Annotated in this window: 43 protein-coding genes and 1 pseudogene (1 of these 44 running past the window's edge); 29 read left to right on the plus strand and 15 right to left on the minus strand. The window is 52.5% G+C overall.

What is annotated here, in order from left to right; genetic code table 11:
* Positions 1 to 157: the 5' end (the start) of a DUF4403 family protein gene (locus GK091_RS16385; protein ID WP_164040335.1), read on the minus strand. The gene continues 1,214 nt to the left of window position 1, outside the view; the window shows 157 of its 1,371 coding nt (coding positions 1–157); the start codon lies at positions 155 to 157; its stop codon lies off the left edge, out of view.
* A gap of 179 nt (positions 158 to 336) precedes the next feature.
* On the opposite strand from GK091_RS16385, the gene GK091_RS16390 reads away from it, so the two are divergent.
* Positions 337 to 573: a DUF3820 family protein gene (locus tag GK091_RS16390; protein WP_164040338.1), complete on the plus strand. Its 237-nt coding sequence runs from the start codon at positions 337 to 339 to the stop codon at positions 571 to 573.
* Positions 574 to 710: 137 nt separating this feature from the next.
* On the opposite strand, the gene GK091_RS16395 is transcribed toward GK091_RS16390, so the two are convergent.
* Complete coding sequence (locus GK091_RS16395) at positions 711 to 1,259, minus strand: DinB family protein (protein WP_164040341.1); 549 nt, start codon at positions 1,257 to 1,259, stop codon at positions 711 to 713.
* 79 nt (positions 1,260 to 1,338) lie between these two features.
* Positions 1,339 to 3,210 carry a CocE/NonD family hydrolase gene (locus tag GK091_RS16400; RefSeq protein WP_164040345.1) on the minus strand — a complete coding sequence of 624 codons (1,872 nt, stop codon included), beginning with the start codon at positions 3,208 to 3,210 and terminating at the stop codon, positions 1,339 to 1,341.
* Between the two features lie 269 nt (positions 3,211 to 3,479).
* Here GK091_RS16400 and GK091_RS16405 point away from each other — a divergent pair, with 269 nt between their 5' ends.
* A complete protein-coding gene (locus GK091_RS16405) occupies positions 3,480 to 4,142 on the plus strand; it encodes a Rossmann-fold NAD(P)-binding domain-containing protein (protein WP_164040346.1) in 663 nt (220 codons plus the stop codon).
* A 71-nt stretch (positions 4,143 to 4,213) separates the two neighbouring features.
* Here the strand turns inward: GK091_RS16405 and GK091_RS16410 are convergent, their stop codons facing one another.
* The 4 genes and pseudogenes from GK091_RS16410 to fucP all read right to left on the minus strand — a co-directional run bounded on the left by GK091_RS16410 (position 4,214) and on the right by fucP (position 8,407).
* The gene (locus tag GK091_RS16410; RefSeq protein WP_164040347.1) at positions 4,214 to 4,987 is read right to left on the minus strand and encodes an SDR family oxidoreductase; all 774 of its coding nucleotides are present in this window, start codon (positions 4,985 to 4,987) and stop codon (positions 4,214 to 4,216) included.
* Between the two features lie 71 nt (positions 4,988 to 5,058).
* Positions 5,059 to 6,180, minus strand: a pseudogene (locus GK091_RS29595) (DUF4861 family protein).
* A 1-nt stretch (position 6,181) separates the two neighbouring features.
* Positions 6,182 to 7,066, minus strand: coding sequence for a 5-dehydro-4-deoxy-D-glucuronate isomerase (gene kduI, locus GK091_RS16425; protein WP_164040349.1), 885 nt, complete (start codon positions 7,064 to 7,066; stop codon positions 6,182 to 6,184).
* A 93-nt stretch (positions 7,067 to 7,159) separates the two neighbouring features.
* Complete coding sequence (gene fucP / locus GK091_RS16430) at positions 7,160 to 8,407, minus strand: L-fucose:H+ symporter permease (protein ID WP_164040352.1); 1,248 nt, start codon at positions 8,405 to 8,407, stop codon at positions 7,160 to 7,162.
* 222 nt (positions 8,408 to 8,629) lie between these two features.
* Between fucP and GK091_RS16435 the strand changes: the two genes are divergently transcribed.
* On the plus strand, positions 8,630 to 10,717 hold the full coding sequence (locus tag GK091_RS16435) for a beta-galactosidase (protein WP_212592965.1): 2,088 nt from the start codon (positions 8,630 to 8,632) through the stop codon (positions 10,715 to 10,717).
* Between the two features lie 84 nt (positions 10,718 to 10,801).
* Here GK091_RS16435 and GK091_RS16440 read toward each other — a convergent pair whose 3' ends face one another.
* Positions 10,802 to 11,932 (minus strand): slipin family protein, encoded by a 1,131-nt coding sequence (locus GK091_RS16440; protein WP_164040354.1) that lies wholly within the window; start codon positions 11,930 to 11,932, stop codon positions 10,802 to 10,804.
* Between the two features lie 616 nt (positions 11,933 to 12,548).
* On the opposite strand from GK091_RS16440, the gene GK091_RS16445 reads away from it, so the two are divergent.
* The 6 genes from GK091_RS16445 (at position 12,549) to GK091_RS16470 (ending at position 17,220) form a co-directional block, all read left to right on the plus strand.
* Entirely contained in the window at positions 12,549 to 13,589 is a 1,041-nt protein-coding gene (locus GK091_RS16445) for a helix-turn-helix transcriptional regulator (RefSeq protein WP_164040356.1), read from the plus strand.
* Between the two features lie 128 nt (positions 13,590 to 13,717).
* Positions 13,718 to 14,320 (plus strand): TetR/AcrR family transcriptional regulator, encoded by a 603-nt coding sequence (locus tag GK091_RS16450; RefSeq protein WP_164040358.1) that lies wholly within the window; start codon positions 13,718 to 13,720, stop codon positions 14,318 to 14,320.
* A gap of 74 nt (positions 14,321 to 14,394) precedes the next feature.
* Positions 14,395 to 15,249, plus strand: coding sequence for a pirin family protein (locus GK091_RS16455; RefSeq protein ID WP_164040360.1), 855 nt, complete (start codon positions 14,395 to 14,397; stop codon positions 15,247 to 15,249).
* A gap of 39 nt (positions 15,250 to 15,288) precedes the next feature.
* Positions 15,289 to 15,822 (plus strand): YceI family protein, encoded by a 534-nt coding sequence (locus GK091_RS16460; RefSeq protein WP_164040363.1) that lies wholly within the window; start codon positions 15,289 to 15,291, stop codon positions 15,820 to 15,822.
* A 12-nt stretch (positions 15,823 to 15,834) separates the two neighbouring features.
* Positions 15,835 to 16,539 (plus strand): DsbA family oxidoreductase, encoded by a 705-nt coding sequence (locus GK091_RS16465; RefSeq protein ID WP_164040365.1) that lies wholly within the window; start codon positions 15,835 to 15,837, stop codon positions 16,537 to 16,539.
* A gap of 48 nt (positions 16,540 to 16,587) precedes the next feature.
* Positions 16,588 to 17,220 carry an NAD(P)H-dependent oxidoreductase gene (locus tag GK091_RS16470; RefSeq protein ID WP_317166310.1) on the plus strand — a complete coding sequence of 211 codons (633 nt, stop codon included), beginning with the start codon at positions 16,588 to 16,590 and terminating at the stop codon, positions 17,218 to 17,220.
* A 113-nt stretch (positions 17,221 to 17,333) separates the two neighbouring features.
* On the opposite strand, the gene GK091_RS16475 is transcribed toward GK091_RS16470, so the two are convergent.
* On the minus strand, positions 17,334 to 19,802 hold the full coding sequence (locus GK091_RS16475) for a glycoside hydrolase family 95 protein (RefSeq protein WP_164040367.1): 2,469 nt from the start codon (positions 19,800 to 19,802) through the stop codon (positions 17,334 to 17,336).
* Positions 19,803 to 19,857: 55 nt separating this feature from the next.
* Complete coding sequence (locus tag GK091_RS29435; protein ID WP_164040369.1) at positions 19,858 to 20,037, minus strand: hypothetical protein; 180 nt, start codon at positions 20,035 to 20,037, stop codon at positions 19,858 to 19,860.
* 102 nt (positions 20,038 to 20,139) lie between these two features.
* On the opposite strand from GK091_RS29435, the gene GK091_RS16485 reads away from it, so the two are divergent.
* The 3 genes from GK091_RS16485 to GK091_RS16495 are packed head-to-tail and all read left to right on the plus strand — an operon-like array spanning position 20,140 to position 23,404.
* Entirely contained in the window at positions 20,140 to 21,654 is a 1,515-nt protein-coding gene (locus tag GK091_RS16485; RefSeq protein WP_164040371.1) for a DUF1593 domain-containing protein, read from the plus strand.
* Positions 21,655 to 21,701: 47 nt separating this feature from the next.
* Positions 21,702 to 22,736, plus strand: coding sequence for a LacI family DNA-binding transcriptional regulator (locus GK091_RS16490; protein ID WP_164040373.1), 1,035 nt, complete (start codon positions 21,702 to 21,704; stop codon positions 22,734 to 22,736).
* A gap of 53 nt (positions 22,737 to 22,789) precedes the next feature.
* Positions 22,790 to 23,404: a trimeric intracellular cation channel family protein gene (locus GK091_RS16495; protein ID WP_164040377.1), complete on the plus strand. Its 615-nt coding sequence runs from the start codon at positions 22,790 to 22,792 to the stop codon at positions 23,402 to 23,404.
* Between the two features lie 20 nt (positions 23,405 to 23,424).
* On the opposite strand, the gene GK091_RS16500 is transcribed toward GK091_RS16495, so the two are convergent.
* Complete coding sequence (locus tag GK091_RS16500; RefSeq protein WP_164040380.1) at positions 23,425 to 23,889, minus strand: Lrp/AsnC family transcriptional regulator; 465 nt, start codon at positions 23,887 to 23,889, stop codon at positions 23,425 to 23,427.
* Positions 23,890 to 24,113: 224 nt separating this feature from the next.
* On the opposite strand from GK091_RS16500, the gene GK091_RS16505 reads away from it, so the two are divergent.
* Complete coding sequence (locus tag GK091_RS16505) at positions 24,114 to 25,076, plus strand: NAD-dependent epimerase/dehydratase family protein (RefSeq protein ID WP_164040382.1); 963 nt, start codon at positions 24,114 to 24,116, stop codon at positions 25,074 to 25,076.
* 5 nt (positions 25,077 to 25,081) lie between these two features.
* Positions 25,082 to 26,287 carry a glycine C-acetyltransferase gene (gene kbl / locus GK091_RS16510; protein ID WP_164040384.1) on the plus strand — a complete coding sequence of 402 codons (1,206 nt, stop codon included), beginning with the start codon at positions 25,082 to 25,084 and terminating at the stop codon, positions 26,285 to 26,287.
* 157 nt (positions 26,288 to 26,444) lie between these two features.
* Here kbl and GK091_RS16515 read toward each other — a convergent pair whose 3' ends face one another.
* Positions 26,445 to 27,461: a LacI family DNA-binding transcriptional regulator gene (locus GK091_RS16515; RefSeq protein WP_164040386.1), complete on the minus strand. Its 1,017-nt coding sequence runs from the start codon at positions 27,459 to 27,461 to the stop codon at positions 26,445 to 26,447.
* Positions 27,462 to 27,708: 247 nt separating this feature from the next.
* Between GK091_RS16515 and GK091_RS16520 the strand changes: the two genes are divergently transcribed.
* The 15 genes from GK091_RS16520 to GK091_RS16590 all read left to right on the plus strand — a co-directional run bounded on the left by GK091_RS16520 (position 27,709) and on the right by GK091_RS16590 (position 51,016).
* Entirely contained in the window at positions 27,709 to 29,082 is a 1,374-nt protein-coding gene (locus GK091_RS16520) for a Gfo/Idh/MocA family protein (protein WP_164040388.1), read from the plus strand.
* 99 nt (positions 29,083 to 29,181) lie between these two features.
* Positions 29,182 to 32,115: a SusC/RagA family TonB-linked outer membrane protein gene (locus GK091_RS16525; RefSeq protein ID WP_164040390.1), complete on the plus strand. Its 2,934-nt coding sequence runs from the start codon at positions 29,182 to 29,184 to the stop codon at positions 32,113 to 32,115.
* An 11-nt stretch (positions 32,116 to 32,126) separates the two neighbouring features.
* The gene (locus GK091_RS16530) at positions 32,127 to 33,578 is read left to right on the plus strand and encodes a RagB/SusD family nutrient uptake outer membrane protein (protein ID WP_164040392.1); all 1,452 of its coding nucleotides are present in this window, start codon (positions 32,127 to 32,129) and stop codon (positions 33,576 to 33,578) included.
* Between the two features lie 63 nt (positions 33,579 to 33,641).
* Entirely contained in the window at positions 33,642 to 34,946 is a 1,305-nt protein-coding gene (locus GK091_RS16535; protein ID WP_164040393.1) for a DUF3472 domain-containing protein, read from the plus strand.
* Between the two features lie 104 nt (positions 34,947 to 35,050).
* Complete coding sequence (locus GK091_RS16540) at positions 35,051 to 36,172, plus strand: GHMP family kinase ATP-binding protein (RefSeq protein ID WP_164040395.1); 1,122 nt, start codon at positions 35,051 to 35,053, stop codon at positions 36,170 to 36,172.
* Between the two features lie 280 nt (positions 36,173 to 36,452).
* Entirely contained in the window at positions 36,453 to 37,316 is an 864-nt protein-coding gene (locus GK091_RS16545) for a sugar phosphate isomerase/epimerase family protein (protein WP_164040397.1), read from the plus strand.
* A 128-nt stretch (positions 37,317 to 37,444) separates the two neighbouring features.
* Positions 37,445 to 39,142: a gamma-glutamyltransferase gene (gene ggt, locus GK091_RS16550; protein ID WP_246202244.1), complete on the plus strand. Its 1,698-nt coding sequence runs from the start codon at positions 37,445 to 37,447 to the stop codon at positions 39,140 to 39,142.
* A 213-nt stretch (positions 39,143 to 39,355) separates the two neighbouring features.
* Entirely contained in the window at positions 39,356 to 39,949 is a 594-nt protein-coding gene (locus GK091_RS16555; protein WP_164040400.1) for an RNA polymerase sigma factor, read from the plus strand.
* Between the two features lie 99 nt (positions 39,950 to 40,048).
* Entirely contained in the window at positions 40,049 to 41,155 is a 1,107-nt protein-coding gene (locus tag GK091_RS16560) for a FecR family protein (protein ID WP_164040402.1), read from the plus strand.
* A gap of 197 nt (positions 41,156 to 41,352) precedes the next feature.
* Positions 41,353 to 44,775, plus strand: coding sequence for a TonB-dependent receptor (locus GK091_RS16565; RefSeq protein WP_164040404.1), 3,423 nt, complete (start codon positions 41,353 to 41,355; stop codon positions 44,773 to 44,775).
* Positions 44,776 to 44,785: 10 nt separating this feature from the next.
* On the plus strand, positions 44,786 to 46,249 hold the full coding sequence (locus GK091_RS16570) for a RagB/SusD family nutrient uptake outer membrane protein (protein ID WP_164040406.1): 1,464 nt from the start codon (positions 44,786 to 44,788) through the stop codon (positions 46,247 to 46,249).
* 92 nt (positions 46,250 to 46,341) lie between these two features.
* Positions 46,342 to 47,769 (plus strand): glycoside hydrolase family 30 protein, encoded by a 1,428-nt coding sequence (locus GK091_RS16575; RefSeq protein ID WP_164040408.1) that lies wholly within the window; start codon positions 46,342 to 46,344, stop codon positions 47,767 to 47,769.
* A 178-nt stretch (positions 47,770 to 47,947) separates the two neighbouring features.
* Positions 47,948 to 48,283, plus strand: a complete 336-nt coding sequence (locus tag GK091_RS16580; RefSeq protein ID WP_164040410.1) for a hypothetical protein — start codon at positions 47,948 to 47,950, stop codon at positions 48,281 to 48,283.
* A gap of 850 nt (positions 48,284 to 49,133) precedes the next feature.
* Positions 49,134 to 49,454 carry a hypothetical protein gene (locus GK091_RS16585; protein WP_164040412.1) on the plus strand — a complete coding sequence of 107 codons (321 nt, stop codon included), beginning with the start codon at positions 49,134 to 49,136 and terminating at the stop codon, positions 49,452 to 49,454.
* A 71-nt stretch (positions 49,455 to 49,525) separates the two neighbouring features.
* Entirely contained in the window at positions 49,526 to 51,016 is a 1,491-nt protein-coding gene (locus GK091_RS16590) for a mannitol dehydrogenase family protein (protein ID WP_164040414.1), read from the plus strand.
* A 56-nt stretch (positions 51,017 to 51,072) separates the two neighbouring features.
* Here GK091_RS16590 and GK091_RS16595 read toward each other — a convergent pair whose 3' ends face one another.
* The 3 genes from GK091_RS16595 to GK091_RS16605 form a co-directional block, all read right to left on the minus strand.
* The gene (locus GK091_RS16595) at positions 51,073 to 52,596 is read right to left on the minus strand and encodes a glycoside hydrolase family 32 protein (protein WP_164040416.1); all 1,524 of its coding nucleotides are present in this window, start codon (positions 52,594 to 52,596) and stop codon (positions 51,073 to 51,075) included.
* Positions 52,597 to 52,669: 73 nt separating this feature from the next.
* Positions 52,670 to 54,388 carry a RagB/SusD family nutrient uptake outer membrane protein gene (locus GK091_RS16600; protein ID WP_164040418.1) on the minus strand — a complete coding sequence of 573 codons (1,719 nt, stop codon included), beginning with the start codon at positions 54,386 to 54,388 and terminating at the stop codon, positions 52,670 to 52,672.
* 17 nt (positions 54,389 to 54,405) lie between these two features.
* A complete protein-coding gene (locus GK091_RS16605; protein ID WP_164040420.1) occupies positions 54,406 to 57,558 on the minus strand; it encodes a SusC/RagA family TonB-linked outer membrane protein in 3,153 nt (1,050 codons plus the stop codon).
* Between the last annotated feature and the right edge of the window lie 113 nt (positions 57,559 to 57,671).

Genomic DNA, 57,671 nt, shown 5'->3' on the forward strand with positions numbered 1-57,671 from the left:
GAAAGGTTATCGATCCGGCCAGATACGAAATTTGTGGCGGAATTGCGGGATCAAAGCCGGTTGATTTCGGTGGCCCGGTATCCACGTTCTGGCATTGCGTCATAACCAGAAGCAGCGCCAGTGCAATCGGCAGCTGAATTCTTCGCGATGGTTTCATTAACGTATAGTGACAAGTCGCCCCATCCCCGGTGACTTTTAAAAAGCGGGGCATAGGAGGATTAGCTAGTATAACATCGCTTCGTTTTAGTTGTTTCCGGTCCATTGAATACTTCTATCACCGACAAATTCAGGCAATTGTCGTAACTTGATTTGTTATCCTGTTTACCCAGTTACCCAATGGCGGAAGAAATAGCACACGGCGATCCGAACATACTACGTGAACTCGTTCATTATCAAATGCCTTTCGGCAAGCACAAAGGTCAACTCCTTCGTCAATTGCCCATGCCCTATCTGGAGTGGTTTGCTCAAAAAGGATTTCCGCCGGGCAAACTCGGCATGTTGCTACAGACCATGCTCGAAATCAAGCTAAACGGACTTGAGTATTTGCTGAATGGGCTGAACAATCAACAATAAACCCCTGCCGACAGCCTTGGTCAACAGGGGTTTCGAAAGAGGAGTCACTGGACAGGATTACAAAAGAAAGTCACCGGATGACTCTGAGTCATCCGGTGACTTTCTTTTGTAATCCTGTCCAGTGCTGATTTTGCTCGTTAAAATAATTTTTCGTTGGGTGGCTTAACACCTTTCATGCGAATATAGATCGTTGTCTGACCCCGATGATGCGTCTGGTGCTCGAATGCTTTTGCCAGTACGGTCTCCCGTGTCATTTCGCGTGGCCCCATTTTCACGGTTTCGGCCAGTTGCGCATCACTCATTCCTTTGACGGCATCGATCATAAAATCGTAGCTATCCATAACGGCTTTCGTCAGCGCGGCCTTGGTTTTGAGATCTGCCATCTCTTCCATTTTCTTTCCCTGAAACGGATTGGTTTTCCCGCTGGCAGTAGCCCCAAAGTTGTAATTTGCGTTGGCCAGATGCAGCATCTGCTCGGCAAAACTGCGAATTTCGGGCGTCGGTTTGTAGCCCATGCCGTCTTCGGGCATCGCATCCAGATATTCCTTCGTGTATTCTTTGGCGCGCTGCCACTCAGCCGTTAACTGGGCTATCGTAGACAGCGGCTTCGCAGCCTGAACAGCCGAAAGGGTCATTAGCAAGCCCACAAAGGCCAGCACAAATCGGTAAGGTAGTTTAGTGGTCATACGTGATAAATTGATTAAATACAGGGTAAAAGCAGGTATATGTCAAGACGCAACACCTTGCGTCTTGACACAGAAACTATCATTTGCTGACCGGCAGGATGATTTTGCTGGCTGCGTTGGCGCTGTGGTGCACTTTTATCGTAGCCTTCTGAAAATCACTGTCTTTAGCGTGGTAAATATCGACGAACGTCTGCGGATTACGGTCAACCAGCGGGAACCAGGAACTCTGCACCTGCACCATGACGCGGTGGCCTTTTTTGAACGTATGCGCCACATCGGGCAAGGTGTACTTGACCTCACTGACCTGACCGGGTACGAAGGCTTCCGGCTTCTCGAAGCTCTTGCGGAAACGCCCCCGGAACACCTCACCCCGAACCAGCATCTGGTAGCCGTTCATAATGTATGCGTCATTCGGTTTGTACTGAAAATCGTCGGGAAACACGTCGATTAGTTTGACGATAAAATCCGCATCGGTCCCGCTCATGCTCACCATCAAATCGGCGACGAGCGGCCCCGACAGCGTCAGATCATCGGTCAGCACGTCTGTTTTGAAGACCAGTACGTCAGGCCGATTGGCGGCAAATCGCTGGTCATCGGTCATGTACTCCCGCGTGCGGTTCGCTTTGATACCATCCGTATACGGAACCGGTTTGGCCGGATCGCTCACGTATTCCGTAAACGTCTCTTTTCCGCCGGCCGATGGCCGGGTGAAGCTTAGTCCACCTTTGGGTTGCAGATACATAGCCTGTTCGGTTACGCTGGCCGGTGGCCATTTGTCGAACTGATGCCATTTATTTTCGCCCGTAAAAAAGATGTTCGCTTCTTTAAGTTTATCAATACTGCCTTTGCCCTTCAGGTAAAAGTTAAAGAACGGAACCTCGACATTTTCCGCGTAATACGTGCTGGTTGGACTCCCAAACTGCACATTTCCCAGCGACGATCCATCACTGCCGCGGCCCGCCCACTGCCCATGAAACCACGGTCCCATAATGATTTTGTTGTTATTTTTTGCTTTGCCTTCAATGGCTGCGTAGGTCGCCCAGGCACCGAAACAATCCTCCGCGTCGAACAGACCACCCACAACCAGCGTCGCAATGTTGGGCGAAATGGAGCCTACGAAATTCCGGACGTTACGGGCCTTCCACCAGGCATCCAGATTGGGATGTTCCATCATCTCATTCCAGAATCGCACACTGTCGCCCGCAAACCGGGTCAGGTTTGGCAGCGCACCACTGCGCAGAAAGTACTCGTAGCTGTCTTTGGTCGAAACCGGAAACCCCTTGGGCCCAACGGTTGTTGGTTTAGGCCGGGGAAAGCCGAACCCGCGACGGAGGTAGAAATTGAAGCCATCCATTTCCATGAACGCACCATTGTGGTGAAAATCGTCGCCCATGAACCAGTCCGTAACGGGTGCCTGCGGGCTAACGGCTTTCAGCGCCGGGTGGTTACTCAATGCGGCCATGGTCGAATAGAAGCCCGGATAGGAAATGCCAAATACCCCTACTTTTTCGTTGTTATTTGGCAGGTTTTTGACGAGCCAGTCGATGGCATCGTACGTATCGCTGGCTTCATCGAAATCGTTCGCTTTCTTATCGGTTTTGTAGGGACGCACATCTTCGAAGACACCCTCGCTCATCCAGCGGCCTCGCACGTCCTGCACGACCATGATGTAGCCTTCTTTTAGGTACTCTTTATAGTGGTTGCCGTAGAAAGGCCGGTACGCGTTTTCGCCATAGGGAGCGCAGGAATACGGTGTCCGGGATAACAGAATCGGGTGCTTTTCGGCATTATCCTTCGGCATGTAGATGGATGTGAACAACTTTGTTCCGTCCCGCATTGGAATGTACTGCTCCTTCTTGATATAATTCGCTCGAAACCAGGTTGAATCCGGATTCTGGGCATAGGAGCACATGGGTATGAGCAGCAGCAACAGGCAATAAAGGCGATTCATGATTGTATTCTGGCTTTATTAGAAGATTCTTGAACAAGTATAGGCACAAACGATGAACTTATTCGCCAAAAAGTCGAATTACCCATAGAGGCTGGCATCTACTCAGATAAAAGGTAACTGGGTCCAGCACTATAGAAATGTACAGAACAAATGAGAAAGTATGCATACAATTGCCCGAATTTGCGGTTTAGTAGGCAAACCCGTCCGTTTATCCAATTCCGGTAACGAACGAACCTGACCGCTCCATCGGAGCTACTTATCAATTACGTATGAAAATCAGAGCAATTATAACGGGCGCTACCGGCATGGTAGGCGAAGGCGTCCTGCACGAATGTCTGCTGAGTCCGGATGTTGAACAGGTACTGGTTATTAACCGAAAACCCGGTGGCGTATCGCACCCGAAACTGCGCGAAATCGTTCACACGAACGTTTTCGACCTGACACCAATTGCCAGTCAGTTGACGGGCTATAATGCCTGCTTCTTCTGTCTCGGGGTTTCATCGGTTGGCATGGACGAAGCAGAATACCGCCGACTGACCTATGACCTCACGCTTCGGGTAGCCGAACTCCTGGCGCAACTAAATCCAGACATGACATTTGGCTATGTATCGGGAAGCGGTACGGACAGTAGCGAGCAGGGGCGTATTGGCTGGGCGCGGGTGAAAGGCGCGACCGAAAATGCGCTGATGCAGTTACCGTTCAAAAAAGCCTATATGTTCCGTCCGGGTTTTATGAAGCCTACCCCCGGCCTGAGAAACGTGAAAAGCTATTACAAATTTATCGCCTGGCTGTACCCAATTGGCCGAGCACTCTATCCGGCTGGCTTTTCTACCTTGCAGGAGCTGGCCTTAGCCATGATTAAGTCGGTAACGCTGGGTTACGAAAAGCCCATTCTGGAAGTGAACGATATTGTTGCGTTAGCTAAACGATAGGCACGACTCCATTGGATACGGTGTACGTTTGCCGATAACCCGGACTGCCGGTCCGGGAGTCCGGGTTATGTTTAGCGGCCCATCCAGCCACCATCGACGGTAAGAATGGTGCCGTGAACATAGCGGGCCGCATCGGACGCCAGGAAAACGATGGGTCCTTTGAAATCGTCGGGTTCACCCCAGCGGGCCGCCGGAATGCGGTCGAGAATGGATTTACTCCGCGCCGGATCAGCACGGAGGGCTTCGGTATTATCGGTTGCTATATAGCCGGGCGCAATGGCGTTGACGTTGACCCCTTTCGACGCCCACTCGTTGGCGAATGCCTTGACCATACTACCGATCGCTCCTTTGCTGGCCGCATAACCCGGCACATTGACACCACCCTGAAACGTCAGCAGCGACGCCGTAAAAACCACGTTACCACGCCCCCGCTCGACCATATCCTTGCCAATCTCGCGGGTGAGAATAAACTGAGCCGTCTGGTTGATCGCAATCACCTCGTCCCAATACTCGTCGGGGTGTTCGGCGACTGGTTTGCGTAAGATCGTCCCGGCATTGTTGACCAGAATATCGACGACTGGATGGTCATTCTTCACCTGTTTGATAAAGGCGTAGAGGGATTCCCGATTACCAAAATCAGCCTGATAGGCGTAGAATTTACGGCCAAGTTGCTCCACCGCTTGTGAAACAGCACTCCCGTCCCGTTCGAGATTCGCCGAAACACCAATAATGTCGGCCCCGGCTTCGGCTAGTGCTTCCGCCATAGCTTTGCCAATACCCCGTTTGCAGCCAGTAACAAGTGCCAGTTTTCCGGCCAGCGAAAATGTATTGAGTACGGTAGTCATAGGTTTATGGATAGTAGTAAAAGATCGTCTACAGAATGCCTAGCCGAAATCGCGAACGATAACTTGTGGACTTACTTTCCTACCGTCACGACAGGTTTGTTTTTCAGTTGAGCCTCATACTGACGCAGGTAAGAAAACCAGGCGTCGCTGGACGTAATCTGTCCGGCTTTGTCCCAGGCACCGCCCGAATAATAGGTAATGGCGCTACCCGATTTAACGCCGAGCTTAGCCAGTCCGTGCTGGTAGTTGCGCATCATCGGAACGGGAGTCGTTTCAACGACACACCCAACGCCAATCGTGCCATCGTCGCCATGTTTCGGCTCCCAGTAACCGAGGATACCTGTTTTTTCGTCCAGCAACAGGGGACTCTCCTCGGGACGGAGCGTGATGCCAACCACCATCGGCAACACCGGTGGCCCTGTATGAACCACGTCGACACGTATTTTGCTCAGCTGCGAACCCGCATCCAGCGAGATCGTTTTGGTTTGGGTAACGGTGATGCCGTTGAACGTATACGGATCGTATTTCACCCGAAACGTTGACCGCAACGGACCGTTGTCCAGAATTTCCCACGACTTATAGTTGTGAATATACTGGATCGAATCGTTCAGAAAAACACCGATATCGCCCGCGCCGAGCGTAAGCCCAACGTGGTAATAGTCCAGTCCTTCACCGTGGTCTTTGTGGTAATCGTTCTGCTTATACCACTTGTCAAGAATCAGGGCACTGGTCCGTTTGGCTCAGATGTCGGACCCATAGGCATTGTCGGAGCGACCGTTGAGTGCCGCGCCGTAGATCCGAAACGCTACTTTATCATTTTCCCAGGCAAAATCGTCGTAGCGTTCGGGCACGTAGCGACAGTAGGTTTTCGGTTCTACGCGCCCGGGCTTGCCCCGATACAGGGCAAGCTGAATGGTTTGTTTAGGTCCAACCGACACCTGCACCAGTAGATTCTGGACACTTTTTTCGCCCCGGCGCTCAAACTGATAAGCGACCTCTTTCCCGGATGCCGTGATCTGGAGTTGGGCCGTGTCTACCTGCGGATATGCTTTTTTTACAGTTGTCCAGGGAATCTCGATTACCGTCTGAGTCAGCGATGAACTACCCGGATTAGTAATTTTCAGCATAGCGTTCTGACCGATTATGTTTCCGGACAGGCTAATCAGAACGCTCAAAACAAACGAAAATCTCATTTTATTTTAAATCAGTAATCGCGCAGAAATCCATGTCGCTGTAGTCGAGATTTTCGCCAGCCATGCCCCAGATGAACGTATAGTTCGACGTGCCGGCCCCGGCGTGAATCGACCAGTTCGGTGAGATAACAGCCTGCTCATTCTGCATCCAGATGTGGCGGGTTTCCTGGGGCTGACCCATAAAATGACAGACGGCCTGGTTGTCGGGCACCTCAAAATAAAAGTAGACTTCCATACGTCGATCATGCGTATGGGCGGGCATCGTATTCCAAACGCTACCCGTTTTCAGCTCGGTCATGCCCATCTGCAACTGACAGGTTGGCAATACACTGTTGACAAGCAACTTATTGATTACACGATGGTTGGCAGTTTCCATGCTTCCCAACTCCACAACCTCCGCATCGGTCCGCGACACTTTGCGGGTGGGATAATTTCTGGTAGCGGGTGTCGAATTCAGGTAAAACTTGGCGGGCGTAGCGGCCTCATGCGATATGAACTGGACATCTCGGGTTCCCTGACCGATGTATAACGCTTCCTTATAGTCCAGATCGATGCGTTCTCCATCGACCACAACCTGGCCCGACCGCCCCACGTTGATGATACCGAGTTCGCGCCGTTCCAGAAAATAGGCCGCTTTTAGCTGGTCGGGAGTCGTTAGCGTTACGGGGCCCTCTATCGGCATGATACCACCCGTCAGATACCGATCGAAGAAGGACAGCACCCACTGGAACTGATCGGCGACGAACAACTTCCCGATGAGGAAATTCTGCCGAAGCTGGTCGGTATTCATCCCTTTTACTTCATTGGGCGATGTGGCATACCGGCTCTCAAAAACCAGTTCCTGCCCACCCTGATTGCCTGTGCGTGTTGTCAGTTCAGTTTGCATATAGGGGTTGATTGTGCGCTACGATCAGCGTTGTTTCGTTGGGCGCAAAAAGTAGGTATCAAAATGGCTACCAGCAACTTGTCAGCAATTTTATCACTTCACCTTGTAGAACTTCGCGCCGAACAGGAAAATGACCGCGTAACAGATGATGGGCAGGTAATAGGCATTGGCAACATCTTTCTCCGCGGCAAGGCCCATCAAAAATGGGAAAATAGCTCCACCAACAACGCCCATTGAAATAAACGAAGACGCCTGCTGCGTATGGGCACCGAGATTTTTCAGTCCTAAGCTGAAAATGGTGGGGAACATGATGCTGAAAAAGAAATTGAGCATCAGTAACGCGATGAAGGAAGGCCAGCCAAAGCTCTGCGTAATGATCAGACACATCACCACGTTGCAGGCGGCAAAAATTGCCAGTAAGGAATGGGGCGCAATAACCCGCATCAGGAACGTACCCACGAACCGTCCGGCCAGCATCAGGGCCATGAACAGGATCATGTAGCGACCCGCCAGTTCATCTGTGAAACCCATTTTCTCGTGACCGTAATTGATAAAAAATGCCCAGGTTCCACCCTGCGCGGCCACATTGAAAAACTGAGCGATTACGGCCCATATGAAGTGCTTGTGCGCGAACAACGATTTGCCCGGTTCAACGTCAACATTGGCAGCCTCGGGATCAGCTACGGCTGCATGTGGGTCCGTCAGAGCCGGTACTTTTACGAATGAAAACAGGATGGCGATGGTCGCAATAACACTACCAATAACGATATACAGCGTCTTAACGGACGTCAGATCCGTACTTCCTTCGGTGTTGTTTCGCAGCAGAAAATAGGAGCCGATCGCCGGTCCGATGATGGCACCCAAAGCATTGAACGCCTGCGCAAAATTAATGCGCTGGTCACTGGTCCGTTGGTCGCCAAGGGACGCCACAAAGGGGTGCGCTACCGTTTCGAGCGTTGAAATGCCACAGCCCAGGATGAAGAGAGCAATGCCGAAATAGGTAAACGAAGCCGCGGCTGCCGCCGGAACAAACAGGAACGAACCCGCAGCAAACAGCGAAAGACCCAACAACACCCCGTTTTTATAACCGAACCGTTTCATGAACAGTCCGGCGGGGATACCCATCACAAAATAAGCGCCAAAAATAGCAAACTGAACGAAGGCCGATTGTGTCTTGGTGAGGCTCAGCACATGCTGAAAGTGCTTGTTCAACACATCGCCCATCGTAATGGCGATCCCCCAGAACATGAACAGTGACGTAACGAAGATTAAGGTGATCAGGTATTTACTGTCGGTAAATGTGGCTGGCTTCGTTTGGCCAGATACGGGTGTTGCCTGCATTGGTTTGTTAGGTTTATAGCTACTTCAGCAGTGGGTTCCTTGATGCAGTATCACCCGACTACTTACACTAAATAGTGAATCCGGTTGATAAATACTCTACTGCACTACAGACTTTCCTGAATTTTTCGGTTGGCTTTGGTCCCATTCGCTCGTGTTTTGACGACGTTGCGATAGTCAGTACCTTGCACAAGCTGCAATTTACACGTTCCTTATCCCAACCTAATGCACAAACTGGATTATTTGCTCCTATCGGCCTTTTTGCTGATTGCAGGCACGGTCATGGCCCAGTCATCGGCCCAGAAAAAACTACTGTTCGGGGTGGCCTATTACGATGAATACATGCCCTACGAACGGCTGGAGAAAGACGTAGCGATGATGAACGAGTCGGGCATCAACGTGGTCCGTATTGCTGAATCGACCTGGAGTACCGTTGAACCTCAGGATGGTGTATTCGATTTTTCGCACATCGACCGGGTATTGAATGCGATGCACAAGGGCGGCATTCAGGTCATTATTGGAACGCCCACGTACGCCGTACCGACCTGGCTGGTTCGTAAATACCCGGATGTTTTGGCCATTACGCCCACTGGGCCGAACCGGTACGGGCCTCGCCAGAACATGGACATTTCGAACAAAAATTTTCGTATCCATGCCGAACGGGTCATCCGAAAAATCATGGAACACGTCAAAGACCATCCCGCCATTATTGGTTATCAGGTCGATAACGAAACGAAGGCGTATAACACCGCCGGGCCAGCCGTTCAGCAGCTTTTTGTCGAGTATATGAAAACGAAATTTTCGTCGCTGGACAAACTCAATAAAGCGTTCGGGCTCGATTACTGGAGCAATCGGATCAATAGCTGGGACGATTTTCCGTCGGCGGTTGGTACGGTGAACGCGAGTCTAAGTTCGGAATTCGCCCGTTTTCAGCGCCAACTCGTGACCGATTACTTGGCCTGGCAGGCGAAAATTGTTAACGAATACAAAAAGCCCGGCCAGTTCGTAACGCAGAATTTCGACCTCGACTGGCGTGGTTATTCCTATGGTCTTCAGACGGAGGTCGATCATTTTGCCGCTGCCAAAGCTATGGATATTGCCGGTATCGACATCTACCATCCGACCCAGGGCCAACTCACCGGAGCCGAAATTTCGCTCGGTGGCGATGTAGCCCGGTCAATGAAAGGGGGAAAAAATTACCTTGTCATCGAGACCGAAGCACAGGGGTTTCCGCAGTGGGTGCCTTACCCCGGTCAGTTGCGGCTACAGGCGTTCAGCCATCTGGCGTCGGGGGCCAATATGCTTGAATACTGGCACTGGCATTCGATTCATAACTCGGCGGAAACCTACTGGAAAGGGCTGTTGAGCCACGATTTCGAACCGAATCCGACCTATACTGAAGCGCAGACCATCGGACGTGATTTCGCCCGGCTAAGCAATAAGCTGGTCAATCTCAAAAAGACCAATCAGGTCGCTATCCTGGCCAGCAGTGAAGCGCAAACGGCTTTCAATGCGTTCAGTTTCGGTTGGGGGGCTAAAGAAAAGTGGAACGACATTGCCCGTCCTATCTACGACGCCCTGTATCGAATGAACGTCAGCGTTGATTTTGCTGATCCATCGACGTCAAACCTGGAAGCGTATAAAGTGTTGATTGTACCCGCCCTCTATGCCGCATCCGATTCGCTGCTGGAACGCTTGAATCGCTTCGTGAAAAATGGCGGCCATGTGTACTATACGTTCAAAAGCGGCTTTTCGGATGAGTACGTAAAAGTCCGGACAACTCGTCAGCCGGGCATCATTCAGGAAGCGTGCGGTATGACCTACAGCCAATTTACGATTCCCGACCAGGTTACGCTCAAAGGGGATCCGTTCAAGGTTGGCGCGGCTGATAACATCGTAAAAACGTGGATGGAATTAGTAACACCAACTACAGCGAAGGTACTTGCCTATTACGAGCATCCGGTTTGGGGAACGTACGCAGCCATAACGCAGAACGACTTCGGAAAGGGTACGGCAACATACGTCGGTTGCCTGACCAGCAACGCCGTTACGGAAAAAGTGCTTGAAAATGTGATCAGGAAAGCGGGTATATGGGGTGCTGACCAGGCTACCCGGTTCCCGCTCATTACCAAATCCGGCGTCAATCAGCAGGGCAACATGATTCATTACTATTTCAACTACTCGGCTACACCCGGCACCATAACTTATCCGTACAAGACTGGTAAAGAACTCCTGTCGAATGAGACTGTTCAATCAAATAAGTCCGTCACGCTCGAACCCTGGGGCATGGCGATTATCGAAGAAAGCCGATAGTTTTTTACTTGTAGAGACTGGTCCGCCAGTGTATCTGTGCCAGCAAACCCGTTCTGGCGCGGGTCTGTCGGCACAGATGCACCGTTAGGTAGTCTGACCTCTCCCACGAACGAACAGCTGTTTCAGCTGATCGACCATGGACCCGTCGTTCGAGACGGAAATCGAACTGATCTTATCCGCGATTTTTTCGACGTATTCCATCTCCTTCAATTTCCAGAGCATCTCGTTATCTTCCATCAACTTCGCCGTGTTCAGCAGACTGCGGGTCGACGCGGTTTCCTCCCGACGCATGATGGTGTTGGCCTGCGCTTTCTTTTCGGCCATAAGTACCTGGTTCATGATATCGCGCATATCACCCGGCAGAATGATGTCCCGAACGCCACCGTTGCGCAGCTCGACACCCAGTTCAGCGGCTTTATCGGCGGTGGTCTTTATCACGAACGGGGCCAGTTCTCCTTTCTTCTCCAGAAGCTCGTCGAGTGTCAGGCTGCCAACATAGTCGCGCAAGGCCAGCTGAATCGACACGTACAACTGCTTGTCGTACTCCTTATTATCGACCAGCGCTTTGATCACATCCTGCACATGATACTGCACGTAAAAGCTCAGGCGCAGCGACGCTTTGTCTTTCGTCAGAATTTCCTGTCCGGAGACTTCCATCTGCTGCTGGCGCGTATCGACTTTCAGCACCTGAACGGGCGTGTTGTTTTTCCACCAGTGATACGTACCAGCGGTCAGGACCCGGTCGAATTTCCAGTCGATGAACAGGATACCTTTCTCGTGGGACTCGACGGTAAAGGTGCGCACATAGGCCGATAACGGCTGAGGCATCAGCGATACCAGATTGATGGTAGCCGGAATGTCGAGCTGGCTTAGATCAGCCTTGATGTAGTCGTACTGTTTAACACCTTTCCAGTACGCCCAGCGACCTTTAGGCAGGACCGTCTGAAAAAGTCCCATCGATCCGGCTACCCGGTCGTACTGGAGCGCAATTTCATTTTCCTTCACCTCAACCACATCAAGTTCAGCGGCTACAGCCGGGTATTCCAGCAACAGAGCCAGATCGCAGGGCGGATTCTTTAACAGCTCACCCCGATTGTAGACATAAACAGTTTCATTCGACCAAAGCCAATGGTTACCTGCCGATAGCTTCTTTTGAAAGCCACCCTGTTTAAATACCAACCCAATTTGCTGGGCCTGGATGCGTACCGTTTTCATGATCGTATTTTTTATAGGGTAATTCATAAACCAGTTCGAAATCATCCAGTTAGCCAGGGCGGAAGCCGGTTAGCTCCTGCTTTGGTACACTCGTTCAACGAACAATCCGGACCGGGTGATCGATCGAATTGACGCACACGCGCTTATCCATCCGATCAACCCGTCAGAATACAGTCCCGAACGGTTGCACGCCCGGCAAACGCGACACCTGCCTGCTGGCTCCAACTAACTCGTTATGCCTCTGGTAAGCCAGCGACACAACCGGACAACTTCGAACCGATTCAGCGCACTTGAGTAGCCTTTTTAGAAGTGGCCGTCTTCATCCAACCAACGGATCAACCGGTTAGGGTTGATAGCGGGATTCGAACCCGCATTTGTCAACAGAGCCCGTCATAACCAACAGCATATCGACATCAGCCAGTGGCCGCGATACTATGGGGCAATACTAATACCCACATCAGGTTTGGTTATCGGTACATCTGTCGTAACGGCGAACCATCGCATCGGCGAACCGTCGCAACGGCGAACCGTCCTGACAAAGGTTAAGGGCTACTGCGCAGTGTTTTTGCGCAGTTCAGAAAATTTTTCCTATTTTCCAGAAAAAGCTGAAAGTCAGATGCCCTCTAACCGAAACGCTCTCGTTCGCTACAAAACGCTGGATGCGTGTCTGCGCAATCGTCAGCGAAAGTGGACGCTCAACGACCTGATCGAAACCGTCTCCGATGCCCTGTATGAATACGAAGGCGTCACCAAGGGCATCAGCCGACGCACGGTTCAGGCCGATCTTCAGATGATGCGGAGCGACAAGCTGGGCTATTTTGCGCCCATCGTCGTGATCGACAAAAAATACTACACCTACGACGATCCCACCTATAGCATTACCAACATTCCCCTGACGGATGGTGATTTGTCGCGAATGAATGAGGCCGTTACCATTTTAAAGCAATTCAAAGGCTTCTCACATTTTACGGCACTCAATGAAGTCGTGCAGAAACTGGAAGATCACGTGTATTCGACGGCGCAAAAATCAGCGTCGGTGATTGACTTCGAAAAGAACGAGCAACTGAAGGGACTGCATTATCTGGACGAACTGTACCAGGCCGTCATTCAAAAGCGGGCCCTGCGGGTTCAGTATCAATCCTTTTTGGCGCGGCTTCCGCAAACGTTCACCTTTCATGTCTGGTGGTTGAAAGAGTTTAAGAACCGCTGGTTTGCCGTGGGTGCGCGCGACAAAAAAAGATACATTATGAATCTGGCGCTGGATCGGATGCTATCGATAACGCTGGCCCCTGATGTCGACTATATACCCAACCGGACGATTGATCCTGATGCTTACTACCGCAACGTGATAGGCGTATCGGTCAGCGAAACTGTACGTCCTGTTCAAGTCAGGTTATTCGTTAGTCACTTGCACGCGCCCTACGTGGAGACGAAGCCCTTTCATCACTCGCAGCAGGTGCTGGAGCGAGCAGCAGAAGGCATTGTCATACAACTGGATGTACAACATAATTTAGAGTTGGAACGAGAAATTCTGGGGTTTGCCGAGGGTATTCAAGTCCTCGAACCCGAACGACTTCGCCGGGTTATCCAAAAACGATTAGAGGCTGGTTTGACTGCCTATCGGGATGCAAACCCCGGCTTACCGGTAGTGGAATGAGTAAAATTAAACCATAATATTCTGATTATAAGCACTTTTAGGTTAGTTTAGAAAAAGCAGCCTACTAGTAGGAAACTTTTCTAATGGTAGTATAGTTAACAGTGTTATAAAACAGAACACACCCCAACATGGGAATTCTTGAGCGTCGGTTACGGCAGAAAGTAGAAGTAAAAACCAGCATCTTACAGGCAGCGTGGCAACTGGTTCTGGAGGAAGGCTGGCAGGCGCTTTCGATCCGTAAGATTGCCGATGCCATCGAGTATAGCGTCCCCGTGATCTACAGTCACTTCGAAAACAAAGACGCTATTCTGACGGAGTTTACCAAAGAAGGGTTCCGTCTTTTGACCGAAGAAGTACGTCGGCAACGTGATACCCGGCAGGATGCCAGTCAGCAACTGGAAGCCATTGCGCAGGGTTACTGGGACTTTGCCTTTGCCAATAAGGAGTTTTACCAGCTTATGTTTGGGCTTGGTATACCCCGTTGCGAAGAGGTTAGTCAGGTTTCTGAAATGCAGCAGTTTTCGGACGTGCTGATCTCGGTCATTCAGGAAGCGATCCGAACCAGCCGACACCCCGACGTTGATTCGTTTCTGAAGTTTCACACCTACTGGTCTATCCTGCACGGATTGGTTTCCATTCAGATGATCGACCAAAAGGCAGGCGCCAACCCCTGGAGCAAACTGGTATTGCAGGACGCCATCAGTGGGTTCATTAAGTCGATAAACGGCTAATTTTTTTGACTTTTCCCTAACAGTGTTAGGATTTATACCATCGATAGAACACTAAGACTTTTCTCAACAGTACCATGTTACACGTAACAAGAATCCATAAGGCAGACTACGCACCAATCAGTGATCTGGTCACGTACCGGGCCCTTCCTACGGCGAATGTCAGTATGATCGATCCCTTTCTGTTCCTGAACCATCACGGTCCTCAGGTATACGAACCAAACAACCACGGCCTTCCGTTCGGCCCCCATCCACACCGGGGGATGGAAACGGTGACGTTTATCCTCGACGGCGATATTTCACACAAAGACAGCGGTGGTCACGAAAGCGTTATCACGGCGGGCGGTGTCCAGTGGATGACGGCTGGACGGGGGCTGATTCATGCCGAAACGTCTTCCGATGCGTTCCAGAAAAATGGCGGTAAGCTGGAAATTCTACAATTGTGGCTAAACCTGCCCGCCCGGCTGAAAATGACACCCCCCTTTTACAAAGGGCTACAACGCGAAGAAATTCCAAGTGTGACGCTGGACGGGGGCAACGTTACCGTCAACCTCATTGCGGGCGACTGGGATGGACAAAAAGCGGCTTTCAACTCCGAAACCGGCGTTCATCTGAATACCATCTACGCCAAGGCGGGTGGCCGTTTAACCGTCACGATTCCGCAGGATCACCACATTTTCTTCTACGTCATCAAGGGTAATCTAACGGCGAATGGAACCAAGGTCGATGCGCTGAAACTGGCCGAGTTCAATCAAGATGGCGATACGTTGACGATCACCGCCGATACCGACAGTATTCTGCTGCTGGGCCACGCGAAACCGCTGGACGAACCCGTCGTTGCGCAAGGTCCTTTCGTAATGAATACCCAACAGGAAATCCAGGAAGCCTACGCCGATTATCGGCAGGGCAAATTCGGCACCTGGACTCACTAATCCATTTTTAGTTTATCAATTCAATCAATTTCCGCAATCATGGCAACCACAAAATGGGTCGTTGACCCAATGCACTCCGAAGTACAGTTTAAAATCAAGCACCTGGTTATCTCGACCGTGACGGGCACATTCCGTCAGTTTGAAGGCGGTGCAACAACCGAGCATGACGATTTCGACGGGGCCGAAGTTCACTTTTCACTGGACGTAGCCAGTGTCGATACCAATCAGGAAATGCGGGATACGCACTTGAAGTCGGCTGAGTTTTTCGAGGCAGATACCTATCCGACGATCACGTTCAAATCGACTTCGTTCAAGAAGATAGACGATGATGAATACACGCTGACGGGCGATTTGACCATGAAGGGCATCACCAAACCCGTGTCGCTTAAAGCCGAATACGGTGGAACGGCCAAGGACGGATACGGCAATCAGAAACTTGGTTTTGAAGTAACCGGAAAGATCAACCGCAAAGAATTTGGCCTCACCTACAACGCGCTGACCGAAACGGGTGGCCTTGCCTTGGGCGAAGACATTAAGCTGATCGCGAATATCCAGTTGTCACAGGCAGCCTAACTTCTGAACAAGATGGACGTAGAAATCTGGAGCGATGTCATGTGCCCGTTCTGTTACATCGGTAAACGGAAATTTGAGCACGCCCTTGACCAATTTGCGCATAAAGCGCAGGTGAACGTTGTCTGGAAAAGCTTTCAGCTGAATCCGGACATGAAAACGGAGCCGGGCAAAACCATCAATCAGTATCTGGCCGACATAAAAGGCTGGAGTCTGGACGAAGCCAAACGCATGAACGACCGCGTGACGGCAATGGCGAGTGAAGTGGGGCTGACCTACGACTTCGATAAAGCGGTTGTCGCGAATTCGTGGGATGCTCACCGGCTCATCCAGCTGGCGAAACAGCATAATCTGGGCGATGCCGTCGAAGAACGACTGTTTCGGGCCTACTTTACCGAGGGTCGCGACACATCCGATCAAGCCACGCTACTTGAACTGGGCACAGAAATTGGCATTCCCACTACGGATATCGAACAGATGCTGCAAAGCAATCAGTTTGCCGAGGCCGTTGCGCATGACATCGACGAAGCGCAGCAGGTCGGGGCGCGGGGCGTTCCGTTCTTCGTGCTGAACCGTCAGTATGCCGTTTCGGGTGCTCAACAGCCCGAGACATTCTTAGGTGCGCTTGAAACGGCCTGGTCGGCATGGGAAAAAGCCAACCCAGTCGTAACCCAGCCGTCAACCGACGGACCCGCCTGTACCCCCGGCGAAGCCTGTTAACGAGCCTCTTTCAATACCTTATCAATCCCCATTTACAGACATACAACCGTGGAATTACTCGATGCAATGAACTGGCGGTACGCTGCAAAAAAAATGAATGGTCAGATCGTACCGACCGAAAAAGTAGATACCATTCTGGAATCAATCCGGTTATCGGCTTCATCAGTAGGCTTGCAGCCGTACGACGTAATCCTGATCAGCAATCACGAGCTAAAAGGTAAAATTCACGAGCTAGCCTGTCCACAGCCGCAAATCGTCGAAGGCTCACACCTGCTGGTTTTTGCCTACTGGACAAACGTAGACGCGGCCAAGATCGACACCTATATGCAGCTGATTGCCGATACGCGCCATGTTTCCGTCGAATCGCTGACGCCCTTTGCTGATTCAGTTAAAGGTGGTCTTCTGAGCAAAACACCTGAGGATCTGGCCGTATGGGCATCTCGTCAGGCGTATATTGGCCTGGGATCAGCCTTGATCGCGGCAGCCACCGAACACGTTGACGCTACGCCAATAGAAGGGTTCAACGCAGATGCTCTCGACAAAATTCTGGATTTACCCGCCAAAGGGTTGCGCAGTGTAGCCCTTATGGCGCTGGGTTACCGGGACGAGGAAAAAGATTTTCTGTCAAAAGCACCCAAAGTACGCCGTTCCAGAAACGATTTTTTTACCGAGCTGGCGTAACTTATCTCACCATCGGGGTGGGCGTTGCTCTTTCTACTACCTCAAGGATGCTCGCTAAACGGTAGTTGATACGCCGTATCTTGAAGATACGGCGTATCAACTACCGTTTAGTTTTACTTCATCGTAAGCGTGTAACTTTTACCGGGTTGGGTTGCAAAATCATAGACGGGACCCATAAACGGCTTCCGCATGATAAGCTGAGCTTGGGGCGACACAATCGGATCTTTGATAGTCAGTGTCTGAAAGAACGGGTTCGAATTTGCGGCCCCATTGAGTATTGTCGCAAATCCGGTCGTCCGTAACTCGTTCGGAACGCGAATCCGGCAGTTGCCCCCCAACGTAGACTTAATCGTCACTTTCGCTACTTTTCCATCTTTCCATTCCAGCGATACGATCTCAAAACCACCGCGCGCCCGAAGGCCGCTGATGCTCCCGTTCTTCCAGCGATCGGGCAAGGCCGGCAGCAGGTGAATGGCTTCGTCGTGGCTTTGCATCAGCATTTCGGCAATACCCGCCGTGCAGCCAAAATTACCATCGATCTGAAAAGGCGGATGCGCATCGAATAAATTGGTATATGTCCCTCCGCCCTGTTGGGTGCCTACCGGCGACAACTGGTTCGTGATCAGCTTGTAAGCCCGATTTCCATCCAGCAGTCGCGCCCACCAGTTGACCTTCCAGCCCATCGACCAGCCCGTCGAAACGTCGCCCCGCTGCTCCAGGGTATTGCGCGCGGCTGTGAACAGTTGCGGAGTCCGATAAGCGGACAATTGAGCCGATGGGTACAAGCCGTAGAGGTGCGAAATGTGCCGGTGTTTGTCGTCGGGACTGTCCAGGTCGTCGATCCATTCCTGCAACTGGCCGTGCTTACCAACCTGCATCGGAGGCAGCTGCGCCAGCTTACTCTGCACCAGTTTAACAAAATCAGCATCGGTATTCAGCAATTTAGCAGCCCGGATAACGCTGGTGAAACAATCGAACACGATCTGATTGTCCATGGTCACGCCCGCGTCGATCGAGGTATTCGGACGGGTAGACGGCGCATTTTCGGGCGACATACCGGGGCAGACCACCAGATAATGATGATTGGGGTCTTCGACCAGATAGTCCACGAAAAATTCAGCCGCCCCTTTCATGGCCGGATACACCGATTTGAGGTAATTTTTATCGCCTGAGTAAAGGTATTTCTCCCACAGATGCTGGCTCAGCCACCCCCCGCCCATCGGCCACATCGAGTAATAAATCGCGTCGACGGGTCCCGTGATTCGCCAGAGATCGGTATTGTGATGCGCGACCCAGCCTTTGGCTCCATACATGACACGCGCTGTCTCGCGACCTGTCTGCGCTAGCTCGTTTATCATCTGCACCAATGGCTCATGCATCTCGGTCAGGTTGGTAACCTCAGCTGGCCAGTAGTTCATCTCAGTGTTGATATTGATCGTGTATTTGCTATCCCAGGGCGGGTCCATCCGATCGTTCCAAAGGCCCTGCAACGTTCCCGGCTGCCCCAGAACGCCGTTTCGACCCGGTTGCGATGCCGAAATCAGCAGATACCGCCCAAACTGAAAATACAACGACACCAGCTGCGGGTCATCTCCCGATGCAAACTGTTGAATGCGTTCATCGGTTGGCAGTTCGGCGGCTTTGGTCGAACCCAGATTCAATTTAACGCGCTTGAAGTAACGTTGATAAGCGGCAACATGATCGGTCAGAATCGTCGAAAAGGGTCGTTTCGTAGCCCGGCTCAGGTAATTATCGGTTAATACCTGTGGGTTGGCGGTGAGGGTTTTGTAATCGACAACATTGGTCGCCATCGAGACATAAAGCGTAGCCGCATTCGCTTCACTTACCAATACTGACGTATCGGTTTTGGTCGTCTTTCCTCCCTCCGCGATAACCCGCACGTGAGCATTGAAGCGTACCTGCCCTTTCACCCCTTCGTGATCGCTCGTCGTACCGGTTAACACTAGTTTGTCGTCGCCTTCAACGGTTCGCTGGCTTCGTTGCAGACTCGTGAGGAACCCCGAAAACGATACCTTTCCGGGCTTGCTGGCCGTCAGCCGCACAACGATCACCTGATCAGGTACGGACGCAATCACCTGCCGCGTGTAGCGCACACCATCGACCGTATACTGCGTTGTGGCGATCGCTTTCTCGATGTCCAGATCGCGGTAATACGCCGTGTAGGTCTGGTGATTCGGGAAATCCAGCAGCAGGTTGCCGACGGGCTGGTATTTCATCCCGTTGTTGGTCTTCGATTGAATGTTCGCTTCGGCCAGTTTTTGCGCTTCAGCCTGTTTACCCTCGAAAATAAGCTTCCGAATCGCTGGTAAAGCGGCCAGCGCATCTGGGTTATCATTTCGGTTCGGTCCACCCGACCAGACCGTTGCTTCGTTCAGTTTGATAATTTCCTGACCGGGATTGCCGTAGACCATTGCCCCCAGTCGGCCATTACCAACCGGCAGGGCATTTGTCCAGACCGTCCCAGCGGGTTGTTTGTACCAAAGTTTTAGGGGCGTCGGTTGTTGAGCGAACACCGAACAGGAAAGGTAAAGAAAGCAAAACAGGAGTCGAAAATTGGTCATAATACGTAGTCAAAAAATGGACTGGCTACATTGATGAGCACAGAACCCGCTATTCTTACTCTTTCCCGCCCGATTTTATTCGTCGGTGTTTGTTGATTGTGTAGAGACGCAATCCCTTGCGTCTCATCCGCGTCAGCAATACCATCCGCGTCAGCAACACCATCCGCGTCAGCAACACCATCCGCGTCAGCAACACCATCCGCGTCAGCAACACCATCCGGACAGAAGACCGCACCGGCGGTGATGCGGCATTCCGACCGGCAAGGGATTGCGTCTCTACCGGGCTTTGGCTACTTTTAAACCTGCTAAACGAACCCTTATCTAAGCCACATAACAAATGCGTTCAAAAGGCTTGCTTCCGCTTCTGTGCCTTAGCCTCCTATGGCTGACGGGAGCGTCAGCCACCGCTCAGACAACAGCCGCCAAACCCCGTACCATCATCACCACCGATGGTGAAGTAGACGATGTCGATACCTTCATCCGGATGTTGCTGTACAGCAATGAGTTCGACATTGTGGGGCTGGTTTACAGCAGTTCGCAGTGGCACTACAAAGGTGACGGCAAAGGAACAAAATTCACGTCAGAGGTGCCGAATACGGCCAAACGCTACGGCGAGCGAACCGAGCTGCGCTGGCCCGGCACAACCTGGATGGAAGCGTACATCGATAAATACGCGATGGTGTATCCCAATCTGATCAAGCACGCGAAAGGCTATCCGACTCCTCAACATCTTCGGAGCCTCGTTCAGATTGGCAATATCGACTTTGAAGGGGAGATGGACCAGGACACCAAAGGCTCGGACCTTATCAAGCAAATTCTGCTGGACGAGAACAAAAGCCCGGTTTACCTGCAAATCTGGGGCGGAACAAACACGGTTGCCCGCGCACTGAAATCGATTGAAGATCAGTACAAACATACACCGACCTGGTCAGCGATCGCCAAGAAAGTATCCGATAAAGCCATCATCTACGCCGTACTCGATCAGGACGCTACGTACCAGAAATACGTTGCCCCGCACTGGCCGCACATCAAGGTGCTTTATAACTCGGATCAGTTCTGGAGTTTCGCCTATTTATGGCCCAAGGTCGTTCCTGCCGAACTACAGCCGTATCTGGGCGGAAAATGGTTCGCTGAGCACATCAAATCCGGACATGGACCACTGCTGAGTTCGTATTATCTCTGGGGCGATGGCCAGAAACTCCCCGGCGATCCCGAACACACCCACGGCGATATGGCCGAAGCTAAAAAATACGATCGCAATCAATATGATTTCATTTCGGAAGGCGATTCCCCCGCCTATTTCTACCTGATCGATGTAGGACTACGGAGCATGGAGGACATTTCGTACGGTGGCTGGGGTGGTCGTATGGTGCAGTCAAAAACAAATCCCTACCGCTGGGAAGATGGCCAACAGGTGACTGATTACGATCCGTACACGAAGAAGAACGAAACAGCTTATCCGCAAACCCGCTGGATTCCGGCCCTGCAAAACGATTTTGCCGCCCGCGCCGACTGGTGCGTAAAACCATTTAGCGAAGCCAATCACCCGCCGGTCGTGACGCTCAACCACGCCCGCAATGTGTCAGTAAAACCAGGTCAGCGCATCTCGCTCAATGGCGCAGCCTCCGATCCGGATCAGGACAAGCTCAACTACCGCTGGTGGCAGTACAAAGAGGCTGGCACGTATGCGGGGCAGGTAGCTATCGACCATTCCGATCAGCCTAAGGCATCCGTCACAATACCAACGGACGCATCCAAAGGCACCACCATTCATTTGATTCTGGAAGTTAGCGACGCCAAAACACCCAGCCTGACCCGTTACCAACGCGTTATTGCTACAGTTGCCGACTGACTTACGTTTCTGGTACTTTCCGTCAACAATTAGATTCTTTCCCCGTTGTGAAAAATACGCCCGTTACGATCAAAGACATTGCCCGGTCGCTGAACATTTCCATATCTACCGTTTCGCGCGCGCTACGGGGAATGCCCGAAATTCATCCCGATACGCGACAGGCGGTAACGAAACTGGCCGAAGAACTGGATTACCAGCCCAATCAGTTAGCCAAAAATCTGGCCAAGAGCCGAACTCGAACCATTGGGGTCATTGTGCCTAACCTGAGTTACTATTTTTTCTCGGCGATGCTCAACAGCATTGAAGAGTCCGCGCTTCAGGCTGGCTACAGTGTGCTCGTTTGTCAGACGAACGAATCCTATTTACGGGAAATCACCAACATTCAGAACCTGATGCGGAGCCAGGTCGAAGGCTTCATCATATCACTCTCGCGCGATACGGACAACTACGAGCACGTTGAGCGGCTGGCCCGTAAAAACATACCACTGGTTCTGATCGACCGGTATGCCGAAACCATCGACGCATCCAAAGTGATCGTTGACAACAAATTAGCCGCGTTCAAGGCCACGGAACATCTGATCGAGAACGGCTGTCGACGCATTGGTTTTCTGGCCGGTCCTACTCAACTGTTGCTCAGCAACCAACGGGTGGCTGGCTACCGCGAAGCCTTGGCTAACCACGGTCTGGGCGTCGGCGATCAGTACGTGGTTCACTGCGACTACACGCAGGAAAATACTATCATGCAAACGCTGACACTGATGAGTTTGCCACAGCCGCCCGATGGTGTGGTTATGATCAGCGACCGGGTGGCTTACCCGGCCATGTACGCGATGAGCCAGAAAGGGCTTCGTATTCCGCAGGACGTAGCGGTTGTTAGTTTCAACAATGAGCCGGTTTCTGCGTTTTTCTCGCCAGCCCTCAGCAGCGTCAGTCAGCCGATCCAGGAGATGGGCACCGAAGCGGTCCGCCTGTTACTCAAGCAGTTGGATTCGACCAGCGATACGCCCGTACCCAAGGAAACGAAAATTATGGACACACAACTCATCGTGCGGGCATCGTCGTTTCGATCACCGGCTCATTAGGGCCGGATACGAATCGAACGTACTTTTGGCGCTTATAGCGACCTGTTTTAGAAATGAGCATTTGGTATCTAACTGATTTAGTGGGGACAAGCGTATTTGCCATATCCGGTGCATTGTCGGCCTTGAGCAAAAAGATGTACCACGATCTGTTCAGCATCTTTTTCATTAGCTTTCTAACGGCCATCGGTGGCGGCACGGTACGCGACGTTATTATGGGCGCACACCCCATCGCCTGGATACGTGACCCCAACTACCTGATTGTCATTATCGGCAGCGTCGGTGTTGCCGTGCTATGCCGGCGGTGGCTGCAAGGTGTCTTACGTCGGCCGTTGCTCGTTTTTGATACGGTAGGCATTGGTATTTACACCATTTTAGGGATGCAGAAAGCGCTTAGTTTTGGTGTCAATACGTGGGCGTCCATGTTGCTTGGCGTCATTTCAGCCTTGTTCGGGGGCGTCATCCGCGACACACTCGTCAACGATCTACCACTCATCTTCGACCGGCAACTTTACGCGACACCCTGCCTAGCGGGAGCCGTACTTTATCAGATTGGCCTGATACTGGCCCTTGATCCGAACCTGAACTTCATCCTATCGGCGAGTGCCATCACCCTGATTCGGCTGGTTGCTATTCGCAGGGGCTGGTCACTACCCCGCATCAATAGCTGATCAGGCGACCACCCAGCAGCTCAGGGAATGTAATGGCCCAGGTTGTGCTTGATTTCCTTCAGCACAAACGTACTGTTGAGAACGCCGATATTCTCGATCTGGGAAAGTTTGTACTTGACAAAATCGTGGTATTGGTCAAGACTGCCAACGTGTATCTTAAGCAAAAAATCTACCTGACCGGCCATGTGGTAGCATTCCTGCACTTCTTCCAGTTTCTGAACTTCCTCCTCGAACTTGTCAATGAACGCTTTATCGTGATAGCGCATTGACACCTGACAGAACGTGGTAATGGGTTGGCCGAGCAGACTTTTATCCAGTACGGCGATGTATTGTTTGATAAATCCGGTTCCTTCCAGCCGTTTAATGCGCTCGTAAACCGGCGAGAGGGTCAGGCCAAGTTGGGCCGCAAGTTCCTTCGTTGTCAGCTTCGCATCCTTCTGCAACAACCGCAATAATTTCTTGTCGATATCATCCAGTGCTTCCATGCCGAAAAATTTTCTATGAATCGGATTCTCCGTCCACTACCAATCGGTTTTTTATCTACTAATTAACTTTAAAACAACAATATTAACTGTTTACGGCGTTAATTATCCATTTATTATCTACTATTCTACCTTTGTACCATAAATACGAAACCAGTTTCTACCCATTCGTAAAGCAGCTGGTTAAATAGTATTCCATTCGTTTTGACAGTTTCACCTGAGTACTTATGAAACGCGAAACCATTTTAGTCATCGGCGCAAACGGGCAGATCGGCACGGCCCTGCTCCCTCAGTTACAGAACCGGTATGGTGTCAACAACGTAGTGGCGGCAGACTTGCGAAAGCCACTAACCGATCAGGGCCTTTTCGAAGTATTGGACGCGACCAAACCGGATGCGCTAACCGACGTTATCCGTCGGCATCGGGTTACGCAGATCTACCATCTCGCAGCAATTCTGTCGGCAAAAGGCGAAAGTGACCCGCTCTGGGCGTGGAATTTGAACATGCAGACGGTACTCAACGTATTGGAAGTGGCCCGGCTGCATAACATCAAAAAAATCTTTGTTCCCAGCTCCATTGCGGCCTTCGGCGAACACGCCCCCAAATACGATACCCCGCAAACGGCCTTTCTGGACCCGGCAACGGTCTACGGCATCAGCAAAGTAGCCGCCGAAAACTGGTCGCTCTATTACCACAAACGGTACGGGCTCGATGTCCGCTCACTCCGTTATCCGGGGGTGATCAGCTACCAATCCATGCCAGGTGGCGGCACGACAGACTACGCGGTCGCTATCTTTCACGAAGCAGTTCAGGGCCATTCGTTCGACTGTTTTCTGGCCGAAGACACGCTGCTGCCCATGATCTACATGGACGACGCCCTACGCGCAACGCTGGAACTCATGGAAGCGCCCGAATCGAAAATCAGCGTGCGGACATCCTACAATCTGGCGGGGATGAGCTTTACGCCTGCGGAACTGACGGCGTCTATTCAGGCTTATTTCCCGAATTTTGTAACACACTACAAGCCGGACTTCCGGCAGGGCATTGCGGATTCGTGGCCTAAAACCATCGACGATTCCGTTGCCCGGACCGATTGGGGGTGGCAACCCGCCTTCGATCTGCCCCGAATGACCAAGGAAATGATTGCTAACCTGACTACGGTCTATCAACCGCTCGTCTCAGTCCGCTAAATACTATGTACGGAACGATCAAAGAACAACTTCAGCAGGAGCTTACAGCCATTAAAGACGCTGGTCTGTATAAGACGGAGCGCATCATTGTGTCGCCCCAGTCGTCGGTCATTGCCATTCACGATGGCCGGGAAGTCTTGAATTTCTGCGCCAACAACTACCTGGGTTTATCCTCGCATCCCGATGTGATCGACGCGGCACACCAGACACTGGACAGTCACGGCTTCGGTATGTCGTCGGTGCGGTTTATCTGCGGAACGCAGGACATTCATAAAGAACTGGAACGTCGTACGGCGGAGTTCGTCGGGGCCGAAGATTGCATTCTCTACGCAGCCGCTTTCGACGCCAATGGGGGCGTATTCGAACCGCTGCTGGGTGATGAAGACGCCATTATTTCGGACGAACTGAACCACGCATCCATCATTGACGGTATTCGACTGTGCAAAGCGAAACGGTTTCGCTATAAACACAACGACATGGCCGATCTGGAAGCCCAGTTACAGGCGGCCTCGTCAAGCCGCCGGACGCTGATTGTCACCGATGGCGTGTTCTCGATGGACGGGACGATTGCCCAATTGGACAAAATCTGTGATCTGGCCGATCAGTACGGTGCCATGGTGATGGTCGACGAGTGCCACGCCAGCGGTTTCATGGGCAAGACAGGTCGGGGAACGCCAGAGTTCCGGAACGTGCTGGGTCGCATTGACATCATTACCGGCACTTACGGCAAAGCGCTTGGTGGTGCGTCGGGTGGGTTTACGGCGGCTCGGAAAGAGATTGTCGACTTGCTGCGCCAACGGTCACGCCCGTACCTGTTTTCCAATACGTTAGCCCCATCGATTGTGGGCGCGTCGCTCAAGGTGCTGGACATTTTGGAAGGTTCGACCGCCTTACGCGACAAGCTGGAATCGAATACTCGCTATTTCCGGGAAGCGATGACAGCCGCCGGATTCGATATTCTGCCTGGTGAGCACCCCATCGTGCCAATCATGCTCTACGATGCGCCGTTAGCGCAGGAATTTGCCGCCCGGCTCCTCCAGGAAGGCATCTACGTCATTGGGTTCTTCTACCCGGTAGTACCAACCGGGAAAGCCCGGATTCGGGTACAGATTTCGGCGGGTCACGAACCGGAGCATCTACAAAAAGCCGTAGCAGCGTTTACCAAAGTAGGGCAGGAACTGGGCGTTATCAGCGTCGGTCAACCAGCCTGAACGGAACGCGAACGGTCGGCTGCTGCAACCCGCGTTACGTTAGAAAGTAGAAATGTGATCCGCCAACGGGCAATGTGGTCAGGTTTTCAGTGAGAATGGGAGACGAATACATACGCCGTATCTTGGAGATACGGCGTATGTATTCGTCTCCCATTCCCTATTTCTCCCGGATAACGAGTTCAGGTTCGAGCATGATCTGCTGAAAACTGATGGTATCTCCTTCGATTTTAGGATCGGTGATGGAAAGTAATATCTCAGCGGCTTTGAGTCCGATCTGGTACGGATGCTGCTCGACCGATGCCAACGGTGGATGTTCCAGATACGTGTTGAGCGGCAGATTGGCGAAACTCACGAATGAGATGTCTTCGTTTATGCGCAGTCCATGTTTCCGACAGACCTGCATGGCGTCCAGGGCCACATAGTCGTTAAAGGCCAGCACGGCATCAGGCCGATGAGCTGAGGTTAGCAACTGCGTCATTTTCTGTTTGATATCCTCGGTAGTCAGGTCGACCCGTTTAATCAGGGCATTTTCGACCGGCAGGTGGTCTTCCAGCAGGGCCGTGATATAGCCCCGGTACCGATCTTCGCTGGCAACCAGCGGATGGGGTCCGTTCAAGAGGGCGATTCGCCGGAACCCCTGACGAGCCAGCCATTTCGTGGCCTCGTACGCTCCTTTTTCAATATCGCAACCAACCTGGTGAGCCTCGATCTTCGGCGGAATACGGTCGAACAACACAACCGGAATGCCCCGATCAATCAAGTCCTGAATGTGCTGAAACTCCTGCGACTCTTTCGCTACCGACAGCATGATACCATCGACCCGATTAGATGCCAGGACAGCCAGGATTTGCTTTTCCCGTTCATACCGGTCGTGCGACTGATACAGCGCCACAGTGTACTGATGACGAAAGGCCAGCTCTTCCACGCCATTGACAACCTCCGAAAAAAAGTTCTCCCTGATTTCGGGCAGCACCATCGCCAATACCCCCGTTTTACCAATTCGCAGATTACGGGCCGTCGTGCTGGGAAAATACTTTAGCTGGCCGGCAAGCGCATGAACGGCGTCACGGGTTTTCTGGCTGATCCGAGGGCTGTCCTGAAGGGCTCGGGAAACCGTAGACGGTGAAATATTCAACTGTCGGGCAATTTCCTTGATTGTAATTGCTTCTTTCATCAGATGGGTTAATCGCTTCTACAAAATAGCCATTTATCCGCCGAAAACGAAAATTCCTTCTGTTTTAGACAAACGTTTGCACCTACCCTGACAAACGTTTGCGCATCCGTCCGGCCCGTTTTTGTGGCGGCCCAGGCCCTTGCCTCTCTAGCGAATAGCGCACCAGACAGCTAATTTTCCTAAACCTTTCGGCACTTGATAGTGCCCCAACAGACCGCTCATCCTTTTTCATAAATCGCTATTTCGCATGACAACCACTCGTCGATCGTTTCTGCGGACCGCTGCCCTGAGCAGTGCGGCCGTCCCCCTGATTCCGTCTTTATTTACGTCCGCGATGGCTGGAGATCAGCCGCCCGCGCTCTCGAAAGTACGATTGGGATTTATTGGCATTGGCGCGCGGGGGCGTAATCATCTTCAGCAGGCGCTTTTCCGCGAAGACGTAGAGGTAACGGCGATCTGCGACATTGACCCGAAAGCGATTGCTCGAGCCAATGCGATGATTGAAAAAGCGGGCCGCAAAACACCAGTAGCTTATTCGACTGGCGATGAAGCCTTTCTGCAATTGCTCAAACGCGACGACATCGATGGCGTTGTCATTGCAACGCCCTGGGAGTGGCATACGCCAATGGCCGTAGCTACCATGAAGGCGGGCAAATATGCTGGTCTGGAAGTATCGGCGACCGTTACCCTCAAAGAATCCTGGGATCTGGTCAACACCTACGAAAAAACCGGAGCGCACTGTATGCTGCTCGAAAACGTATGCTACCGGCGCGACGTCATGGCGATTCTCAACATGGTGCGTCAGGGTATGTTCGGGGAGATGACTTATGCCCATTGTGGGTATGAGCACGATCTGCGGAATATCAAGTTCAACGATGGTCAGTCGATCGGGGGCGTTGGCGCTGAATTTGGTGCGAAAGGTTTCTCGGAAGCGCACTGGCGGACGCAACATTCGGTCGATCGGAACGGCGACCTCTACCCTACCCACGGTCTGGGGCCCGTTGCTCACTGGCTGAACATCAACCGGGGCAATCGATTCACGCACCTGACTTCAACGGCGACTAAATCGCGGGGGCTGCATAAATACATCGTGGACAAGGGCGGTGCCGATCACCCGAATGCGAAAGTCAATTTCAAACTAGGCGACGTGGTCACGACGGTAGTCGAGTGCGCCAACGGCGAAAATATTGTCATCATCCACGACACCAACTCCCCCCGCCCCTACTCGCTGGGCTTCCGGGCGCAGGGTACGCAGGGCATCTGGATGGACGACGGCGACACGATCTACCTGGAAGGGGTGAGTCCAAAACCGCACCAGTGGGAGTCGTTTACGCCTTACCAGGAAAAATACGATCATCCGCTCTGGAAACAGCACGCCCAAACGGCGCAGAACGCGGGCCACGGCGGCATCGACTTCTTCGTGCTTCGCGGATTCATCGAGTCGATCAAAAATCAGGTAGCCCCGCCAATCGACGTATACGATGCAGCGGCATGGAGCGCGATCAGCCCATTATCTGAACAGAGCATTGCGGGTGGCAGCAAACCCATGGAAATTCCGGATTTCACGCGGGGTAAGTGGAAAACCAACAAGCCTATTTTCGGCCTCAACGAGGTGTATTGATTACCCGCTTTTGTGATGCGTACGGTTGTAGTCGAGGACCCGACCGTACGCACGTTCTCCCCTTCGTATTCTTGTCTATCTTCTTTTAATCCGTTTGCTATGTACAACTTTTTCGTAAAAGCAATGCTGTTGCTGCTCTTCGTCAGCAGTAGCGGATATGCCCAGCAGGCCACCTTTACCGGCACCGTTCGCGACGATACGGGCCAGCCTTTGCCGGGCGCAACTATTGTGGTGCGCGGCACAACGCAGGGAACCACCACCAATGCGCAGGGTACGTTTACCGTACGCGCTACGCCGACCGATGTGCTGGAGATCAGCTCGATTGGTTTTCAGGGGACTACGCTTACCGTTGGCAATCAATCGAGCGCCAACATTGACCTGAAAAAATCGGATACGACGCTGGATGAAGTCGTTGTTCTGGGGTACACATCGACCCGGCAGAAAACCCTGACCGGCGCGGCACAGGCCGTATCGGCGAAGGAGCTGAAAGATGTGACGGCCAACAACGTCGGGCAGTTGTTGCAGGGAAAAGCCGCCGGGGTATTCGTCGGTAATAGCTCCGGCGATCCGCGGGTTCCACCCAAGGTGCTGATTCGGGGTATCGGTACGCTCACGGCCAGTTCCAATCCGTTGTATGTCGTTGATGGGGTCATTGGCGGCATTCCTAACCCCAGCGATATTGAATCGATCACGGTGTTAAAAGATGCATCGGCAACGGCGCTGTACGGGGCACGGGCCTCGAACGGGGTAATTGTAGTGACAACACGGCGGGGTACGTCGGGTAAAACACAGGTTACGGCTCGCCTGAACAAGGGCGTTGGCTACCTGAGTCTTGGTAATTTCCGCCTGCTGAACGGTACTCAGTTGTACGATCTGCAAAAACAGGTGTTTCAGCGCGACCGACCGACGGCCAACGTCAACGACTATCTGCCGACGCCGGAGAAAAATGCCAATACTAACTGGTTCGACAAAGCATTTCGCCCGGCAAGCAATACACTTGCTGAGCTGAGTGCATCGGGCGGCAACGACAAAACCCGTTTTTTCCTGAGCGGTAACTACTACCAGGAAGACGGTATTCTGAAAGAAACGGGGCTGGATCGCTTCGGACTGCGGCTCAATTTCAGCCATTCTATCAGCGAGAAATTCCGCGTCAGCCTGAACAGTGCCGGGACGTATACGCGTGGTTACGATAATAGCGGTGGTTCGCTGTATGGTGCCTACACGTACCTTCCCTACGATGACCCTTACCTCAATGGTCAGCCGTATAATCCGATAACGGGTGCCAAAACGTGGTACGGACGCGACAATACCAACTTTATTTACAACCAGCAATACGGCACGTTTAAGGAAAATACGCTGGCGGGCGATGTACTGCTGAAGGGCGAATATGATCTGTTCCCGTGGCTCACCCTGACCACCACCAACCGCGCCCAGTCGTCCATTTATGCCAGTGAAACCACGCAGGATTTGCGGGGCAACAGCGCAGCGGACGTTTTCGGGCGGCTCACAAACTACACCGACCGCAGTTATACATTGCTCACCTCCAATCTACTCCGTTTTCGGCACAGCTTCGGTGAAGGCCATAGCCTCGACGGACTGGCGGGTTATGAGTACCAGACGTATTACTATCAGTCGATGGGCGCAACCGGCAAGGGTATTTTTTCGGGGCTCAACATTCTTGATGCGACTTCACAAGCTGAAAGCATAAACGGCACAAAAACTGACAACGCGTTCTCATCGTATCTGTTCCAGGCTAATTACGGCTATAAGGAGAAGTACCTCGTCACGACTTCCTTCCGGCGGGATGGTTCCTCGAAATTTGGCAGTAACCGCAAATACGGCAATTTTTATGCGGTCGGCCTGACGTGGGTAGCCTCGAACGAAGCGTTTCTGCGGAGCAACGCAACGCTGAACAACCTTAAGTTCCGGCTAAGCTATGGTACCACCGGGAACGCCGACGGCATCAATGATTATGCCTCTCAGGGCTTATACAACCTCACTGGTCAGTACGCCGGTATTCCGTCCGCCTATCCAACCCGCATCGAGAATCCAAACCTGTCGTGGGAGGTATCGAATAATGCGAACGTCGGCGTTGACGCTACGTTATGGGGTCGCTTATCGGTTACGGTCGATCTCTATAATCGCCTGACCAACAACCTCCTGTTCAACCGACCCTTGCAGGCTACCAGCGGTTATGCATCGATTACGGAGAACGTAGGAGCTGTGTTGAACCGGGGCCTTGAAGTCGTGCTGTCGGCGGATATTTTGCAGAATACGGCCCTGAAATGGCGGGCTGAACTGAACGCGGGCATGAACCGAAACCGGGTTACAGCCCTATATGGCGACCGGACGTTTGTCGCCAACAGCATGCGTCCGTTCGCACTCGATCAGCCGCTGAACAGCTGGTACATGCGTCGCTGGAGCGGGGTCGATCCGCAGACGGGCGCTCCACTCTGGGAGAAGGTAAATGCGGACGGAACGACGACCACAACGGGTAATTACAACGATGCCACGATCCAGTTTATCGGCAGCAACGCCAACCCAAAACTGTTCGGCGGCATCCGGCAGGTGCTGAACTGGAAGGGACTGGAACTGAATGCATTCTTTACGTACTCGACGGGCGCCACCCTGTACAACGGTGACCGGAATCTGTTCGACAACGACGGTGCCTATGACCGCTATAACCTGATGGCGCTGCAAAGCGGCTGGACTCGCTGGGAGAAACCGGGCGACATAGCCACGCATCCGAAATACGTCATCGGCGGCAACAACAACGCCCAGCGGCCCTCGTCGCGGTTTCTCGAAAATGGCAGTTACCTGCGCCTGCGCAATGTCAGCCTGAGCTACGATATTCCTGCCGCTTTGGTCAAGAAAGCAAAACTTGCCGGTGTCCGGCTAACGGCTTCGGGCGATAACCTGTTCACGATCACGAAATTTTCGGGCATCGACCCCGACGTATCGGAAACGGGCGAAGTCGGCACGAAATACCCGTTCAGCAAGAAGTTTGTTTTTGGCGTTCAACTCAGCTTTTAATTCTTACGATCATGACACCTCTATTTTCACGTTTCATGCTGCTGGGTTGCGTGCTGCTGGCTTCGGCTTGTAGCATCGACAAAACAGCCTATAATGGGCTCTCCGAGGAAGTTGTTCTGCAAAATGCGCAGGGACTCCGGGCGGCTACCGATGGCAATTACACCTTCCTGAAAGATTCCGATTATACCCGCAACCTGTTCATCATGAACGAGTATCCGGGCGACAATCTGACGCTGAGCGGGACGACGACCGATCCGTTGTTTTTGACCTACACCTACCGCCATACGTCGGATCAGGGGAACGCCCTCCAGATCTACCGGAAAGGCTATCAGGTGATTGTGGGCTGCAATAAAGTGATCGGGGCCATCAAAGAAGGCACGTCGAAAGAACTGGATCAACTGCTTGGTGAGAACCTGTTTCTACGGGCGATGGTCCATTTCGATCTGGTCCGGCTGTTTGGCCGCCCTTACAACCAGAGCCCGGAAACGAACATGGGTATTATCATCAAAACCGATACCAAAGCCGACGACGATGCCAGCCGGGCCACGGTGAAAGACGTGTACACCTTCGTGGTCAACGACCTGGTCAAATCCGCCAAGCTCATGACGAGCGTTCGCACGAATAGCTACGCCAGTGCAGCGTCGGCCAATGCTCTGCTGTCGCGTATTTCGCTGTACATGAACGACAATGCCAACGCCATTAATTACGCCAATATGGTCATTGCGGATGGTCGGTACACGCTCGCGACATCAACTCAGGTTCCTGATTTTTACACGATCGAGAACGAGCAGAACCGAGAAATTATCCTCGCCATCAAGCATACATTGAAAGACGACCGGGGCTTTAATGCTATTGGTTCGATGTATTATACCTCACCGGGTGGTGTGGGCTGGGGCGAAGTGTATGCATCGCAGGCGTATCAGGACCTGGTCAATAAATACCCCAATGACCAGCGCCGGGTTTTTCTGGTCCGCAAGCTGACGGCGCAGGGCGCGCAGGAGAAGCGGAATGGTATCGACAAGGTGTACATCACCAAATTCTCGAATCAGGGCGGCATCCCAACGTTGAGTTCACCGGTGCTGCTGCGTCTGTCGGAAATGTACCTGAACCGCGCCGAAGCCTACGCCAAAACCGGCGAAACGGCCAAAGCCATTGATGATGTCAATCTGATTCGTAAGCGGGCGGGTCTAAGCGGAACCGATCTCTACTCGACAACGGACCTCAAAGGCTTATCGAGCGTACTGGACGTAGTTTTGCAGGAGCGCCGGTTGGAGTTGGCTTTCGAAGGCCACCGCCCTTACGATCTGTACCGGAATAACCGGAGTCTAGTTCGCAACTATCCCGGCTACCACAATACAGCTACCGGTCAGCAGACCGTTACCCCTGATGATAAGCAACTCGTTCACCTGATTCCGGAAGCCGAGATTACGATAAACCGGAATCTAAAACAGAATCCATTGTAAGTCCTTCGGGCGGGTTGTGGCTTGATCGCGACCTGCCCGAACTCGATCTAAACCTGATTATTCATGCGTTTCGGTTTTTTCCCGCTCCTGTATGTCTGTGCGCTATCACTAACGGCTAGTCATCTAACCAAGCCAACGGTAGCAACGCAAGCCTTTTCGTTATCAACCGCCACGGATACGACACGCACGATTGCCCTCGCGGGAAACGCGTTCATTACGAAGCCTGTTCCCGGCGGAACGGAAGTGATCACGAAGCAGGGTTTGAAAAAATGGACTGATCCGGAGAGCGTTACCAGTGTCTATTTTCGCGTGGGAACAGCCGGTAAACTAACCGTTTCCCTTCGGGCGAAAGTGACTTCGGGCAGTAGCAGGATCAAGGTCACGATCAATGACAAACCGTTTATAATTAACTTAACCAGCGCCGACAAACAGCCCGTTCCGGTTGGTTCGGTCACGATTCGCAGACCGGGATACATTAAGGTCGATTTGCAGGGCATCAGCAAAACCGGTGATTCCTTCGGCGACGTGTCGGATCTACTAATAGCTAGCTCCGTTGCCGACGTTGTTTTCGCCACGGACCCGGCCAATTATTACTGGTCGCGACGAGGGCCTTCCGTTCACCTGAAATATACCCCGCCCAGCGGCACGAATGTCGAGTGGTTCTATAATGAACTAACGGTTCCGCCCGGCGAAGACAAAATCGGCTCCTACTACATGGCGAACGGATTTACGGGTGGTTACTTCGGCATTCAGGTCAACAGTCCCACCGAACGGCGGGTATTGTTCTCGGTCTGGGACCCTTCGGATGGCAAAACGACGCTGGTCCGGAAGGGGGCGAACGTCACTGACAATGGATTTGATGGCGAAGGCACAGGCGGACAAAGCTATTTGCGCTACAACTGGCAGGCAGGAACGAGCTATAAATTTCTGACGCAGGGCAAACCCGATGGGTCCGGCAACACGCTTTTCTCATCCTGGTTCTACGCGCCGGAAGTGGGCCACTGGCAATTTATGGCAACCTGGAAAAAACCCAATACATCGACCTACCTGACTGGTCTGTACTCCTTTCTGGAAAACTTCATCGACAACGTTGGGTACACCGAACGCAAAGCCTTCTACACCAATCAATGGGTTCGGAGCTCGGCGGGAGCGTGGACGGAACTGACAACGGCAACTTTTACCGGTGACGCAACCGCTAAAAACCGGCAACGGCTGGATTATGCCGGTGGTGTCGAGCAAGGCCAGTTCTTTTTGCGGAATGGAGGCTTTTTTGCGCAACCCGTTCCCCTGAACACCCCCTTTAACCGATCGGCAACGGGCCAGCCACCGGCTATCGACCTGAACAAATTGCCCGAGGTTCAGCCCTGACATTCCCTAAACTAGCCGTAAGCTGGCAAACAAGGTGCCTTCAGAACCAACGAAGCCAGTCGAATAACACCTTGGGTAGCCAACGTTAAGTCCTTCTCTCACGAATGAATAAACAACCTGTTTCAGTTTCTACGCCTGGTCGCATCTGCCTGTTTGGCGAGCATCAGGACTATCTGGGGCTCCCTGTTATTGCCGCGGCTATTTCGTGCCGCATCCAGATTGCAGCCGAACGCATCGACCAGCCCGCCGTTCGGCTGCGCTTGCCCGACATTGGCCGTCAGGAACAATTTAGCCTGACCGATTTACCGCTGACCTACCAGCACGACCGCGATTATTTTCGTAGTGCGATCAACGTTTTGACCCGCGCCGGATTCCGGTTCAGCCACGGTATCGATGGTGAAGTCCGGGGACAGATTCCGATCAATGCCGGTACGTCGAGTTCATCGGCGCTGTTGGTTACGTGGCTCAACGTGCTAAGCCAACTAGCCGACAACGCCGACGAGTTAACCCCCAAGCGACTAGCCGAACTGGCTTACATGGCCGAAGTGCTGGAATTTGGCGAGCCGGGTGGCATGATGGACCACTATTCTACCGCCGTTGGTGGGGTTATCTACCTGGAGTCGAAACCCACTATCTACCTGGAAGCCTACAAGCCAAACCTGGGAACATTCGTCTTGGGCGACTCCGGCGAACCGAAAGATACAATTGGCATTCTGGGCCGCGTAAAATATGGCATGTTGCGGATCGTGAAGCAGCTAACGGCTCTGAACCCCGCCTTTTCGTTGCACACCACCGACATTGCATCCATTGCGAAGTACAAAAACTTACTGTCGAAAGACGACTATATCCTGTTAAAAGGGAATCTGGCTAATCGGGATATCCTGCGAAAAGCACTAGCGTTGATTCAGGCATCTGACCAGTCGGCTACTTCGCTAGACGATGGTCAGCTCGGCCAGTTGCTAACCGATCACCACGCCAATCTGCGTGATGCCCAACGAATTTCAACGCCGAAGATTGATCGTATGCTCGACGCAGCCCTAACGGCGGGAGCACTGGGTGGCAAGATAAATGGTTCGGGCGGGGGTGGCTGCATGTTCGTTTACGCACCCGACAACGCCGAATCGGTCGCGGAAGCGATTCAGCGGGAAGGGGGCCGCGCTTACATCGTTTCCGTTGATGAAGGGACAACGCCGTTCTACCAGTCGTCCCTCGTGGGTAAGTCCTGATGGCAAACTAAACGGAGGCTTATAACCACGCACTTAACTATTTTATTTATAAACATTTTATAGCCTTCGGCTATCCGGACTAAAGTCCGGGTTACGTACGACTTTACGTAGCCCGGACTTCAGTCCGGATAGCCGAAGGCTAAGTTACAACGACCACTAACTGGCAGATTTTTTCGGTCAATGTCCGTCCTAACGTTCAGGCTAGCGCAGAGTAAGCGTGATCAAACACAGTAGTAGTATAGTTGGTCGGCCTTTACCTAGTGTTCTAAAATTAGACGTTATGGTCAAATCTGTTTATCCGGTATACCTGCTCCTGGCGCTATCATTCGCTGGGTATACAACCTCGGCTCAATCAAAAAAACCGCTCTACACCTTCCCATTAGGTGTCGAATCCTACACGTATCGCGCGTATTTTCCCAAGGATGTAGCCGCCACGCTGGACACCATCAAAGCCCTTGGCTTCACGGAGCTGGAAGGGGGCGCTCCTAAAGGCGTAACGACCGAAGAATTCAGAAAGATGCTCGACGAACGGGGCATCAAGGTTCCGGCCACGGGCGCTGGTTACGAGCAGATTGTAAAAGATCCGGAGAGTGTTATCAAAAATGCCAAAACGCTGGGCGCGTCTTACGTCATGGTCGCCTGGATACCGCATGAGAAAAGTAATTTCACCATCGACAATGCGAAGAAAGCCGTCAACGATTTCAACCGGGTCGGCAAGATCCTGAACGATAACGGTCTGACGCTCTGTTACCACAACCACGGCTACGAGTTCGGCCCTTACCAGAACGGGACCCTATTCGACTACATCGTTCAGAACACTAATCCAAAGTACGTCTCCTTCGAAATGGATATTCTGTGGGCTCAACACGGCGGAGCTGATCCGGTTAAGTTGCTCAACAAATATGGTAGCCGCTGGAAGCTGATGCACCTGAAAGACCTCAAAAAAGGCGTGAAGGGTGATCTGAGCGGTGGCACTGCGCCCGAAAACGATGTGGTGCTGGGAGCAGGTCAGGTTGATATGCCGGGCGTGTTGAAAGCTGCCAAGAAAGTTGGTATCAAGCATTATTTTATCGAAGACGAAAGCAATCACGAAGATGTGCAGGTGCGCCAGAGCATTGCTTACCTGAAAAATTTGAAGGACTAATCGCACCGCTCATTCATCATTTTTCGGCTTCCCGAAGGTTTCTGGCTTTCGGGAAGTTGCCTTTTAGCCCGTTCTGCTCAATGACAAGCCGTTATGCCAGTTACTTAACCGTCTTTATCAGCCTTTTTATGTCCCCACTCGCGGGGCAGTCCCTAACCGGCAAGGGTGATCGCATTAGTGGGCCGAATTTTGCCACCCGCAGTCCGGTGCTGGGCAGACAGGGCATGGTGGCCACAAGCCATCCACTTGCTACGCAGATCGGTTTAGACGTGTTGAAACAGGGCGGTACGGCCGTTGATGCCGCCATTGCAGCCAATGCCGCGCTTGGCGTTGTCGAACCCAACAACGGGGGGATCGGTGGAGACCTGTTTGCTATCGTTTGGTCGGCAAAAGACCGGAAGCTATACGGACTTAACGCGAGCGGCCGGTCGCCAAAAGGCTTGTCGTACGAGACGCTCAAGGGTTTGTTGGGCAACCGGGCGCAGATACCGCTCTACGGACCGCTATCGGTTTCCGTGCCCGGCACAGTGGATGGCTGGTTCGAACTGCACAAACGGTTTGGCAAAATACCCGTCGCCACGTTACTCGCGCCAAGCATTCGCTACGCCCGCGAAGGTGTTCCCGTTCCGCAGGTCATCGCCTACTCCTGGCAGGTAGCCGCCCGTCGGTTAGCCGATAACCAGGCCGACATTACCGGATTTGAGTCTTTCCGCCAAACGTTCCTGATCGACGGAAAGGCTCCGGTTGAAGGCCAGCTCTTCCGAAATCCAGACTTGGCCACGACCTACGAGCGCATTGCCGCCAGCGGACGCGATGGCTTCTATAAAGGTCCGGTAGCCGAAACGATTGACCGCTACGCCCGCCGAACGGGTTCGTACCTGCGTAAAGATGATCTGGCGAACCACCGAAGCACCTGGGTTGACCCTGTTTCGGTAAACTACCGGGGTTATGACGTGTATGAGTTACCACCAAACGGCCAGGGAATCGCCGTATTGCAAATGCTCAACCTGCTGGAAGGATTCGACCTTAAACGTCTGGGACACAACAGCGCCGATTACCTGCACCTGTTGATTGAAGCCAAGAAAGTAGCGTTTGAAGACCGGGCGCGGTATTATGCCGACCCCGACTTTTCGAAAATACCCGTAGACATCTTGTTAAGCAAAGACTACGCAGCCCGTCGGCGTCAGCTGATCGACCCGAAAAAGGCGGCCGACCGCATCGACGCCAATGACCCGGCCTTACGCGCTGGCGATACGGTGTATTTGACCGTAGCCGATGAGCAGGGAACCATTGTTTCGCTGATTCAAAGCAATATGCTCGAATTTGGCAGCGGTATGGTTCCCGACGGACTGGGGTTCGTCTTGCATAACCGGGGAACCAGCTTTACCATGCAACCCGGTCACGCTAACCAATACGCGCCAAACAAACGTCCGTTTAATACCATTATTCCGGGTTTCGTCACCAAAAGCGGGGAGCCGTTCTTGAGTTTTGGCGTTATGGGTGGAGCCATGCAACCGCAGGGACACCTACAAGTACTCTGCAACATCATCGATTTTGGCATGAACGTGCAGGAGGCCGGAGATGCTGCCCGATTTAGTCATTCGGGCAGTAGCGAACCGATTGGAACGCTGATGACCGATGGCGGACGACTGGCACTGGAAAGTGGCATTGCCAACGAGGTCCGCGCTGAGCTCGAACGTCGGGGTCACCGCCTGATAAAAACGGATTTTTTTGGTGGCTATCAGGCTATTCAATGGGATGCCAAAAATCGGATTTACTGGGGTGCCAGCGAAATGCGTAAAGATGGACAAGCAGCTGGCTTTTAACGGATATTTCCCCTCTTTTGGCTTAAAGCACCACTTCTTCAGTGACCGGGTTGAGCGCCCTGCCCGTTCAATGCGTTGTCCGTCAACGAAACGTAGCGAGGAACTACAGTCCGATTGCTTATTAATTTATCAGGACAAATTGAAGCTTTTTGTAGCCAGAATTGTTGCCAACGATAGGAGTGTGCTTACGCCATCTATTAGCTTACCGTTTTCATGCCTGTTTCCGTCAGTTCCTTACCCGATGATGACCCTATATTGTGGCAGCAATTTCGGGAAGGCAATACCGTAGCGTTCAGTCAGTTGGCGAAAAAGTATTACCAGACGCTGTTCAACTACGCTACCAAATTCACCAAAGACACGACGCTGATCGAAGATTCGATTCAGGATGTCTTCCTGAAATTATGGGAACACCGTAGCCAGTTGAGCGATACGCTGTTTGTCAAATTCTATCTGCTTAAAACCCTTCGTCACCATTTCATCAAACTTCACCAGAAGCACTTGCCCGTAAGCGAAACGCTACACGGATGGCTTGACGTAAGCGACGACACAGATGCAGAGAACCGGATCATTAATGAAGAAAGTTGGCAGCTGACCACGCAACAGTTAAAGAATCGCGTAGCCGACCTGTCCAAACGCCAGCAGGAAGCTCTTTACCTGCGCTATTACGAAAACTTGACCTATGAGCAGATCGCTCAGACAATGGGGATCAATTCGCAGTCCGTTGCTAACCTGCTCCAGAACTCGCTCAAACGGCTTCGGGACCACTGGACCTTTTTAGTGTTGATCTATTACACCTTGTTTCTGTGAGGGTTACGCATTAATCGAAAAAATTTCCGCGAAAAATTAAGTATAAGGTCGGCAAACGGGGATAATCCATTGTAGCAGGGCAACTAACTGCCTTTTTCAATGAAAGATTATCAATTCTTCGAGTTCGACGATTTTCTGGAGGATGTCGCTTTCCGCCGTTGGGTCTTTCACCCGTTGCCGCAGGATGATGGCTTCTGGAAGCAATGGCTGGTTGACCATCCCGAAAAAGAAGCAATCGTTGATCGGGCCCGGCAGCAGCTGCTAACCATCAAAGGCAACTTACCGTTGCTTTCCGAGGATCATATTGATCAGAAAGTAGCGCAGTTGATTCGTCAGGCACAGGCTAGCCAGCCCCTCGAAGAAAACCAGTCGCCCATTATCCGAAGACTTAGCCACTCCTGGTACTACATGGCCGCTTCGGTAGCCTTGCTGCTGGGTTTGTTCTGGCTCTATCCATCGCGGTTGACCCCCGAACCAAGCGGCTACACCCACCTGCTCGAAAAGGCCACGCAACCACTGCTAGAAATTCAGAACGCGGGTCGCTCACCGAAACAAGTCAGACTGGCCGACGGAAGTGTGGTTGTGCTTTACGCGAATAGCCGATTGAGTTATCCCAAACAGTTTACGGCCTCGAAGCGGGAAGTGTATTTAACGGGTGAGGCTTTTTTTCAAGTTCAAAAAGATCCCGACAGGCCGTTTCTGGTTTACGCCAATGAGCTGGTTACCAAAGTACTGGGTACGAGTTTTTTCGTAAAAGCGTATGAGGACGATAAGAATGTGCTGGTTACTGTACGGACCGGGAAGGTCTCGGTTTTTGCCCAGACCGATAAGCAGTCCAGCGTCCAGAAAGTGAGTCGTGAGCTTGGCGGTATGATTCTAACGCCTAACCAACAGGCAACGTTAATGCGCGACGATAACCGGTTGGTTCGTTCACTGGTCGCGAAACCTCTTCGCGTTGATAACCAAATCCTTACTAACGCATTTGTCTTTAAACAAACACCCATTGCCGATGTATTTGCGGCACTGGAGCGCGCCTACGGGGTAGACATCGTTTTCGACGAAGCCCTGATGGCCAACTGCACCCTGACTGCCCGGCTTGATGATGAATCCCTTTATAAAAAACTAGGATGGATCTGCGCCGGAACCGAATCCAGCTATGAGGTGGTAGACGGCCAAATCATTATCACGAGCAGAGGATGCCAATAATTAATTAATCAATCATCAACTCAACAAACCGCTATGCTGTAAAACGAATCAACCATTAACACGTGAAAAGGCCGCCGGTGTTGCCGCACCGACGACCTGTAGTGCATCCGAACGATGTCGCCAAACATCGGCCTCAAGCGAGGCTAACGGAGCTTTTTTGCCAATTCCCACAGAATTAACAATAAGTGTCAAAAATTATGAAAAACAAACGACAGTTGCGTGAGCAAGTCTCAAAAATCATGCAAATTAGTCTTCTTCAACTCGTTCTGGCCTTTGTATTCGCGGGCGTTTCGCTGGCGCACGATAGCAAGGGTCAGGAGCTACTTGATCGACGAATCAATCTTAACTGTACCAACCAGAGCGTCGAAAGCGTCTTGGAACAAATCGAAAAGACAGCCCAGGTGCGCTTTCTCTACAGTTCTGAACTGATTCGGGCCGACCGCCGGGTCAGCTTTTCGATCCAAAATCAGCCGCTGGCTACCGTACTGGACAAATTGCTGAAACCGCTTCAGATCAACTACGAGGTTTCGAGCCAGCAGATTATTCTAAAACGGGCGACGGCCCCAACCAATTCGGAGGCCAAAAGCCCAAACGTCGAACGGGCCGCCCTCTCCGTATCCGGGAAAGTAACCAGTGATGCGGGTGAAGCGCTGCCCGGTGTAAGCGTCGTGATTAAAGGAACCACAACCGGAACCGTAACCGACGTGAATGGGAACTTCACCCTGAATGTCCCCGACAATACGGCGGTTCTCGTGTTCAGCTTTGTTGGTTTCGTCGGGCAGGAAGTGCCGGTTAACAACCAGACCACGTTAAACGTAACGCTGGCTACGGATGTCAAGTCACTTTCGGAAGTTGTCGTGGTGGGTTATGGAACCCAGCGTCGGCAGGAACTGACAACCGCCGTAACGTCGGTGAATAGCAAAACCATCGAACGTCAGCCCGTGGCAGGTTTCGACCAGGCGCTTCAGGGTCAGGCTCCGGGGATTCAGGTGACCTCCCCTACCGGTGCGCCGGGTGCGGGTATCAACGTCCGGATTCGCGGGAATAACTCAGTCAGTCTCACCAACTCGCCCCTGTACGTAATCGACGGTGTACCCGTGCTGCCCACCTACGACCGCGAACTTAGTGTTGGCAATCAGCGCCCCAATCCGCTCAATACGCTGAACCCCAGCGATATTGAATCGATCGATGTCTTGAAAGATGGAGCGGCTGCGGCTATTTACGGACTGCGGGCCTCCAACGGTGTTGTCGTGATCACTACCAAACGGGGCAAAACCGGCAAGGCACAGGTCAATTTCAGCGCTTACTACGGCATTCAGCAGCTTCGCAAAAAACTACCGATGCTGAACTCCCGTCAGTTTGCGGAGTACTACAACGATGCGCAGACAGCCGCCGGGCAGTCTCCTTCGTTCACAAACCTTGATTCGCTGCCATATAACACCGATTGGCAGGATGCCGTGTATCGGCAGGCGGCCATCCGCAATTACCAGATTAGCCTGAGTGGTGGCACCGACAAAACGAAATATTACGTATCGGGTGGCTATTTCAAGCAGGATGGTATTGCGCAGAACTCAGGCTTCGACCGGTACAACTTTAAGCTGAATCTGGATCAGCAGATGAGTACCCGCTTCCGGTTAGGAACCAGCCTGAACCTGAGCCGGACCAATACAAACGGTAGTGTACGCAGTGAATTGGGGGCTGGAAATTCGGGCACGGTACTGGGCGCGCTGGCGCAGATTCCAACCATTCCGATTCGTAATGCCGACGGCTCTTACAGCATCAACCCGTTTCAGCAATTCGACAATCCGGTAGGGAACCTGCTGGAAACGCGCAACAATGCCGTTATTTATCAGGTCATTGGCAATGCCTATGGTGAACTGGACGTCCTGAAAAATCTGACGTTCAAAAGCTCGTTAGGGCTGGACTTCCGGTCGCAGATCGAAAACGAGTTTATTTCCCGAAACTATCCGGGTACGCAGAACGCCAGCCCGGCCACACGCGGTAGTGCGCGTACGGGCACCAATCAGCAGCTGATCTGGCTGTGGGAAAACACGCTGACCTATGATCCGACCATTGGCGATAAGCACAACCTGACATTGCTGGCCGGCCAATCGGTACAGGCGTCGGATCGGTTCACATCGGGTGCTTCGGTAACGGGTTTCCCCTCGAACGCGGTGCCTTACCTGTCGGCGGGTACGCAGTTCACGCGGCCATCGAGCTACCAGGATCAATGGGGTTTGTTCAGTCTTTTTGCGCGGGCGATCTATAACTACGACGAACGCTACCTGGCTACGTTGAGCTTGCGGGCGGATGGGTCAAGCCGGTTTGCCCCAGGCAACCGCTTTGGGTATTTCCCGGCCCTGTCGCTGGGCTGGCGCTTGTCGCGTGAGCCGTTCTTCCCGCAGGATAAAGCCATCAACGACCTGAAAATCCGGGCTAGCTTCGGGGCCAACGGCAACCAGGAAATCGGAGCGTACGATCGGTTCAGCACCTACGGCTCCGGCTTTAACTACGCGGGCACGAGCGGGATTTCGGGCGGGATTGCCCCTGACCGCATTGGTAACAACGCCTTGAGCTGGGAAACGACTTACCAATATAACGCCGGTATCGACGCGGGTTTCTTCAAAGATCGGCTGACCGTTACGCTTGATGCGTATCTGAAACAAACCAAAAATTTGCTGACCAGCGTACCGCTACCGTTCAACGCCGGGGCACAAAATCCGCAGACCATTCAGAATATCGGTACCGTTCAGAACAAAGGGTTCGAAATTGGCATCAACAGCACCAACATTCAGGGCGAAGGCAACGGGTTTACCTGGTCGAGCAATCTGAACTTCTCGCTAAACCGCAACCAGGTGATTGACATCGGTACGCTCCGCAACGAGCAGGGCCAGGAAGTAGACCGGACCATTATCGGCGATTACACGATCACGCAGAAAGGGGCTCCACTGGGTGCCTTCTTCGGCTACCGGGTACAGGGGATTTTCCAGACGACCGACGAAATCGCGGGAGCTGCCACGCAGCCCGGTCAGCCCAAGCCGGGTGACATTCGCTTTGCGGATCTGAACGGCGACGGTCGCATCGATGCCAACGATCGGACCGTCATCGGCAATCCGAACCCGGACTTTATCGCTGGTTTCACGAACAACCTCTCGTACAAAGGCTTTGAACTGAGCCTGTTCTTCCAGGGAAGTTTCGGCAACGATATTTACAACCAGAACCGCGTAACCATCGAAGGCATGTCGGACCCGCTCAACCAGACAACGGCGGTGCTGAATCGCTGGACACCAACAAATACCAATACGACCCTCCCGCGCGCGGTTCGGTACGACCCCAACCAGAATAACCGGTTCTCGACCCGGTTTGTGGAAGATGGTACGTATGTGCGGTTGAAAAACCTGACGGTGGCTTACAACCTGCCCACCAAGTTCCTGCAACGGGCAAAAATCAGTGGCGTTCGGGTATACGTGACGGGCCAGAACTTACTCACGTTTACCAATTACAGTGGCTACGATCCTGAAGTTAGCGCCGATCCGTTCTCGTCGGTTGGCTTCGGTCGGGACTACGGCGTTTATCCGCAGGCGCGCACTTACACGGCTGGTCTTAATGTCACTTTTTAACTGAAGATTCATGAAACGTCTTATCATATTTTGCATTCCTTTTTTGCTGCTGGCGAGCTGTAACGTGCTGGACAAACAGCCGCTGCCCAGTATAACGCCAGAAAACTTTTTCACCAGTGCCGATGATGCCGAAGCGGCCCTGACAGCCGCCTACGATGCCCTACAGCAGGGTAGCCTCTACGGCCAGGATCTGAATGTAGTGGGCGAAGTGCCATCGGACAACGTAACCAGCAGCAACGGCGATGTAAACGCGCTGGAACGGTTGATCTGGACCCCCCAAACGGGTCAGGTAAGCGGTGTATTCCAGAATTCGTACGTTGGTATCAACCGGGCCAATGCCGTGCTGCGGTACGTACCAACCATTCAGATGGATCAAACGCGCCGGAACCAGATTGTAGGCGAAGCGTATTTTCTGCGGGCTTTGCATTATTTCAACCTGGTGCGCATGTACGGTGGCGTTCCGCTACGGCTCGAACCAACGGAGTCGGGAGAACCCAGCGTCGTTGCGCTGGCTAAATCGACCGCCGACCAGGTTTACGCGCAGATCCTGACCGATTTGCAACAGGCCGAACAGTTAACGGCGACGACATTCGGTAGCCAGACGGCGAACCGGACCCGTATCATCAAAACAGCGGCCAACGCCTTACAGACCCGTGTCTACCTGACCCAGCGTCAGTGGAGCGATGCGGCTACCGCGGCCAACAAAGTGATCAGCAGCGGTTTGTACCAGTTATCACCGACCTTCAATGCGTTGTTTCCGCCGGATAACAATACCGAGTCGATTGTTGAGGTACAGTTTGCCGGTAATGCCGACGGTGGGTTCATTCTGCCTGACCTGTTGCTGCCATCGCCCCCGGCTACGTATTCGTTCCCGAAGTTCAATATTCCGACGACGGAGCTGCTTCAGTACGCGGATACCCTCAACGATCTCCGTTGGAAGTTTACGGGGGAGGTCACGCAGGCCGGTCGTAACCACGCCAGTTTTGTGATGGCTACATCGGGTAATGCAAACGATAATGGCCCGTTTGTCTACAAATGGCGGAGTAATCCAAACGCGTTCAACAGCCCGGATAATTACTACGTGCTGCGGCTGGCGGACGTAATGCTGATGTTCGCCGAAGCGTCGAACGAGCAGAACGGACCCAATCAGGATGCGCTTACAAGACTAAACGCCGTACGCACCCGCGCGGGTTTAGCCGCGCTCACACTGGCCAATCTCACGACAAAACAGGCGTTCCGCGATGAAGTAGATCGCCAGCGTCGGCTGGAGCTGGCTTTTGAAGGCGAACGCTGGTTTGACTTGCTGCGCTACGCCCGTCAGACACAGGCCGACGCGAGCGCAACGCACAAAGTAACGGCACTCGATATCATCCAACAGGTTCGGGGTACGCGCGACGTGAACTACCTGCTCTTCCCGATTCCACAGAGCGAGGTCAACAACAACGCGTTGATCCAGCAAAATCCTGGTTACTAGTCCTTTCGATCAGCTTAACGTAAGTAGAGACAGCTCAATACTGTCTCTACTTTTTTGGTAAACAAGTCAGCTCATCAATCCTCGTCGTACCGATGCGAATGACCCTTAAACAGCAAGCCATTGCGCTCTCCTTCTTGACACTCACCGGCCTAAGCACGGGTTGTCAGCGAAACGCGCTCAATCGTACCTCATCAACGGGCGTCGAGTTCTGGCTGACCAATCCGGATCGGTCGTCACTCTTCACAAAACAAGCGGGTGCCCTCTCTTTCGCTAACGCAACGAACGGGAACCCAACGATCGACATTGATGCGTCGCAAACGTTCCAATCGATCGACGGTTTCGGCTACACACTGACGGGTGGTAGCGCCATGTTGCTGAACCGGATGGATGCTAAAGCGCGGGCGGCTTTGCTGAACGAATTGTTTTCCACTGAAGGAAACAGCATCGGTGTGAGTTATCTGCGCATCAGCATCGGCGCGTCGGACCTGGATGACCGGGTTTTCTCGTATGACGATCTGCCGGAGGGCCAGACGGACGTAGATCTAAAAAAGTTTTCACTCGATCCGGATCGCGCGCACCTGATTCCTGTTCTGAAAGAAATTCTGGCGATCAACCCCGCCATCAAAATCATGGGCTCGCCCTGGTCGCCCCCGGCCTGGATGAAGACCAACAGCAACTCGAAAGGTGGTAGCCTGAAACCGGAGTATTACAACGCCTACGCCCAGTATTTCATCAAGTATATTCAGGGCATGAAGGCCGAAGGCATTCGGATCGACGCGATCACGATTCAAAACGAACCGCTCCATCCGGGCAATAATCCAAGCTTACTGATGTTACCGGCAGATCAGGCACTATTTATCAAAACAAGCCTGGGTCCTGCTTTCAAATCGGCACAGATCGACACGAAAATTTTCCTCTACGATCATAACGCCGACCGGCCCGATTACCCCATTTCCATTCTGAACGATCCGGAAGCGAAAAAATACGTCGATGGGTCGGCCTTTCACCTGTACGCGGGTTCCATCGAAGCGTTAACCGAAGTGCACAACGCCCACCCGGACAAGAACCTGTATTTTACGGAACAGTGGATTGGGGCACCGGGTAATCTAAAAGGCGATCTGGCCTGGCACGTCAAGACGCTGATCATCGGAGCCACCCGCAACTGGAGCCGCAACGTGCTGGAGTGGAACCTGGCGGCTGATCCAAAACAGGAGCCGCATACCCCTGGCGGCTGCACCCAATGTATGGGTGCCCTTACGCTGGACGGCAATACCGTGACGCGCAACCCGGCTTATTATAACGTAGCGGTAGCGTCGAAGTTTGTGCGGCCTGGCTCGGTCCGCATTCAGTCAAACACGTCGGACACGCTGCCGAATGTGGCCTTTAAAACGCCCGATGGTCGAAAAGTAATTATCGTGCTCAATACAAAGGAGTCAACACAGGCGTTCAACGTCCGCGAGGACGGGAAGCTGATCAGTACATCGCTACCCGCCGGTTCAGTCGGAACGTACGTCTGGTAGTTCGGTTAAACGATGTTTCAGACTGGCAATTACGCAGGATTACCGTTCACTCAGCTGTTAAAAATCTTGATTTAGCCGATCAAATCGGGCATTGGTCACTATTTAGTTTATCAGGTATCCGAAAAGAAGCAATTTTGACCAGGACGAATGAGCCTGGTCCTGATTAAGAACAACTACGATGTTAACTACCAGAAAATACGCCATTCGTCTTTTAGTTGATGACAAACAGATTTTGGTCAAATCGGTGGGTGGAAATCTGTTTCATTCCAAACACTGGGAGTTTTGGGGTGAGTACGACGAAACGGGACGCTTAGTTGGCCATGCGATTCGGTCACTGGTCCCCAACCATTCGATTGACGAAGACACCGACGAAAAGATTACGTTACCGATTCATGGGGTGGCACTCGACGTGGCGGATATTGTGAGTCAGCAACTGAACAGTACAGCCTACGTCGAAGCGGCCATTCGGGAAAAATACGCCCGTGATCGAAAACTGGCCGACCATACCGTTTGATCGCCTAACACCCAATTACATTATTTCCGGTACATGAGCAGAACTCTCTGTACCGCTTCGTGTGCTAACCGGGCCTGATCGATAATCCGCGTTCGTATCTCGTTAACCACCCCGCCTACGAATGGCCTTCTAATCATCCGCTCTACACGTCTGTTCCCCTACGCCTTTATTAATCCATTCAGGTGTGTGTAACTGGCTCATTTTCTTGCAGAACATCGAAAGATTCGTCCGTTTTCGATCGAACCGGCCATAGTATCAGACAAGGAATCGATTGACTAATTTTCAGTTTTAGTGAAAAATCAAAGGCACTTACTGTACTATACCAAGATTACAAAACTATTCCTGTATATACATCAGTTAAGTATGTAGTTGGAGAAATGGCAATGTACATGCTCCGCCTTATTGATTAACAAGAAATTATCTAGATTATGAATTCATCATACAAACTAAAACAAGAAAATAAAGCAGAAGCTACATGGATACAGATTTGTACTTTTTGCCGTTGCTCGTACTAAGCAACACCAGCAGTAAGCCAAATCTACTCATCGATTTTCCAACGCGATTAGTCTGTTCCCTGCGGCTTCGGCAAAGCTGCACAGGCATAAGAAAATAGATTGCCTGTTTGCGGGTAATCCCTTAGCAAGGCGGCATAGCAGCTCCGGTATTGTATTGACGATGCCAGCGAAAAAGGCAAGCATTTTAGGGTGACTCCCTACCGCTTAAGCGCCTACACAAACAAGGAAAAGAAAACCAACGCAGGAACACGTTGCCCACGAAACGACTAAGGCTGTTTTCGGCAATTCGACGTCTGTTATTGGCTCTCTTTTCGCTTTACTCAACTACACTTATCATGAACCGTTTTTCAGTTATATACCTGCTCCAGAAGCAGTATCATCATATCAATAGTAGCACGCAGCCAGAAGCAGAAGCTCTTTTGGAGCAGCTTTCAACGCGGGAAGGCTACACGCCAATCGGTATCTACGATGCTAAAACCGAACTGTTCTATTGGGAGCCGACCCGGCAAACGCAGTATAACCAGTCCGACATCGAAGAACAGGGGAAACTGGGTAACCAGATGATTGATATTGCCCAGCGCCTGCGCCATCAGGAGAACGATTTGAAACCACAGGAAAACTCCCTGTCGCAGCTCCTCAGCCTCGATCAGGCCTAAAATCGATTCATCAGCACCGCCAGATCTAGTGTCTGTCGCGCTTATCATTCAAGTTCTAACTCGCATTGACTATGTTAACGCTAACACAGAACGTCCTTACAGAAGACTCTCCGGCCATACACGTGCCGACGTATAACCCGACCGACTTGACCGCTGGTATTGCGCATATCGGCGTTGGAAATTTTCACCGGGCGCATCAGGCTTACTACACGAACAAATTTCTGAATCTCTCCAATCAGTCAGATTGGGGCATTCGGGGTATTGGCATTACGGCATCGGGCAAGGAAATGGCAACGAAGTTCGCCAGTCAGGACAGCCTGTACACCCTCACGGAGTACCAGCCCGATGGCGCGTCTACAGTGTCGGTCGTTGGGGCGATCATCGACTATGTAGCGGCCAGTGATGATCTGGAAAAAGCCATTGACTATTTAGCCGATCCGGCCATCCGAATTGTGTCGCTCACGATAACCGAAGGCGGCTATAACACCGACGACCAGGGCAACTTCCTGCTCGATACGCCATCCATTGCGCACGATCTGGCGCATCCGGATCAGCCCATAACCGCGTTTGGATATGTGACCGAAGCGTTGGCGCGCAGACGGGAACGCGGCAGCGGGCCGTTCACCATTCTGTCCTGCGATAACCTGCAACACAATGGCGATGTGGCAAAGAACGCGTTTCTGTCGTTTGCTCAGGCCAGAGATCCCGAACTGGCGCACTGGATAGCGGAACGGGTCACGTTTCCCAATTCGATGGTCGACCGTATAACGCCTTCGGTGGACGAGCTGGACCGCGAACGACTCAACGCCGAAAGTGGTATCGATGACTCGATCCCCGTCTATTGCGAAGAATTTACCGACTGGGTTATCGAAAACAACTTCTGCGCCGGACGACCCGACTGGGAACTGGCCGGTGTCACGTTTGTCGAAGATGTAGCACCTTACGAAGCCCTGAAGCTCCGGTTTCTGAATGCCTCACACAGCATGCTGGCCTACCCCGCGTTTCTGGCCGGTTACCGAACTGTGCACGAAGCGATGGGTGATACGCTGTTCAGCAGTTACATTAGCGTCTTTATCAATCACGTCGTTTCGCCATTGGTGACGCCCCCCGACAGTGTCGACCTGGCCGATTACAAAGCGAAATTATTGGGTCGTCTGTCGAACGCTGCCGTAAGCGATCAGTTATCCCGTTTGTGTTTCGATGGCGCGTCGAAATTACCCGCATTCCTGTTGCCAACCCTTTCAGAGCTTGCTCAACAGAACAAACCAACGCATTGCCTCGCTTTTTTGATGGCGGCTTATGGCCATTACCTTCAGTCGGAGGCAGATGATCAGGGAAATTCGTATTCCGTGAACGAGCCGTTTCTTCAGAAAAGCGACTGGCTAAAGATCAACGATCACGATGTACTGGCTTTTTTAGACTGTACACCTTTTGCCGCTGCGAAATTGCGGGACATTCCACACTTTGCCGCCACGTACAAGTTGTATCGGAAGCAAATCGCGATTTATGGGATTGCTTTCTCTCTCCGGCAAACGATGTGTACGTTTTGGGAAGCGATCTGATCATTTGTCGGTTGCCGATGTTCAGAAATAGCGGATGAACATCGGCAACCAACTGCTTATTCCGGTGAGCCTGCTTTTTCAGCGAGAGCCGATTTTAGCTTCGTGTAGGTCAGTGTGGTTATGGAAACGCCCGTTGCCGATTTGACGAACAGCTTGTTCATGGGTTTATCCGGAAAAAAGATGTCCGTCATAACCGTCAGGCCCTTGTCGGCGAACAGCTCGACCGAAGCCACATCAGCCAGAAGTGTCAGGGAGATCGTGGCATCGGTCGATAAGCGCGGGGCGGTGTGCCGCTCGCCAAATCCTTTCTCGAACTCTACTTTACCCGAACGGCTGCGATCGATATAATACGTATTGGTTGACTTATCGTAGCCGATGACCAGTTCATTGCCCGCTTCGTTGGCCAGCACAATCGAGAAATCGGCGATGCTTTTGGTGGCTAGTTCCAGCTTGAACAGGCCAGTTTCGTTGTTGGCTTTGGCCGTTAAGTCATACTGGCCTTTCACGGTCAGGTTCTTCAGCGAAAAGCGTTGACCATCAAGCGCATTCAGCTCCTTAACCGGTGTCGATGTCAGATACAGTTCCTTGTCCACTTCCTGCAGGCCGAGGTCGCGCGGCACGGTTGTCGCACCGCGCCAGTTGGGCGTAGGCACATCACGGGCGTATTGCCAGTTGCTCATCCACCCGATCAGCGTTACCCGATCGCCGGTATTGGCGAACGTAACACCAGCGTAGTTGTCGGCACCGAAGTCCATCCATTTTGTCTCTTTTGAATACGCTTTAAACATTTTCCCATCAAAATCGCCCAGAAAATACTGCGCGGCCGATCCCTTGTTTGGTCCGCCGGGGTTGATGTTTACGATCAGCACCCACACCTTTTTGCCGTTATGCGTCAGCGGGAACAGATCCGGGCATTCCCAGACGCCCCCGTGCGCTCCGGCATCGCTGCCGAACTCGCTTTCTTTGGTCCAGTTTTTGAGATTCGGCGACGAGTAAAAGGTAACACGATCTTTCGTAGCCAGCGTCATGACCCACTTCTTCTGCGGCTCGAACCACCGTACTTTAGGATCACGAAAATCGGTTATGCCGGGGTTAGGCAGAACCGGATTACCGGCATATTTGGTCCAGGTTTTACCTTCGTCAAGACTATAGGCAAGGCTTTGTGACTGAACCTGCTCCGGTTTCTGCTTTTCGAGTTTGGGATTGTGGTGCGTGAAAATGGCGACTAGCGGTGTTTGTCCATTTTTGCCAAACCCGCTGGTGTTGTTCACATCGACGACCGCGCTTCCCGAGAAAATATAGCCCAGACTATCCGGATACAGAGCGATGGGCTGTTCCTGCCAGTGCACCATGTCCTTGCTGGTCGTGTGCCCCCAGTGCATCGGCCCCCACACTGAACTCGCCGGGTGGTATTGGTAAAACAAATGGTATATCCCTTTGTAATAGACCATTCCATTCGGATCATTGATCCAGTGGGCTTTGGGCGAAAAGTGAAACTGTGGCCGGTGGGTCTGGGCCAGTACCGTAGACCCGGCGAACGTCAGTAGGGTGACGAGGATGGACAAGAGGCTGTTTTTCATTGACTGTTGGCTTAGCCGAAGCGGGTGACCGACCCTGTGCCGATCCACCCGCTCCATTCATTGACTGATTAGCTTAAAATCCGGGATTCTGCTGATAAAGCCCCTTCGTAAAGGTAATTTCCCGTTGCGGAATGGGCAGGTATTCATCCCGGCCCGCCGTAAATTTAGCACCACTCAGGTGCGACCGGCGGGTTTTTTCTTTGGTAATGTACGCGTTGAGCGTTTCGGCAGCAATACCCCAACGTACCAGATCGAAGAAGCGGGGGCTTTCGGTAGCGAACTCAAGACGACGTTCGAACTGTAAGGCCTTCCGGGCGTACGACTGTGTCCAGTTGGCGGAATCGTAGGGTTTGATCAGGTACTTGGACGGATCAGTGCCATCGGCTTTCTTGGTGCGGCCCGTACTGGCAGCGGCCCGCGCCCGTATCTTATTGATCAACGGCAACGCCAGGGCTTGCTGTCCCAATTCGATATACGCTTCGGCCTGCCACAGCAGCACATCACTGTACCGGATGATGTCGATATTTTTCGAAACACCCATGAACGGACCCTGCTTTTTGTACGACGAACTAGTCGCTAGCTGCTGCGATTTCATGGTCTGGAAAAACCCGTACACGCCCGGATCGCGTATCCAACTATTGCTGAATGGTGACGCCGAATTGTATTTGTACGGGTGACCATCGATTCCGATGGTGTGATCGACGCGCGGATCGACCGTAGCTGTTTTGAAATCGATCACGGCGTCGTTGAACGTATCGAACTTAGGTAGTCCGTTGGCGTCCGTTCCGAAGGCATTGGCCAGGTTCTGGCTGGGCTGGTGAAAACCGCAGCAACCGTACTGCGGAGCGCCGTGGGGATAGTTCAGACCATCTTCAAAATTGAGCCGTCCCAGCGTCGTTCCGTCGTTGATGGAATATTGTACCGCAAAGACCGACTCGACACCGTTGTCGTATTCGGGCAGGAAATTCTCGGCAAAATCCGATTGCAGATTATATTTTCCTGAGCTGATCACCTGCTGGGTCAGGTCTACCACTTGCTGCAACTTCGTTTTATTGATGCTGACAACTTTGTGATTATCGTCCTGCTCATACGCCTGATAAAGCCGCAATTTGGCCAGATAAGCAGCCGCCGACAGTTTATTCGCCCGCCCCACCTGCGACTGCGAAACGGGCAGGTTCGTCACCGCGTACTGAAAATCTTCGGCGATCTTGTCCCACAGCTGGTCGTTGGTGTACTTCCGGTTCGACGTACCCAGAATCTGATCATTAGACAGCGTTTCGTCGATGTAAGGCACATATTTGAACAGCATTTTCAGCATGAAGTGTGCGTGACCCCGCAGAAACCGCAGTTCGGCCAGACGCGTCGTTTTCAACGCAAAACTCGATTCTGTCAGATTACTGATCGACCGGATGGCTACGTTGGCCCGGGAGATGGCTTTGTAGTAATTCTCCCAAGTGTACGGGTGGTAGAACCCACCGCCCTGCTGCGGCTGCGTCAGGTTGTGCTGCTCGTAAAAGTTGATATCTTCCAGATCAGACACGCCACCGCCCCCTTTGTAGGCATCGTCGGACCGGACGCTGCCGTACACCCACATGCTGGCGATAGGGCCGATCATTTCGCCGTTGCCCAGCGACGCATAAGCAGCCGTTACGAGCGCGTCGGCATTGTCGGCGCTTTTTATATTTTCGGACGACAGCGTTCCCTGCGGCTGGTAATCCAGGAATTCTTTGCAGGACGAAAACAAACCGCCACCGGCCATCAGAAGCAATGAAACCAGAACTTTATTTTTCATGATCGTAAGTCTTGGGCTTAGAAGGAAACATTTAAACCGAACGTGATGGTACGCGGTACGGGAACCGTATTGATGTCGATACGTTCGGGGTCCGGTCCCAGGAAATTCTTGTTTTTCAGCCAGAACACGTTCTCGGCCATCGCGTACAGCCGCAGGCTCGTCATGCCGAGCTTGCCTACCATGTCCCGTGGGAACGTATAGCCCAACTGGACGTTCCGCAGTTTGAAATAAGCGGTGCTAACGTTGAAATAATCCGACGACCGGGTTTCGTTATTGCCATCCGACAACGTAAGCGCCGGAATGCGGGACGATGTGTTCTGCGGTGTCCAGGCATTGAACACGCCCGGTCCTACGTTTTCGCGACCACGGATAAAGTTGTTGTAGAACGTGTAAGGATCGAAACCCGTCCGGCTGGCTATCCCCGATCCGAAGATCGAAAGATCGAAGTTTTTGTAGCCCAGTTCAGCGCGCACACCGTACTCAAGACCGGGCAGCGTCGTGCCAAAAAATTCCTGGTCCAGCGCGTCGATTTTACCGTCGCCGTTAAGATCCCGGTACTTGATGCGTCCCGGAGCGGCCCCAACCTGCTGAGCGTGCCGGTTTACGTCTTCCTGATTCTGGAACAAACCGTCGGTCCGGTAGCCAAACAGATCGAATTGCGAGTGACCAATGATCGTCGTCACGGCATTTCCGGCAAAGGCTGACCGCACTTCGTCGGGCAATACGGTGATCTTGTCCCGGAAGCGGGCAAAGTTGGCCGATACGTTATACCGGAAATCGCCTTTGGGTTTACCGTAATACGTCAGCAGTAATTCAAACCCTTTGTTGGTTTTCGTTGCCCCGTTCACGAACTTCAGCTGGCCCTCGCCCACCGCTGCCGCTACGGGTGGCTGAATAAGAATGTCTTTGGTTTCGCGGGTAAAGTAATCGAACGAACCGACCAGACTACCGTTCAGGAATCCGAAATCAAGCCCTACGTTTAGTTCGTCGGTCGTTTCCCATTTGAGAGCCGGGTTTGCTCCCTGCGTTTGCACGAAGCCGGATGGTAACGTACCGCTGTTCGTGCCGTTCAGGTCATAAGCCGTTCCCACGTTCCAGTATTGATCGAAAAAGCCGTTGTGACCATTGGGCACCTGCGAGGCTAACGTACCGTAGCGGGGCTCGAACAAACCAAACCGGGCTAAGTCCCCAATGTCCTGATTGCCGATCCGGCCCACGCCCGCCCGTAGTTTGAGGTTGCTGACGGCCTTCATGTTCTGCATGAATCCTTCCTTATCGATGCGCCAGCCGACCGAAGCCGCCGGAAAAAAGCCGTACCGATTGTCGGTACCAAACCGGGACGAACCATCCCGACGAAGCGTCAGCGCAGCCAGGTAGCGATCGCCAAAACCGTAATCGATCCGGGCAAACTGCGACAGTAACCGGCTTCCGGTCGATGTACCCGTGCTGCTGGCATTGCCCGACGCGGCACTCAGGACAAAGTAATCTTCGCTCTGCACAGCAAAATTCTCGCGGTACGATACGACGTTATCCAGATTGTCCTTGATGGATTCAACCCCCGCCAGTACGTTGAACCGATGCGCCCCCAGATCGAAGTTATACCGTAACGTATTGGTCCAGGTTAGGCTCAAGAACTGGTTGGTACTAAGCGTCAAACTGTTGAGCGACCGGGCGATAAAGCCGTTCTGGAACGACTGCTCGATGTTTTTATTGGAGAAACCGGCATTGTCCATGCCCAGCGACGACCGGAACACCAGCCCCCGGATCGGTTCGATCTCGGTGAAGATGTTTCCGAAGGCAAACGTCCGGCGGACTTTGTCCCAGCGGTTGATGTACTGCATAAACACCGGGTTGTTCCGGTCCGAATAGCCCGATCCGATAGGGCCAGCGTAGTCACCCGTTGTGGTGTAGACCGGAATGGTTGGCGCCAGCGTGACGGCCAGACCGGGTGTTGGTGCGCCCCCCAGGTCAGTGGTAACAGGGGTTTCGCGGGAAGCGGTCAGTTGCAGATTAACGCCGAACTTCACCCGGTTATCAGCCAGACTGGTCAAGCCATTCACGCGTCCCGTAATCCGGTTGTAGTCGGTGAACCGAACCATCCCTTTCGTGTTGAGGTAGCTCAGGTTGACCAGAATCGACGAACTTTTGGTCCCACCCGAAATGGTAAGGTCGTTGTTTGTAATCAAACCGGTCTGATACAGTTCTTTCTGCCAGTCGGTATCGCCAGCCGGTACGGTCTGGTTACCGCCCACGTAAGGCTGCACCGTTACGTTGTTGAGTACAGGATTGCTAAAATTTTTATTCCAGTCGAAGTTGTAAATCTCACCGTAGGCCGAAGCAGGGTCGGCTCCGTCATTGACCGATGCCTGCCAGAGCGCCCGCCCCCGATCAACGGCGTTTAGCATCTTGAACCGCTCGGGTTTTTCGGACTGGGCCGAGATACTGGTATTGAACTGAACATTCAGTTTTCCGTCGGTATTGTAGCCGTTTTTTGTGGTTACGATAATCACCCCGTTCGATGCCCGCGATCCGTAGATAGACGCCGACGACGCATCTTTCAGCACCTGAATGGACTGAATAGCGGTGGAATTCAAACTCTGGAAAACGAACGGTCGCTTGGTTGGCACCCCGTCGATGATGTACAACGGATCGTTGTTGCCGAGCGTATTGGCTCCCCGGATCAGCACCCGGCTGGACTCGCCGGATGGCGTACCCGATTTCTCCACGTACAAACCCGGTACCCGGCCCTGCAAGGCCTGCATGGGGTTCCCCGAACTGGTCGCTTTCGTAGCGGCTACGTCCACAATCGCTACCGCACCCGTCAGATCCTGACGGCGGGCCGTGGTATACCCCAGCACGACCACTTCGGCTAGTTGACCACCTTCGGCCAGCGAAACCGTTACGGTATTCGTGTTTGCCACCGATACAACCTGCGTAGCATAACCGATAAACGATACGGTGATGCCGGTGGCACTCTGCGGCACCGCGATCGAAAACTTCCCGGCGACATCGGCAACCGTTCCCGTCTTCGTTCCGGGAATAATGATGCTGGCACCGGGGAGTGGCTCGTTAGTTTTCGAATCGAGGATAGTCCCGGTAACCGTACGCTGCTGGGCGAGCGCCAATGTGGCTGTCAGCAACAGGCACATGAGGGTAAGTAAACGTTGCATAGATATTACTGAATAGGGATAGAAATAAAATTATTTAGAATAGGCTGGGTACTCAACTGGCTTATGGCTTACCGGAAGGGCATGGGTGTTCTACGCTCACCCTATGGATAGCG

Source organism: Spirosoma agri (genome assembly GCF_010747415.1).
Classification (GTDB): domain Bacteria; phylum Bacteroidota; class Bacteroidia; order Cytophagales; family Spirosomataceae; genus Spirosoma; species Spirosoma agri.

Excerpts from the sequence above, each read along its gene's own strand:
- GK091_RS16405 (WP_164040346.1), top strand. The coding sequence starts at position 3,480 with ATGAAAATCAGAGCAATTATAACGGGCGCTACCGGCATGGTAGGCGAA.
- GK091_RS16575 (WP_164040408.1), top strand. The coding sequence starts at position 46,342 with ATGCGAATGACCCTTAAACAGCAAGCCATTGCGCTCTCCTTCTTGACA.
- GK091_RS16525 (WP_164040390.1), top strand. The coding sequence starts at position 29,182 with ATGTACAACTTTTTCGTAAAAGCAATGCTGTTGCTGCTCTTCGTCAGC.
- kduI (WP_164040349.1), bottom strand. The coding sequence starts at position 7,066 with ATGCAAACTGAACTGACAACACGCACAGGCAATCAGGGTGGGCAGGAA.
- kbl (WP_164040384.1), top strand. The coding sequence starts at position 25,082 with ATGTACGGAACGATCAAAGAACAACTTCAGCAGGAGCTTACAGCCATT.
- GK091_RS16600 (WP_164040418.1), bottom strand. The coding sequence starts at position 54,388 with ATGAAAAATAAAGTTCTGGTTTCATTGCTTCTGATGGCCGGTGGCGGT.
- GK091_RS16450 (WP_164040358.1), top strand. The coding sequence starts at position 13,718 with ATGGGAATTCTTGAGCGTCGGTTACGGCAGAAAGTAGAAGTAAAAACC.
- ggt (WP_246202244.1), top strand. The coding sequence starts at position 37,445 with ATGTCCCCACTCGCGGGGCAGTCCCTAACCGGCAAGGGTGATCGCATT.
- GK091_RS16595 (WP_164040416.1), bottom strand. The coding sequence starts at position 52,596 with ATGAAAAACAGCCTCTTGTCCATCCTCGTCACCCTACTGACGTTCGCC.
- GK091_RS16435 (WP_212592965.1), top strand. The coding sequence starts at position 8,630 with ATGCACAAACTGGATTATTTGCTCCTATCGGCCTTTTTGCTGATTGCA.
- GK091_RS16580 (WP_164040410.1), top strand. The coding sequence starts at position 47,948 with ATGTTAACTACCAGAAAATACGCCATTCGTCTTTTAGTTGATGACAAA.
- GK091_RS16465 (WP_164040365.1), top strand. The coding sequence starts at position 15,835 with ATGGACGTAGAAATCTGGAGCGATGTCATGTGCCCGTTCTGTTACATC.
- GK091_RS16390 (WP_164040338.1), top strand. The coding sequence starts at position 337 with ATGGCGGAAGAAATAGCACACGGCGATCCGAACATACTACGTGAACTC.
- GK091_RS16590 (WP_164040414.1), top strand. The coding sequence starts at position 49,526 with ATGTTAACGCTAACACAGAACGTCCTTACAGAAGACTCTCCGGCCATA.
- GK091_RS16485 (WP_164040371.1), top strand. The coding sequence starts at position 20,140 with ATGCGTTCAAAAGGCTTGCTTCCGCTTCTGTGCCTTAGCCTCCTATGG.
- GK091_RS16545 (WP_164040397.1), top strand. The coding sequence starts at position 36,453 with ATGGTCAAATCTGTTTATCCGGTATACCTGCTCCTGGCGCTATCATTC.
- GK091_RS16530 (WP_164040392.1), top strand. The coding sequence starts at position 32,127 with ATGACACCTCTATTTTCACGTTTCATGCTGCTGGGTTGCGTGCTGCTG.
- GK091_RS16440 (WP_164040354.1), bottom strand. The coding sequence starts at position 11,932 with ATGAAAACGGTACGCATCCAGGCCCAGCAAATTGGGTTGGTATTTAAA.
- GK091_RS16605 (WP_164040420.1), bottom strand. The coding sequence starts at position 57,558 with ATGCAACGTTTACTTACCCTCATGTGCCTGTTGCTGACAGCCACATTG.
- GK091_RS16585 (WP_164040412.1), top strand. The coding sequence starts at position 49,134 with ATGAACCGTTTTTCAGTTATATACCTGCTCCAGAAGCAGTATCATCAT.
- GK091_RS16565 (WP_164040404.1), top strand. The coding sequence starts at position 41,353 with ATGAAAAACAAACGACAGTTGCGTGAGCAAGTCTCAAAAATCATGCAA.
- GK091_RS16515 (WP_164040386.1), bottom strand. The coding sequence starts at position 27,461 with ATGAAAGAAGCAATTACAATCAAGGAAATTGCCCGACAGTTGAATATT.
- GK091_RS16495 (WP_164040377.1), top strand. The coding sequence starts at position 22,790 with ATGAGCATTTGGTATCTAACTGATTTAGTGGGGACAAGCGTATTTGCC.
- GK091_RS16560 (WP_164040402.1), top strand. The coding sequence starts at position 40,049 with ATGAAAGATTATCAATTCTTCGAGTTCGACGATTTTCTGGAGGATGTC.
- GK091_RS16460 (WP_164040363.1), top strand. The coding sequence starts at position 15,289 with ATGGCAACCACAAAATGGGTCGTTGACCCAATGCACTCCGAAGTACAG.
- GK091_RS16570 (WP_164040406.1), top strand. The coding sequence starts at position 44,786 with ATGAAACGTCTTATCATATTTTGCATTCCTTTTTTGCTGCTGGCGAGC.
- fucP (WP_164040352.1), bottom strand. The coding sequence starts at position 8,407 with ATGCAGGCAACACCCGTATCTGGCCAAACGAAGCCAGCCACATTTACC.
- GK091_RS16395 (WP_164040341.1), bottom strand. The coding sequence starts at position 1,259 with ATGACCACTAAACTACCTTACCGATTTGTGCTGGCCTTTGTGGGCTTG.
- GK091_RS16475 (WP_164040367.1), bottom strand. The coding sequence starts at position 19,802 with ATGACCAATTTTCGACTCCTGTTTTGCTTTCTTTACCTTTCCTGTTCG.
- GK091_RS16445 (WP_164040356.1), top strand. The coding sequence starts at position 12,549 with ATGCCCTCTAACCGAAACGCTCTCGTTCGCTACAAAACGCTGGATGCG.
- GK091_RS16535 (WP_164040393.1), top strand. The coding sequence starts at position 33,642 with ATGCGTTTCGGTTTTTTCCCGCTCCTGTATGTCTGTGCGCTATCACTA.
- GK091_RS16455 (WP_164040360.1), top strand. The coding sequence starts at position 14,395 with ATGTTACACGTAACAAGAATCCATAAGGCAGACTACGCACCAATCAGT.
- GK091_RS16500 (WP_164040380.1), bottom strand. The coding sequence starts at position 23,889 with ATGGAAGCACTGGATGATATCGACAAGAAATTATTGCGGTTGTTGCAG.
- GK091_RS16540 (WP_164040395.1), top strand. The coding sequence starts at position 35,051 with ATGAATAAACAACCTGTTTCAGTTTCTACGCCTGGTCGCATCTGCCTG.
- GK091_RS16520 (WP_164040388.1), top strand. The coding sequence starts at position 27,709 with ATGACAACCACTCGTCGATCGTTTCTGCGGACCGCTGCCCTGAGCAGT.
- GK091_RS16400 (WP_164040345.1), bottom strand. The coding sequence starts at position 3,210 with ATGAATCGCCTTTATTGCCTGTTGCTGCTGCTCATACCCATGTGCTCC.
- GK091_RS16505 (WP_164040382.1), top strand. The coding sequence starts at position 24,114 with ATGAAACGCGAAACCATTTTAGTCATCGGCGCAAACGGGCAGATCGGC.
- GK091_RS16410 (WP_164040347.1), bottom strand. The coding sequence starts at position 4,987 with ATGACTACCGTACTCAATACATTTTCGCTGGCCGGAAAACTGGCACTT.
- GK091_RS16555 (WP_164040400.1), top strand. The coding sequence starts at position 39,356 with ATGCCTGTTTCCGTCAGTTCCTTACCCGATGATGACCCTATATTGTGG.